The 57,671-nt window shown below is 68.9% G+C and carries 49 protein-coding genes (1 of these 49 only partly in view); 12 read left to right on the top strand and 37 right to left on the bottom strand.

Features of this window, described 5'->3' with window-relative positions; translation table 11 throughout:
- Positions 1 to 6: 6 nt before the first annotated feature.
- From atpD to thrC, 20 genes are all read right to left on the bottom strand, one after another.
- Positions 7 to 1,434 (bottom strand): F0F1 ATP synthase subunit beta, encoded by a 1,428-nt coding sequence (gene atpD / locus Pmi06nite_RS21855; protein WP_203954929.1) that lies wholly within the window; start codon positions 1,432 to 1,434, stop codon positions 7 to 9.
- Position 1,435: 1 nt separating this feature from the next.
- Positions 1,436 to 2,335, bottom strand: a complete 900-nt coding sequence (locus Pmi06nite_RS21860) for a F0F1 ATP synthase subunit gamma (protein ID WP_203954930.1) — start codon at positions 2,333 to 2,335, stop codon at positions 1,436 to 1,438.
- 3 nt (positions 2,336 to 2,338) lie between these two features.
- Positions 2,339 to 3,988, bottom strand: coding sequence for a F0F1 ATP synthase subunit alpha (gene atpA, locus Pmi06nite_RS21865; RefSeq protein WP_203954931.1), 1,650 nt, complete (start codon positions 3,986 to 3,988; stop codon positions 2,339 to 2,341).
- Between the two features lie 24 nt (positions 3,989 to 4,012).
- Complete coding sequence (locus Pmi06nite_RS21870; RefSeq protein ID WP_203954932.1) at positions 4,013 to 4,822, bottom strand: F0F1 ATP synthase subunit delta; 810 nt, start codon at positions 4,820 to 4,822, stop codon at positions 4,013 to 4,015.
- 82 nt (positions 4,823 to 4,904) lie between these two features.
- Positions 4,905 to 5,453: a F0F1 ATP synthase subunit B gene (locus tag Pmi06nite_RS21875; protein ID WP_203954933.1), complete on the bottom strand. Its 549-nt coding sequence runs from the start codon at positions 5,451 to 5,453 to the stop codon at positions 4,905 to 4,907.
- Positions 5,454 to 5,481: 28 nt separating this feature from the next.
- Positions 5,482 to 5,706, bottom strand: a complete 225-nt coding sequence (gene atpE / locus Pmi06nite_RS21880) for an ATP synthase F0 subunit C (RefSeq protein WP_203954934.1) — start codon at positions 5,704 to 5,706, stop codon at positions 5,482 to 5,484.
- A 66-nt stretch (positions 5,707 to 5,772) separates the two neighbouring features.
- Positions 5,773 to 6,561, bottom strand: a complete 789-nt coding sequence (atpB, locus tag Pmi06nite_RS21885) for a F0F1 ATP synthase subunit A (RefSeq protein WP_203954935.1) — start codon at positions 6,559 to 6,561, stop codon at positions 5,773 to 5,775.
- 135 nt (positions 6,562 to 6,696) lie between these two features.
- On the bottom strand, positions 6,697 to 6,912 hold the full coding sequence (locus Pmi06nite_RS21890) for a hypothetical protein (protein ID WP_203954936.1): 216 nt from the start codon (positions 6,910 to 6,912) through the stop codon (positions 6,697 to 6,699).
- Between the two features lie 63 nt (positions 6,913 to 6,975).
- Positions 6,976 to 7,398 (bottom strand): Cg1360 family ATP-synthase-associated protein, encoded by a 423-nt coding sequence (locus Pmi06nite_RS21895; RefSeq protein ID WP_203954937.1) that lies wholly within the window; start codon positions 7,396 to 7,398, stop codon positions 6,976 to 6,978.
- 116 nt (positions 7,399 to 7,514) lie between these two features.
- Positions 7,515 to 8,906: a glycosyltransferase family 4 protein gene (locus Pmi06nite_RS21900; protein ID WP_203954938.1), complete on the bottom strand. Its 1,392-nt coding sequence runs from the start codon at positions 8,904 to 8,906 to the stop codon at positions 7,515 to 7,517.
- A 57-nt stretch (positions 8,907 to 8,963) separates the two neighbouring features.
- Positions 8,964 to 10,232, bottom strand: a complete 1,269-nt coding sequence (gene glyA, locus Pmi06nite_RS21905; protein ID WP_203954939.1) for a serine hydroxymethyltransferase — start codon at positions 10,230 to 10,232, stop codon at positions 8,964 to 8,966.
- 106 nt (positions 10,233 to 10,338) lie between these two features.
- Positions 10,339 to 10,740 (bottom strand): hypothetical protein, encoded by a 402-nt coding sequence (locus tag Pmi06nite_RS21910; RefSeq protein ID WP_203954940.1) that lies wholly within the window; start codon positions 10,738 to 10,740, stop codon positions 10,339 to 10,341.
- Positions 10,741 to 10,762: 22 nt separating this feature from the next.
- Positions 10,763 to 12,169: a hypothetical protein gene (locus Pmi06nite_RS21915; protein WP_203954941.1), complete on the bottom strand. Its 1,407-nt coding sequence runs from the start codon at positions 12,167 to 12,169 to the stop codon at positions 10,763 to 10,765.
- 145 nt (positions 12,170 to 12,314) lie between these two features.
- Complete coding sequence (locus Pmi06nite_RS21920) at positions 12,315 to 12,962, bottom strand: L-threonylcarbamoyladenylate synthase (protein WP_203954942.1); 648 nt, start codon at positions 12,960 to 12,962, stop codon at positions 12,315 to 12,317.
- 90 nt (positions 12,963 to 13,052) lie between these two features.
- The gene (prmC, locus tag Pmi06nite_RS21925) at positions 13,053 to 13,907 is read right to left on the bottom strand and encodes a peptide chain release factor N(5)-glutamine methyltransferase (protein ID WP_203954943.1); all 855 of its coding nucleotides are present in this window, start codon (positions 13,905 to 13,907) and stop codon (positions 13,053 to 13,055) included.
- 47 nt (positions 13,908 to 13,954) lie between these two features.
- Positions 13,955 to 15,004 carry a peptide chain release factor 1 gene (prfA, locus tag Pmi06nite_RS21930; RefSeq protein ID WP_203954944.1) on the bottom strand — a complete coding sequence of 350 codons (1,050 nt, stop codon included), beginning with the start codon at positions 15,002 to 15,004 and terminating at the stop codon, positions 13,955 to 13,957.
- Between the two features lie 103 nt (positions 15,005 to 15,107).
- A complete protein-coding gene (gene rpmE, locus Pmi06nite_RS21935; protein ID WP_203954945.1) occupies positions 15,108 to 15,326 on the bottom strand; it encodes a 50S ribosomal protein L31 in 219 nt (72 codons plus the stop codon).
- Positions 15,327 to 15,547: 221 nt separating this feature from the next.
- Positions 15,548 to 17,617, bottom strand: coding sequence for a transcription termination factor Rho (gene rho / locus Pmi06nite_RS21940; protein ID WP_203954946.1), 2,070 nt, complete (start codon positions 17,615 to 17,617; stop codon positions 15,548 to 15,550).
- A 413-nt stretch (positions 17,618 to 18,030) separates the two neighbouring features.
- The gene (gene thrB / locus Pmi06nite_RS21945; protein ID WP_203954947.1) at positions 18,031 to 18,990 is read right to left on the bottom strand and encodes a homoserine kinase; all 960 of its coding nucleotides are present in this window, start codon (positions 18,988 to 18,990) and stop codon (positions 18,031 to 18,033) included.
- A gap of 154 nt (positions 18,991 to 19,144) precedes the next feature.
- On the bottom strand, positions 19,145 to 20,203 hold the full coding sequence (thrC, locus tag Pmi06nite_RS21950; protein ID WP_203954948.1) for a threonine synthase: 1,059 nt from the start codon (positions 20,201 to 20,203) through the stop codon (positions 19,145 to 19,147).
- Positions 20,204 to 21,058: 855 nt separating this feature from the next.
- Here thrC and Pmi06nite_RS21955 point away from each other — a divergent pair.
- Positions 21,059 to 23,227: an acyltransferase family protein gene (locus Pmi06nite_RS21955; protein ID WP_203954949.1), complete on the top strand. Its 2,169-nt coding sequence runs from the start codon at positions 21,059 to 21,061 to the stop codon at positions 23,225 to 23,227.
- Positions 23,228 to 23,418: 191 nt separating this feature from the next.
- On the top strand, positions 23,419 to 24,591 hold the full coding sequence (locus Pmi06nite_RS21960; protein WP_203954950.1) for an O-methyltransferase: 1,173 nt from the start codon (positions 23,419 to 23,421) through the stop codon (positions 24,589 to 24,591).
- 147 nt (positions 24,592 to 24,738) lie between these two features.
- On the opposite strand, the gene Pmi06nite_RS21965 is transcribed toward Pmi06nite_RS21960, so the two are convergent.
- From Pmi06nite_RS21965 to Pmi06nite_RS21985, 5 genes are all read right to left on the bottom strand, one after another.
- On the bottom strand, positions 24,739 to 26,592 hold the full coding sequence (locus Pmi06nite_RS21965; RefSeq protein ID WP_203954951.1) for a glycosyltransferase family 2 protein: 1,854 nt from the start codon (positions 26,590 to 26,592) through the stop codon (positions 24,739 to 24,741).
- A 32-nt stretch (positions 26,593 to 26,624) separates the two neighbouring features.
- The gene (locus Pmi06nite_RS21970; protein WP_203954952.1) at positions 26,625 to 27,713 is read right to left on the bottom strand and encodes a glycosyltransferase family 2 protein; all 1,089 of its coding nucleotides are present in this window, start codon (positions 27,711 to 27,713) and stop codon (positions 26,625 to 26,627) included.
- Positions 27,714 to 27,820: 107 nt separating this feature from the next.
- On the bottom strand, positions 27,821 to 29,128 hold the full coding sequence (locus Pmi06nite_RS21975; RefSeq protein WP_239114099.1) for a homoserine dehydrogenase: 1,308 nt from the start codon (positions 29,126 to 29,128) through the stop codon (positions 27,821 to 27,823).
- A gap of 42 nt (positions 29,129 to 29,170) precedes the next feature.
- Entirely contained in the window at positions 29,171 to 30,553 is a 1,383-nt protein-coding gene (gene lysA, locus Pmi06nite_RS21980) for a diaminopimelate decarboxylase (RefSeq protein WP_203954953.1), read from the bottom strand.
- Positions 30,554 to 30,640: 87 nt separating this feature from the next.
- Positions 30,641 to 31,315: an anticodon-binding protein gene (locus Pmi06nite_RS21985; protein WP_203954954.1), complete on the bottom strand. Its 675-nt coding sequence runs from the start codon at positions 31,313 to 31,315 to the stop codon at positions 30,641 to 30,643.
- Positions 31,316 to 31,652: 337 nt separating this feature from the next.
- Here Pmi06nite_RS21985 and treS point away from each other — a divergent pair, with 337 nt between their 5' ends.
- The gene (treS, locus tag Pmi06nite_RS21990; protein WP_239114100.1) at positions 31,653 to 33,314 is read left to right on the top strand and encodes a maltose alpha-D-glucosyltransferase; all 1,662 of its coding nucleotides are present in this window, start codon (positions 31,653 to 31,655) and stop codon (positions 33,312 to 33,314) included.
- A gap of 76 nt (positions 33,315 to 33,390) precedes the next feature.
- Here the strand turns inward: treS and Pmi06nite_RS21995 are convergent, their stop codons facing one another.
- The 3 genes from Pmi06nite_RS21995 to Pmi06nite_RS22005 all read right to left on the bottom strand — a co-directional run bounded on the left by Pmi06nite_RS21995 (position 33,391) and on the right by Pmi06nite_RS22005 (position 37,334).
- Entirely contained in the window at positions 33,391 to 35,658 is a 2,268-nt protein-coding gene (locus tag Pmi06nite_RS21995; protein WP_239114101.1) for an FtsX-like permease family protein, read from the bottom strand.
- Between the two features lie 241 nt (positions 35,659 to 35,899).
- A complete protein-coding gene (locus Pmi06nite_RS22000; protein WP_239114102.1) occupies positions 35,900 to 36,646 on the bottom strand; it encodes an ABC transporter ATP-binding protein in 747 nt (248 codons plus the stop codon).
- 181 nt (positions 36,647 to 36,827) lie between these two features.
- Positions 36,828 to 37,334: a PadR family transcriptional regulator gene (locus tag Pmi06nite_RS22005; RefSeq protein WP_203954956.1), complete on the bottom strand. Its 507-nt coding sequence runs from the start codon at positions 37,332 to 37,334 to the stop codon at positions 36,828 to 36,830.
- A 180-nt stretch (positions 37,335 to 37,514) separates the two neighbouring features.
- On the opposite strand from Pmi06nite_RS22005, the gene Pmi06nite_RS22010 reads away from it, so the two are divergent.
- The 6 genes from Pmi06nite_RS22010 (at position 37,515) to Pmi06nite_RS22035 (ending at position 43,768) form a co-directional block, all read left to right on the top strand.
- Positions 37,515 to 38,777 (top strand): ABC transporter substrate-binding protein, encoded by a 1,263-nt coding sequence (locus Pmi06nite_RS22010; protein ID WP_239114103.1) that lies wholly within the window; start codon positions 37,515 to 37,517, stop codon positions 38,775 to 38,777.
- A 3-nt stretch (positions 38,778 to 38,780) separates the two neighbouring features.
- The gene (locus Pmi06nite_RS22015) at positions 38,781 to 40,097 is read left to right on the top strand and encodes an ABC transporter substrate-binding protein (RefSeq protein ID WP_203954957.1); all 1,317 of its coding nucleotides are present in this window, start codon (positions 38,781 to 38,783) and stop codon (positions 40,095 to 40,097) included.
- Positions 40,098 to 40,109: 12 nt separating this feature from the next.
- Positions 40,110 to 41,516 (top strand): ABC transporter permease, encoded by a 1,407-nt coding sequence (locus Pmi06nite_RS22020; protein WP_203954958.1) that lies wholly within the window; start codon positions 40,110 to 40,112, stop codon positions 41,514 to 41,516.
- Positions 41,513 to 42,400 (top strand): carbohydrate ABC transporter permease, encoded by an 888-nt coding sequence (locus tag Pmi06nite_RS22025; protein WP_203954959.1) that lies wholly within the window; start codon positions 41,513 to 41,515, stop codon positions 42,398 to 42,400. Before Pmi06nite_RS22020 ends, Pmi06nite_RS22025 begins: the two co-directional genes overlap by 4 nt.
- A gap of 309 nt (positions 42,401 to 42,709) precedes the next feature.
- The gene (locus tag Pmi06nite_RS22030) at positions 42,710 to 43,387 is read left to right on the top strand and encodes a uracil-DNA glycosylase (RefSeq protein WP_203954960.1); all 678 of its coding nucleotides are present in this window, start codon (positions 42,710 to 42,712) and stop codon (positions 43,385 to 43,387) included.
- A 24-nt stretch (positions 43,388 to 43,411) separates the two neighbouring features.
- The gene (locus Pmi06nite_RS22035) at positions 43,412 to 43,768 is read left to right on the top strand and encodes a hypothetical protein (RefSeq protein ID WP_203954961.1); all 357 of its coding nucleotides are present in this window, start codon (positions 43,412 to 43,414) and stop codon (positions 43,766 to 43,768) included.
- A gap of 15 nt (positions 43,769 to 43,783) precedes the next feature.
- Here Pmi06nite_RS22035 and Pmi06nite_RS22040 read toward each other — a convergent pair whose 3' ends face one another.
- From Pmi06nite_RS22040 to Pmi06nite_RS22080, 9 genes are all read right to left on the bottom strand, one after another.
- On the bottom strand, positions 43,784 to 44,332 hold the full coding sequence (locus Pmi06nite_RS22040) for an MOSC domain-containing protein (protein ID WP_203954962.1): 549 nt from the start codon (positions 44,330 to 44,332) through the stop codon (positions 43,784 to 43,786).
- Between the two features lie 120 nt (positions 44,333 to 44,452).
- Entirely contained in the window at positions 44,453 to 45,334 is an 882-nt protein-coding gene (locus Pmi06nite_RS22045; protein ID WP_203954963.1) for a hypothetical protein, read from the bottom strand.
- 314 nt (positions 45,335 to 45,648) lie between these two features.
- Positions 45,649 to 45,999 carry a hypothetical protein gene (locus Pmi06nite_RS22050; protein WP_203954964.1) on the bottom strand — a complete coding sequence of 117 codons (351 nt, stop codon included), beginning with the start codon at positions 45,997 to 45,999 and terminating at the stop codon, positions 45,649 to 45,651.
- Between the two features lie 595 nt (positions 46,000 to 46,594).
- Complete coding sequence (locus Pmi06nite_RS22055; protein WP_203954965.1) at positions 46,595 to 47,116, bottom strand: GNAT family N-acetyltransferase; 522 nt, start codon at positions 47,114 to 47,116, stop codon at positions 46,595 to 46,597.
- Between the two features lie 139 nt (positions 47,117 to 47,255).
- The gene (gene treZ, locus Pmi06nite_RS22060) at positions 47,256 to 48,959 is read right to left on the bottom strand and encodes a malto-oligosyltrehalose trehalohydrolase (RefSeq protein ID WP_203954966.1); all 1,704 of its coding nucleotides are present in this window, start codon (positions 48,957 to 48,959) and stop codon (positions 47,256 to 47,258) included.
- Between the two features lie 69 nt (positions 48,960 to 49,028).
- Positions 49,029 to 51,209: a malto-oligosyltrehalose synthase gene (gene treY / locus Pmi06nite_RS22065; RefSeq protein WP_239114104.1), complete on the bottom strand. Its 2,181-nt coding sequence runs from the start codon at positions 51,207 to 51,209 to the stop codon at positions 49,029 to 49,031.
- Between the two features lie 137 nt (positions 51,210 to 51,346).
- The gene (gene glgX / locus Pmi06nite_RS22070) at positions 51,347 to 53,491 is read right to left on the bottom strand and encodes a glycogen debranching protein GlgX (RefSeq protein WP_203954968.1); all 2,145 of its coding nucleotides are present in this window, start codon (positions 53,489 to 53,491) and stop codon (positions 51,347 to 51,349) included.
- A gap of 234 nt (positions 53,492 to 53,725) precedes the next feature.
- The gene (locus Pmi06nite_RS22075; protein WP_203954969.1) at positions 53,726 to 55,042 is read right to left on the bottom strand and encodes an ATP-binding protein; all 1,317 of its coding nucleotides are present in this window, start codon (positions 55,040 to 55,042) and stop codon (positions 53,726 to 53,728) included.
- A 10-nt stretch (positions 55,043 to 55,052) separates the two neighbouring features.
- Entirely contained in the window at positions 55,053 to 55,742 is a 690-nt protein-coding gene (locus tag Pmi06nite_RS22080) for a response regulator transcription factor (RefSeq protein ID WP_203954970.1), read from the bottom strand.
- Between the two features lie 148 nt (positions 55,743 to 55,890).
- On the opposite strand from Pmi06nite_RS22080, the gene Pmi06nite_RS22085 reads away from it, so the two are divergent.
- The 3 genes from Pmi06nite_RS22085 to Pmi06nite_RS22095 form a co-directional block, all read left to right on the top strand.
- A complete protein-coding gene (locus Pmi06nite_RS22085) occupies positions 55,891 to 56,418 on the top strand; it encodes a hypothetical protein (protein ID WP_203954971.1) in 528 nt (175 codons plus the stop codon).
- Positions 56,419 to 56,625: 207 nt separating this feature from the next.
- On the top strand, positions 56,626 to 57,630 hold the full coding sequence (locus Pmi06nite_RS22090) for a LacI family DNA-binding transcriptional regulator (RefSeq protein ID WP_203954972.1): 1,005 nt from the start codon (positions 56,626 to 56,628) through the stop codon (positions 57,628 to 57,630).
- Positions 57,617 to 57,671 carry the beginning of a serine/threonine-protein kinase gene (locus Pmi06nite_RS22095; RefSeq protein ID WP_203954973.1) on the top strand. The gene runs 1,253 nt beyond the window's last position, so the window shows 55 of its 1,308 coding nt (coding positions 1–55); the start codon lies at positions 57,617 to 57,619; its stop codon lies beyond the right edge, outside the window. The genes Pmi06nite_RS22090 and Pmi06nite_RS22095 overlap by 14 nt, the downstream gene beginning before the upstream one ends.

Consider the following 57,671-nt stretch of genomic DNA (forward strand, 5'->3'; position numbering starts at 1 on the left):
AGGCGACTAGCGCTCGAGGTCCTTCGCCTTCGCGATGGCCTGCTCGATGCCGCCGACCATGAAGAACGCCTGCTCGGGCAGGTGGTCATACTCACCCGCGCAGAGGCCCTTGAAGGAGGCGATGGTCTCGTCCAGCGGCACGAACTCGCCAGGCTGCCCGGTGAACGCCTCGGCGGCGTACATCGGGTGGGACAGGAATCGCTCGATCCGGCGGGCCCGCTGGACGGTGACCTTGTCCTCTTCGGAGAGCTCGTCGATGCCGAGGATCGCGATGATGTCCTGCAGTTCCTTGTACTTCTGCAGGATCCGCTTGGTCTCCTGGGCCACCGCGTAGTGCTCGTCCCCGATGACGACGGGGTCGAGAATGCGCGAGGAGGAGTCGAGCGGGTCCACCGCGGGGTAGATGCCCTTCTCCGAGATGGGCCGCGAGAGCACGGTCTGCGCGTCGAGGTGCGCGAACGCGTTGTGCGGCGCCGGGTCGGTGATGTCGTCGGCGGGCACGTAGATCGCCTGCATGGAGGTGATCGAGTGTCCACGCGTCGAGGTGATGCGCTCCTGGAGCACACCCATCTCGTCGGCCAGGGTGGGCTGGTAACCCACCGCGGACGGCATGCGGCCGAGGAGGGTGGAGACCTCCGAGCCCGCCTGGGTGAACCGGAAGATGTTGTCGATGAACAGCAGAACGTCCTGCTTCTGCACGTCGCGGAAGTACTCCGCCATCGTCAGAGCGGACAGGGCGACGCGCAGACGCGTGCCCGGCGGCTCGTCCATCTGGCCGAAGACGAGCGCGGTGTCCTTGAGGACGTTCGCCTCCTCCATCTCCAGCCAGAGGTCGTTGCCCTCACGGGTGCGCTCGCCGACGCCCGCGAACACCGAGGTGCCCGAGAACTTCAGCGCGACGCGGCGGATCATCTCCTGGATGAGGACGGTCTTGCCGACACCCGCGCCGCCGAACAGGCCGATCTTGCCACCCTTGACGTACGGCGTGAGCAGGTCGATGACCTTGATGCCCGTGGGCAGCATCTCCGTACGCGCCTCGAGCTGGTCGAACGGCGGCGACGGGCGGTGGATGCCCCACTTCTCGGTGACCTCGAGCGAGGCCTTGGGCACGTCGAGCGGCTCGCCCAGGGCGTTCCACACGTGGCCCTTGACGATGTCGCCCACCGGCACCGAGATCGGCGCGCCGGTGTCGGAGACGGCCGCGCCGCGGACGAGACCGTCGGTCGGCTGCATCGAGATGGCCCGGACCATGTTGTCGCCCAGGTGCTGGGCGACCTCGAGGGTCAGGACCTTGGTCTCCTCGCCGAGCGTGACGTCAACGGTGAGGGCGTTGTAGATGTCCGGCATGTTCTCGACGGAGAACTCCACGTCGACAACGGGACCGGTGACGCGGGCGACACGGCCCACGCTGGTCTCAACAGTCTGTGCGGTCATATCACTCTTTCCCCGCTGCGGCGTCAGCGAGCGCGTTCGCGCCACCGACGATCTCGCTGATTTCCTGGGTGATCTCGGCCTGGCGAGCCTGGTTCATCTGGCGGGTGAACACAGAGATGAGCTCGTTGGCGTTGTCGGTCGCGGACTTCATCGCCCGGCGCCGGGCGGCGTGCTCGGAGGCAGCCGACTGGAGCAGCGCGTTGAAGATCCGCGATTCGATGTAGCGCGGCAGAAGGGAGTCGAGCACGTCACCAGCCGTGGGCTCGAACTCGTAGTACGGCATCACGGTCTCCGGCGTCGCCTCGGTCTCCTCGACCTCGAGCGGCAGGATCCGCTTGACGACGACCTCCTGCGTCAACATCGAGACGAACTCGGTGTAGACGATGTGGATCTCGTCGATGCCGTCGTCCTGCTTGAACGAGGAGATGAGCGCGTCGGCGATCTCCTTGGCGTGGCCGTACGACGGGTTGTCGGAGAACCCGTCCCACTCGCCGGACATCTCGCGGCTGCGGAACCGGTGCCACGTGATGCCCTTGCGGCCCACCACGAAAGGCTTCACCTGGAGGCCGCGCCCGGCCAGGTGCGCCTTCAGCGCCTCCGCCTCACGCAGCACGTTGGCGTTGAAGCCGCCGCAGAAACCCCGGTCGCTGGTCACGATGAGCACGCCGGCCGTGGCCGGCTGCTCCTTCGCGACGGTCAGCGGGTGGTCCACGCTGGAGGTGTTCGACAGGACCGCGGACACCGCGTGCGTGATCTCACGCTCGTACGGCACGGCCGCGTGCATCCGCTGCTGCGCCTTGACGATGCGCGACGAGGCGATCAGCTCCTGCGCGCGGGTGATCTTCGCCGTGGACTTGACCGACTTGATCCGCCGCCGCAGCAGTCTCAGCTGGGCACCCATACGCTACTTCTTCTCGGTCTTGCGGACGTGCTTCACGATCGTCTCCTGACGGACCTCGTCCGCCGCGAGCGCCTCAACCGGGACGTCCTTGACCAGGAGCTCTCCGCTCGAGGTCGTGAAGCCCTTCTTGAACTCGCCGATCGCGTCCTTGAGCGTGGTGACCGTGTCGTCGGACAGGTCCTTGGTCTCGCGGAGGCTGTCGAGCACACCCTTGTACTGGCTGGACAGGTAGTCCAGGAACTCGCTCTCGAAGCGCCGGATGTCCTCGATCGGCACGTCGTCGAGCTCACCGGTCGTGCCGGACCACACCGAGACGACCTGCTTCTCGACGGGGAACGGACTGTACTGCGACTGCTTGAGCAGCTCCACCAGCCGGCTGCCCCGCTCCAGCTGGGCGCGGGATGCCGCGTCCAGGTCGGAGGCGAAGGCGGCGAAGGCCTCGAGGTCGCGGTACTGCGACAGCGACAGACGCAGCGTGCCGGCGACCTTCCGCATCGCCTTGATCTGCGCCGAGCCGCCGACTCGGGACACCGAGACACCGACGTTGATCGCGGGACGGACACCCGCGTTGAACAGGTCGGTCTCCAGGAAGCACTGACCGTCGGTGATGGAGATGACGTTGGTCGGGATGAACGCCGAGACGTCGTTGCCCTTCGTCTCGACGATCGGCAGACCCGTCATCGACCCGGCGCCCATGTCGTCGGAGAGCTTGGCGCAGCGCTCCAGCAGACGCGAGTGCAAGTAGAAGACGTCGCCGGGGAACGCCTCGCGGCCCGGCGGACGACGCAGCAGCAGGGAGACCGAGCGGTACGCGTCCGCCTGCTTCGTGAGGTCGTCGAAGATGATGAGGACGTGCTTGCCCTGGTACATCCAGTGCTGCCCGATGGCGGAACCGGTGTAGGGGGCGACGTACTTGAAGCCCGCCGGGTCGGACGCCGGGGCGGCGACGATGGTGGTGTACTCCATCGCCCCCTGCTCTTCGAGGCGCCCCTTGACCTGCGCGATCGTCGAACCCTTCTGGCCGACCGCGACGTAGATGCAGCGGACCTGCTTGTCCGGGTCGCCGGAGAGCCAGTTCTCCTTCTGGTTCAGGATCGTGTCCACGGCGATCGCGGTCTTGCCCGTGCCGCGGTCACCGATGATCAGCTGGCGCTGGCCGCGGCCGATCGGCGTCATGGCGTCGATCGCCTTGAGGCCGGTCTGCAGCGGCTGCTTCACCGGCTGGCGCTGAACCACGGAGGGGGCCTGGAGTTCGAGGGCACGACGGCCCTCGGCCTCGATGGCGCCCTTGCCGTCCAGCGGGTTTCCCAGGGGGTCGACGACGCGACCCAGGAAGTTGTCGCCGACGGGGACCGACAGGATCTCGCCGGTACGGCGAACCTGCTGTCCCTCCTCGACCTTGCTGAAGTCGCCCAGGATGACCACACCGATCTCCCGGACGTCCAGGTTCAACGCCAGGCCACGCGTGCCGTCCTCGAACTCGACCAGCTCATTGGCCATCGCCGAGGGCAGGCCGGAGACATGGGCGATGCCGTCGCCTGCGTCGGCGACGGTCCCGATCTCCTCGCGCGCGGCACCTTCCGGCTCGTACGCCTGGACGAAGCGCTCAAGCGCGTCCCGGATCTCGTCCGGCCGGATCGTAAGCTCCGCCATCTCTCTTTCGTCTCCCTATTCGCCTTAGCCGGCCAACCGGCGGCGGACTTCTTCGATACGTCCAGCGATGGTGGTGTCGATGAGGTCGTCTCCGATCCTGATGGAGAACCCTCCGAGCACCTCCGGGTCCACCTCGACGTTCAGGTGGACGTCGCGCCCGTACGTGGCTCGCAACGAGGCGGCGAGCCGCTGCTTCTGCGCCTCCGAAAGCGGAACGGCACTGCGGACGACACCGACCAGCCGCTCGCGCGTCCTGGCGACGATCCAGCCGAACTCCTCCAGAGCCGTCTCCAGGCTACGTCCCCGCTGGTGGACGACCAGTTGCGTCACCAGACGGAGAGTGGAGGGTGCGACCTTGTCGCCGATCAGGCCGGCGAGGAGCTCCTGCTTGCGCTCCCCCGCGATCGCGGCGTCGACCAGCGCGCGCCGCAAGGAGGGGTTGGCCGACAGGATGCGCCCGAAGCGGAACAGCTCGTCCTCGACGTCGTCGAGCTTGCCCGCCGACTCGGCCTCGGCCGCGGCGGCCGTGACCCCGATGCGCTCGATCGCGTCGGGAAGGTCGCCGGACCTCGACCACTTGGCACGGACCGCGGAGACCGCGACCTCAAGCGCGGCCTCGCCGACCTTGCCCTGGAGCAGGCCGCGGACGGCCTGCTCCTTCTGCTCCGCGGGGCGCGAGGCGTCCGACAGGTTCCGGCGAAGCCCGTGCTCCCGGTCGAGCAGATCGGTGACGGCGAACAGCTCATCAGCGAGCGTGCCGAGGTCGGCGGACGCCGCGACGGCGTTGAACCGCTCCTCGACCTCCGCCAGCGCGGCCCTGCTCAGACCCCTCATCTGTCACTCACCGCTTCTCGTCCGGCCACGCCGGAAACGTGCTCCGACGAGGCGAAGCTCACCGAACCGGCTCGGGCCGACATCAGCGGACCGCTTCCGGACGGGCCTCGATCTCCTCGAGGAACCGGTCGATGGTGCGGCGCTGACGGGCTTCGTCCTCCAGCGACTCACCGACGATGCGGCCGGCGAGCTCGACCGACAACCGGCCGATCTCGGCGCGCAGCTGGGCGACCGCCTGCTGCCTGTCGGCCTCGATCTGCGCGTGAGCGGCCTCGACGAGGCGACGCGCCTCGGCCTGGGCCTCCTCGCGGAGCTCGGCCTTGATCTGGGCGCCCTGCTCGCGCGCCTCTTCCCGCAACCGGGACGCCTCCTGGCGGGCCTCCGCCAGCTGGGTCCGGTACTGCTCCAGGGTCTGCTGAGCTTCGGCCTGAAGGTCCTCCGCCTTCTTGATCCCGCCCTCGATCACCTCGGTCCGCTCAGCCAGGGTCTTCTGGATGCGCGGGGTGAGGATCTTGCCGACGACGAGGAAGACGACGAGGAAGGCGAAGCTGCCGACGACCAGCTCGTAGGCGTGCGGGATGAGGGGGTTCTCCCCCTCGGCCGCCAGGAGCGTAGTAGCTGCGATGCTCATGAGTGCAGCCTTCCGTCAGAGGGATACATCACGTGTAGATGAAGGGGGCGACGAGGCCGATGAGGGCCAGCGCCTCGGTCAGAACGAAGCCCAGCAGCATGTTCTGGCGGATCAGGCCGTACGCCTCGGGCTGGCGCGCGATGGCCTGCACGCCCTGACCGAAGATGATGCCCACGCCGATGCCGGGGCCGATGGCGGCAAGACCGTAACCGATGGCGCCGATGTTGCCGGAGACCTCAGCGAGAACGCTCATTGCTGTTTTCCTTTACTGGTCGGCCGGTGAGTCCTTCACCGGTCTGAACTACGTCAGAGTTGGTTCTCAGTGATCCGAGTGCAGCGAGCCGCCGATGTACATCGCGGCGAGCAAGGTGAAGAGGAAGGCCTGCAGGAACTGAATGAACATCTCGAAGCCGGTCATGGCGATGGTCATGACCACGCCGAGCACACCGAGCCCGGCACCCATGGGGGTGAGCTTCTCGAATAGGAACCAGAATCCGACGGCGCTGAAGAAGGCCAGGATGAGGTGGCCCGCGAACATGTTCGCGAAGAGTCGGACGGCGTGCGTGAACGGCGCGATGATCAGGTTCGACAGCAACTCGATCGGCGCCAGCAGGAAGTAGATCGGCTTCGGCAGTCCCGGCGGGAACATCATGTTCTTGAAGTAGCCGCCCGCACCTTGGTGCTTGATGCCGAGATAGATCTTGATGACGTAGATCGTGGCCGCGAACACCGCGGGGAAGGCGATGTGCGACGCGATCGGCATCTGGACCAGTGGGACGACACCGAAGAGGTTCCACAGCAGGATGAGGAAGAACAGGCTGAGGAGCAACGGCATCCAGCGCTCGGCGTCCTTACCGAGGAACGGCCGGGCGACCTGGTCACGGACGAACTCGTAACCCTTCTCGCCGATGTTCTGCATCCCCCGCGGCACGAGCTGCGGCTTGGCGAAGGCGCTCCAGGCGAAGGCGCACACCAGGATGGCGCCGACCGCGGCGAAGATCACCGGCTTGGTCAGCCAGGCGGGCGCTCCGTCGTAGAGCGGGGGGAAGTCGAAGATCGACGGCCCCGGTGCCTGGAAGTCTTCGGCAAGGACGATTGAGGAGGTCACGTGACCACCTCAGATACCTGCTCGGACTGTGATATCCGAGACATGCTGTGGTTGTTCGTCCGCTCGCTACGCTCGCGCACGGGCGTTCCCTTCAACGTGATTGATCAACAGAAGAGCGTGGGAAGCCGGCAGCCTTCAGCGGCCGTACTTCAGGTACACGAGGTAGACCGCGAGTACCGCGCCGAGAATGACACCTATGGGGATGAACGCGTGCACACCAGTCCACTTGGCCAGCAACCAGCCGAGACCGCCCCAAACCAGGATCCCCGACAGCAGATAGCTCGGGACCGACCAGGCGGCGTCGGCGAAGTCGCGGCCGTCGCTCTCGGGCCTGCGCTCCTGTTCGCTCATCGCGCGCACGACGATAGCAGGAGCCGGGGGGACTAGTCATATCGGGCTGACCCGCAAGCTTGATCATCTCGGGCCCTGTCCGGGGACCTGAGCGTCGGGCTCGACGTACAACATCTTCAGCTTCAGGAATCCGCGCATCTCACCGACGGTCCACGCCAGGGTGCACGCGATGACGCTCAGAGCGAACGCTCGGGAGTTGAAGGCGGTGGTCCCCTGGAAGGCGGTCAGCATCGCCATGATGGCGAGCACCTTCACGACGTATCCCACCACCGCCGCGGTCATCATGGCCATGGGCGAGACCCGCCCGGCCCACGAGACGACGACCAGACCAAGGGTGAAGAAGACCGCGACCAGGACGAGGCCGATGCCGGCTCCCAGCGCACCCTTGACTCCGGTCAGAACCGCCGAGAGAACGACGGCGAGAAGACCCACTGCCAGGGTCGGCACGGCGGCGCCCTTGAGCACGCGCACGTCGTTGGCCTGCATCGGAACTCCATCGTCGGTTGTCAAACGAGCGATTGCTACCTCTAGGGACGCAATGCTCCGCGTCCCTGTTAGTGAAAGCTATCACAAGCTCCGCGGGGTCGCCTTTACCTGCCCTTTCAGGAGACTGTGCCAGTGGTCACGTTCGCCGGGCGGGCAGGCGGCTGGGGAGGTGACTGGTGTTGAGCCGGCGACCGGCCGGGCACCTGGGGCTGGTTCGGGACATGGGGCCGGCCCGCCACCAGGACGTCCGCGGGGGGCGAGATCCGGGACTGATTGGGGATCTGGGCCGTGCCGCCGGACTGCGGATAGGGGTGGGCCCGGACCGGCGCACTGTGCTCGGCGGTGTCAGGAAGCCCGGGGATCACGATCTGCGTCGCGGCCTTGCGCCGGCGCAGTTCCTCGCGCTGGCGCCGCCACCGGGGCAGCCCCATCAGCACGAGCACACCGACCGCCAGCAGGATCGTGAGCGGGAACACGATGAGCGGCACTCCGCCGATCGACAGGCCGACGATGGTGAAGGCGAACAGGAACGTCCACGCGTACATGATCAGGACGCTGCGGCGATGCGAGTGCCCGACGTCGAGCAGCCGGTGGTGCAGGTGGCCGCGATCGGGTGCGAAGGGCGACCGGCCGGCGGACGTGCGGCGGACGACCGCCATGATGAGGTCCGCCAGGGGCAGCACCATGACGGCGATCGGCAGGATCAGGGGCAGCAGGACGGGGAACCTGTTGAACCCCACCGCGCTCGGCTCGACCGACGACGTGATGGTGACCAGCGACGTCGCCAGGAGCAGGCCGATCAGCATGGAGCCCGTGTCGCCCATGAAGATCTTGGCCGGGTTGAAGTTGTGCGGCAGGAAGCCCAGGCACATCCCGATCAGGATGGCGGCGATCGCGGCCGTCACGTTGATCCGGGAGCCGCCGCTCGTCTGGGAGAGCGCGACGGAGTAGGCGAACGTCGCCATGGCGGCGATGCCCACGATGCCGGCGGCCAGGCCGTCCAGGCCGTCGACGAAGTTCACCGCATTGATCACGACGACCACGATCATGATCGTGATGACCGTGCGCAGCGTCGTGTCGAGGCTGTAGGAGCCACCGAGGAACTGGGGAAGCGGGAGCCACGGGAGATTCATCCCGAAGTAGACCAGCAGGCCGCCCGCCCCGATCTGACCGCCGAGCTTGACCAGCGAGTCCATGCCCAGCCAGTCGTCCAGGAAGCCGGTGACGACGATCAGGCCGCCGGCCGCCAGCAGGGCGACGGCCGTTCTCCCGGTCGTACCGCTGGCGAACGCGGCGCCGACATAGGGCAGGTGGGTCGCCACCAGCACACCGGCGACCATGCCGCCGAACATCGCCAGACCGCCCAACCGGGGGGTGGGCACCTTGTGCACGTCTCGTTCCCGCACTTCAGGAGCCGCGCCGATGCGGATGGCGAAGGCTCTGACCGGGGGCACGAGCAGGAAGGTGACCGCTGCCGCCACGAGCGCCAAGAGGAGATATTCGCGCACGGACCTAGTTTCCTGTATGGGAGAACCGTATGTGACGAGAAATCAGCACAGACCGCCTCATTCGTCACGGGGATATGCCGGATGCGTGGCGGTCAGCACCTTTACTCGTTGGAGCACCGACGTTACCGCACCCGGGTCGCGAACCGCGTGGGCGACGAGAGACGCGATCTCTTTCATTTCCCCCACACCCATCCCCTGAGTGGTCACGCTGGGGGTGCCGGCCCGGATGCCGGAGGTCACGGTGGGCGGCTCGGGATCGTAGGGGATCACGTTGCGGTTGAGCGTGATCCCGGCGGCGGCGCAGCGACGCTCGGCCTCGGCGCCGCTCACCCCCAGGTCACGCAGATCGATGAGGGTGAGGTGGGTGTCCGTGCCACCGGACACCGGCCGCATCCCCTCGGCCGCCAGCCCTTCGGCCAGTGCGGCCGCGTTCTCGACGGTCATGGCCGCATAGCGCTTGAAGTCCGGCCTGAGCGCCTCGCCGAACGCCACCGCCTTCGCCGCGATCACGTGCATGAGCGGCCCACCCTGCGTGAAGGGGAACACCGCACGGTCGATCCGCTGCGTCAGTTCCTCCGTGCACAACAGCCCACCCCCGCGCGGCCCGCGCAGCGTCTTGTGCGTGGTGAAGGACACGACGTCCGCGTACGGCACGGCCGACGGGATCGCCTCCCCCGCCATCAGGCCGATCGTGTGGGCCGCGTCGACGAACAGCCAGGCGCCGATCTCGTCGGCGATCCCGCGGAAGATCGAATAGTCGATCAAACGCGGATACGACGTGGCACCACAGATGATCATCTTGGGGCTGTGCCGGATCGCGAGTTCGCGCACCTCGTCGTAGTCGATGAGCTCCGTGTCGCGGCGGACGCCGTAGGAGACGACGTCGAACCACCGGCCGGAGAAGTTGACGTGGGAGCCGTGCGTGAGATGGCCGCCGTGCTGGAGGGCCATCGCCAGGACCGTGTCCCCCGGCTGGAGCAGCGCCGCGTACGCCGCGAGGTTCGCCGAGGCGCCGCTGTGCGGCTGGACGTTGGCGTGGTCGGCCTTGAACAGGGCCTTCGCCCGGTCGATGGCCAGGCTCTCGGCCCGGTCGACCACCTCGCACCCGCCGTAGTACCTGCGGCCCGGATAGCCCTCGGCGTACTTGTCGGTGAGGCTCGACCCGAGCGCCGCCATCACCGCGCCGGAGGCGAGATTCTCGCTGGCGATCAACTGGAGGCCGCCGCGCAGCCTGGCCACCTCGTCCAGCAGTACCTGGGCGACCTCTGGATCCTCCCGCGCCAGCTGAGAGAAATCCGGCCCGTAGAACGGCTCCGACCTGTCCATTGAAATCCGCCCGTATACCGGGGACGACACTCCTCCCAATGTAAACCCCGTGTCGCAGACGGGTTCTCGACGAGCGGTCCTTTGCCCAAGCTGTAGGTAACGGAGATCAGGAGAATGCGTGCGGAGCCCCCACGCCGCCGGGGACCCAGCGGGGGGTGTCGGCGGCCTCGTCACTGATCGAGGTGAGCACCGCCTGGCGGTACATCCCCAGCCGGCCGCGCCATTCGGCCAGGTCATGGACATAACGCTCCGCGACGGGCGCGTCCCAGACGTCCCTGCTCCTGGCCCGCTCGTACGGCTTGTCCAAGGCACCGGTCAGCCGGTCCATCAGCGGGACCACCTGCAGCCACAGGTCCACGAGCCGCTGGTACTCCGGGTTGAACACCCACGCGGTCGGCTGGCCGCCGGGGCTGAGCAGGTCGGTCCCCGACGGGGTCGGCGGCATCTCGCCGGGCTGCATCGGAACCGGTGCGGGCGGGTCGACGTACGTCACGGTCGTGCCTCCCATGCGTTCTCGCCCTCGCGTGCCTTCACGACAGATCACTCCAGGGCCGCTCCCGCACGTCCGCCGGCCCCGGGGAGCGGTGACGGCCGCCTGCGGACGGGCCGGCCTGCCCGTGTTCGCCGTACTCCTCCGTCCGGGTGTGCCTCCCCTGCGGCTCTGCCTGCGCCGGCATCCACCGGGCGTTCGGATCGGGCTCCACGGGCGCCCACCCCTCCCCCGCAGGGGTGGCCAGGCCGGGAATCGAGACGGGCCCGGTCTCGCGGCGGCGATCGACGAGCACCCACAACATGTCGTCACCCGCCCTGCCGGTGGGGTAGGAGACCACGTCGACCGGCTGGACCGCGGACGGCAACGGCATGCCCTGCCAGGTCCCGGCGGCGGACGCCGTCCGGGGATCGACTCCCGCATCCACGGGGGGCCGCTGATCGAGGCCTCCCTGACCGGTCGGCGGGCCATCGGGCACCGGCGCTCCCAGCACCAGGTACGGCTCACGCGCGGTGGCGTCCGCCGGATCGAGCGGCCCGGCAGGGCCGAGCATCGCGGGGTCGAACGTGGCGGCCGGGTCCCGTTCCAGCCCGGCTGTCAGGTCCGCGGGAGGCGTCGCGGACCGGGGGCCGGAGCCGGTGGGGCCGACCGTGTCGGGGCTTTCCTGCGTTCCCGTCAGATCCGGCAAGCCCGGCCTGTGGGGGCGGGAGTCATGGCCCCTGTCATCCTGAGGGGACCTGGCCGGGCCTGTATAGGGCCTACGGCGGTGTTTCCCGGAATCTGAGACACGACCACTCGGTGTGCCCGTCCATCCGCTCTGAGGGCCGTCGTGCTCGCCGGGCCCGGATTGGCCGGGCACGCAGACCCCGGGCTTGGATTCCCCAGGCTTCGAGTCACCGGGCTTCGAGTCACCGGGCTTGGGATCATCCGGCTTCGAGTCCCCAGGCTTGGAGTCACCTGGTTTGGAGTCGCCCGGCTTCGGATCGCCAGGCTGAGATCCGCCGTGCACGCCGTCGCCCGGCATGGGCGCCGGCTTCATGGGGTCGCGCTTGGGCTTCGGCCGGGCAGGCTCGCGCTTGTCCGGAGGGCGAGTGGCCGGCTCACGCTTGGGGCCCGCGCCCTTCCCCTTCTCGCGAGGGCCGTCATCGGTGACGACCCTCTTCGGAACGGGCGACGAGATGATCGCCACCAGGGATTCGTGCCCGCCCTGTCGCCGCTGCTTCTCCTGCTTCTCGAGAAGGGCCAGGCGGTCGGTGACGTCTTTCACCATCCCCCGGCACGCGTCGGCGACCTCCGCCGGGTGATGCGTCGCCTGGACCGCGACGCCGGCTCCCCGGGTCAGCTGCGCGATCCGCGCGTCGAGGGTGTCCAGTCGCTTCGCGGCCCGCTGGAGATCTGCCAGCATCTCGCGGACGAGCTTCGGATCCATCCCATCGAGCTTGGCCATGGGCATGCCTCCGCAGAGATACCGGCAGAGATATCGGCGCACCTCACGGTAGCCCGGAAGGCCGCATCACAACCCCGCCGATAGCCAGACGGCATGATTCGCCCCCCACGTCGCAGGGACCACATGGCCGTACGAACTGGAGGGCTCAGTCCTCCGTGGCGAGGTAACCGACGACCCCGCGGAGCTTGTCGACGGGGATCGCGCCCTTGCGGAGGATCCGCGGCACGGCGGTGGTCAGGTCGAGGATCGTGGACGGCACGTTGTCGGAGCACGGTCCGCCATCGAGGTACACGGAGACCGAGTCCCCCAGTTGCTCCTCGGCGTCGGCGGCGGTGGTCGCGGGTTCGGCGCCCGACCGGTTCGCGCTGGAGACCGCCATCGGACCCGTCTCCTTGAGGAGATCGAGGGCCACGGGGTGCAGCGGCATGCGGACGGCGACCGTCCCCCTCGTGTCGCCGAGATCCCACGACAACGACCGGTTGGCGCGCAGGATGAGCGTCAAGGGGCCGGGCCAGAAGGCGTCGGCGAGGTCCTGCCCGTACGTGCCGAGGCTCTCGACCAGGGCGTTGGCGGCCCGGACCGTGCCGACGAGCACGGGAACGGGCATGTCCCTGCCGCGCCCCTTCGCCTCGAGGAGCGCGGTCACGGCGGAGTGGGTGAAGGCGTCGGCGCCGATGCCGTAGACGGTGTCGGTGGGGATGACCACAAGCTCGCCCCGCCGTACGACCGAGGCGGCGTCGATAAGCCCCGAGACCCGTTCACCCTGATTGGCACAGTCATACCGTCGACTCACATGCCTATCCTGCCACGTGCCCCACCCCACTCCCTCCCCGCGACCATGCGTTAGCGAGCCGGTAGGCCCGTTCCCCGTGGTCAGGGAAGGTCAGTCCTGGTTCAGGCGGGCGGTGACGAAGCGGTCGCGGCCGGTCAGGTCCTGGCGGAGCCGCACGTCGCGCCAGCCCTTCTCCTCGGGAAACAGCCAGTACACCGAGTTCCCCTGCTCGTCCGCGTGCTCGACAGCGACGATTCCACCGGGTCGCAGGAGCCGCCTGGCCGTCCGCTCCACGGCCCTGACCTCGTCGAGGCCGTCGTCTCCCGAGCCGTAGAGGGCTCGGGACGGGTCGTAGTCGCGCACTTCGGGATCACGCGGGATCGCGCCCGGCGGAATGTACGGCGGGTTGGAGATCACCAGGTCGACGCGCCCGTTGAGTTCCGGCAGGCAGTCGGCGAGGTCCTCTGGATGGAGCGAGGTCCGGCCCTGGCCGTGCTCGAGGATGTTCCGCTTGGCCCAGCCGTACGCCACGGGGTCGATCTCGACGGCGTGCACCTGCGCGAGCGCGACCTCCTGGGCTATGGACAACGCGATCGCCCCCGAGCCGGTGCCGAGGTCCACGACGACCGGCGAGGTCACGTCCATCTCCCGCAGGCGGTCGATGGCCCAGCCCGCCACGACCTCGGTCTCCGGCCGGGGCACGAAGACCCCGGGACCGACCTCGAGCGACAGGTACCGGAAGTAGGCACGGCCGGTGATGTGCTGGAGCGGCTCGCGGGCCTCCCTGCGGGCGATGCCCTCCCAGAAGAGTGCGTCGAAGTCGGCGTCCTTGACCATGTGCAGCGTTCCTCGCGACACACCATGGACAAAAGCCGCAATTTCCTCGGCGTCCGTGCGCGGTGACGGAACGCCCGCCTCAGCGAGCCGGGCGGTGGCGTGGGCGATCTCGTCGAACAGGAAGGTCATGGTCTCTTACGGCATGGGCTCAGGGGCGGTCTGGGAACCAGACGCCTCTACGACGAATGAGCAGCGAGCTTCTCCGACAGTTCGGCGTCCAGCAATGCCTGTATCACCGCATCGAGATCGCCGTCCAGGACTTGGTCGAGGTTGTACGCCTTGAAGCCCACTCGATGATCGGAGATGCGGTTCTCCGGATAGTTGTAGGTCCTGATCCGCTCGGAACGGTCGACCGTGCGCACCTGCGACTTGCGCTCCGCCATGGCGGCGGCCTCGGCCTCCTCCTGGGCGATCGCGAGCAGCCGCGCGCGCAGGATGCGCAGCGCCGACTCCTTGTTCTGGAGCTGGCTCTTCTCGTTCTGGCAGGAGACGACCACGCCGGTCGGGAGATGGGTGATCCGGACAGCAGAGTCGGTCGTGTTGACGCTCTGACCGCCGGGACCGCTGGACCTGAAGACGTCGATGCGCAGGTCGTTGGCATCGATCTGGACGTCGACGTCCTCGGCCTCGGGGTAGACGAGCACCCCGGCCGCCGACGTGTGGATGCGGCCCTGCGACTCGGTCACCGGCACCCGCTGGACACGATGGACGCCGCCCTCGAACTTGAGCCGGGACCAGACGCCCTCCTTGCCCTTGATCGCGACCGTGACGTCTTTGTAGCCGCCCAGATCGGAGTGCTGCGCGTCGATGACCTCGGTCTTGTATCCGACCCGTTCCGCGAACCTCAGGTACATCCGCAGGAGGTCCCCGGCGAACAGCGCGGACTCCTGCCCGCCCTCACCCGCCTTGATCTCCATGATGATGTCCTTGTCATCGTTGGGGTCACGCGGGACGAGCAGGTGCGTCAGCCTCTCCTCCAGAGCCGGGATGCGGCTCTCGAGCTCGGCCGCCTCCTCCGCGAAGGCCTGATCCTCCGCCGCCAACTCCCGGGCCGCGGACAGGTCCTCCCGGACGCTTTCCAGCTCGCGGTAGGTCCCGACGATGGGCGTCAGCACCGCGTAGCGCTTCCCGTAGGTCCTGGCCTTCGCCTGGTCGGCGTGCACGGCGGGATCGGCGAGCCGCTGCTCCAGATCCGCGTACTCACTGATGATCTCATCGAGGTTCACCGCACACTCCTTCAACTCAGGAATTCGCCCGTAATCGCCAAGGACGCCGGCTCCGGCGCGCTCTTGATCGACCGAGCGCGCCCGAACCGGCGTCCTGAAAGAGCTACTTGCTCTGGGCCTTCTTCCCGAAGCGCGCCTCGAAGCGCGCCACCCGGCCACCGGTGTCGAGGATCTTCTGCTTGCCCGTGTAGAACGGGTGGCAGGCCGAGCAGACGTCAGCGTGGATCACGCCGCTCGTCGCGGTGCTGCGCGTGGTGAAGGAGCTCCCGCAGGCGCAGGTCACGGTGGTGACCACGTACTCCGGGTGGATGTCGGGCTTCATGTCTGTTTCCTAACGCTCAGTGCGGTCGCCGGGTCGCTTTGCCTGGACGGCTTGCGCGCATCGGCACACTCAATATGCGCGCGGCGGGAACCGGTACCGCTGCGGTTCGGGTTCCAGTGTGCCAGATCCTGCAACCTTCCCAGGCCATCGGCTATTCCTCGCACGCCGTACGTGACGACGCCCCGGGCGGCGGACCGCCCAGGGCGTCGATCATGTGTGAACTAGTCGCGGTCGTTGCTGACCGTGGTCTTCTGGACCTGGAGCAGGAACTCGGCGTTCGACTTGGTCTCCTTCATCTTCTCGAGAAGGAGTTCCAGAGCCTGCTGCATGTCCAGGGCGTGCAGCACGCGCCGCAGCTTCCAGACGATCGCCAGCTCGTCCCTGCCCATGAGGATCTCTTCCTTACGGGTGCTGGACGCGTCGACGTCCACCGCGGGGAAGATCCGCTTGTCGGCGAGGGACCGGTTGAGCTTGAGCTCCATGTTGCCGGTGCCCTTGAACTCCTCGAAGATGACCTCGTCCATCTTGGACCCGGTCTCGACCAGGGCCGTGGCGAGGATCGTCAGCGAGCCGCCGTTCTCGATGTTGCGGGCGGCGCCGAAGAAGCGCTTCGGCGGGTAGAGCGCCGTGGAGTCGACACCACCGGACAGGATTCGGCCGCTCGCGGGCGCCGCGAGGTTGTAGGCGCGGCCCAGGCGGGTGATCGAGTCGAGCAGGACGACCACGTCGTGACCGAGCTCCACCAGACGCTTGGCGCGCTCGATGGCGAGCTCGGCGACGGTGGTGTGGTCCTCGGCCGGACGGTCGAAGGTCGAGTGGATGACCTCGCCCTTGACCGACCGCTGCATGTCGGTGACCTCTTCCGGACGCTCGTCGACCAGGACGACCATCAGGTGGCACTCGGGGTTGTTGTGCATGATCGCGTTGGCGATCGTCTGCAGCACCATCGTCTTGCCCGCCTTCGGCGGGGAGACGATCAGACCACGCTGGCCCTTGCCGATCGGCGAGACCAGGTCGATGATCCGCGTGGTCAGGATGTTCGGCTCGGTCTCCAGACGCAGACGGTCCTGCGGGTAGAGCGGCGTCAGCTTGTTGAAGTCGGGCCGCTGACGCGCCTGCTCCGGCTCCATGCCGTTGACCGTGTCGAGCCGGACCAGCGCGTTGAACTTCTCGCGGCGCTCGCCGTCGCGCGGCTGGCGGACCGCGCCGGTGACGACGTCGCCCTTGCGCAGGCCGTTACGGCGGATCTGGGCGAGCGAGACGTAGACGTCGTTGGAGCCCGGCAGGTAGCCGCTCGTCCGGACGAACGCGTAGTTGTCGAGGATGTCGAGGATTCCGGCGATCGGGATGAGGACGTCGTCCTCGCTGATCACGGGCTCGTTGCTGTCGAAACGGTCGCGCCCGCGACGGTTGCGCTCGCGGAAGCGGCCGCGGCGGCCGCGGGGGTCGTCACCCTGCTGGTCGCCCCTGTCTCCGCCGCGATCCTGCTGGTCGCCACGGTTCCCGCGGTCACCACGGTCACTACGGCTCTGCTGGTCACCGCGGTCACCGCGGCTCTGCTGGTCACCGCGCTCGCCGCGACCCTGCTGGTCACGGCCGGGCTGGTCGGTGCGGCCCTGCTGGTCACGGTCACGGCCACGGCTCTGGCCCTCGCCCGCGTCGACGGCGACGCGCTGGTCGGCGCGGCCGTCGCGGTCGCCTCTGCGGTCGCCCCGCTCCCCGCGGTCGCGGTTGCGACGCTCACGGCGGTCGCCCCGCTCGCCACGAGCCTCGCGGACCTCGCCCTGGGCGGCGTCGGCCTGCGGGTCGGCAGCGGAACCGGATGCGGTGCTCAGGGTCTCGGCCGGAGCGACGACGGCCGTGGACACGGTCGGAGCGCTGTCCACGCGCTCCACCGAAACACGGTCCTCACGGGTCACGACGGCGGGCGCTGCGGCCACGAGGTCGCCGGCCGGGGCCGCGACGGGCTCAGCGGCGGGCGCGGCGGAGCGGGAACGTTCCCGACGACCGCGAGTGGGGCGCTCCGCGACGACGGCGGTCTCCACCGGCGCCTTCGGCTCAGCGGAGGTCTCCCCCGATCCGCCCTGCTTCTCCTGGATGGCCGCGATGAGCTGGCTCTTGCGCATCCGGCCGGTCCCGCTGATGCCGAGGCCGCTGGCCATGGCCTGCAGTTCGGGAAGCACCATGCCGGCCAGGCCGGTGCCGGAGCGACGACGCTGTCGGGCCGGAGCGGAATTGGGGGTGTCGCCGGCGGCCTTGCCGTCGGAGAGGAGTTCGGTGGTGTCGCTCAACTAAAGGTCCTTCCCAGGGGTCGGGCGCCAGACTTTTGCGTCCATGCGTCCCGGTGGTGCGACCCGGCGGGACAGACCGGGTCGGAATTCGCGAATCTCATGTGTCCATGACCCTCGGGACTCGCGAGCGGTAGGTGCCCGGGGATCAGCCCCCGGATTGTCGCCACCGACCAGGTGTCTTGGTGGTACGAACTCGCAAGTCTCCGAGAACCCCGCCTCTGGTCATGCCACCCGGAGGTGTGCCGACTGGAGGAAACGGTTTCAGGGAAATCGCCCTGCCCGCGTCGAAGGACGCGAGGCGAAGTGCAGCGATGTGCGAATGACAAGCACGCACCCAACACGGGGGCACCTGGTGCGGCTATCAGCCTAACATCACCAGCGCGCACAGCTATTCCCTGAAGGTCGAAGAGGCATCAGCGTGTCTCGGGAAACAGAACGCCCGCACCAACCGTGTCGACGTTCATTGGCTGGATTAGCCACTCCGTACCCACTTCTGGCGCGATCAAATCCTGCGTATCCCGTGTCGAAAACACGAGGATGGTGGGGCCCGCCCCCGAGACCACGGCGGGCACGCCCGCCGCTCGAAGCCGCCGCACCAGAGCCGCGGTCCGCGGCATCGCGGGAGCACGGTAGTCCTGGTGGAGCCGGTCTTCGGTGGCCGCCATGAGCAGGCCGGATTCCGGTCTCCGGGTGAGCGCCGCGACGAGCAGCGCCGCCCGTCCCGCGTTCGCCGCCGCATCGGAGTGCGGGACGTCCTTCGGAAGCAGGCCCCGCGCCTCCTCCGTCGACAGACGGAAACCGGGGACGAGCACGACCGGCCGCACATCCTCGTGCGGTTCCAGTTTGACCATACGCGCCGGTCCGGACAGCTCCGACCACGCGATCGTCAGTCCGCCCGCCAGGCAGGGGGCGACGTTGTCCGGATGCCCCTCGAGCTCCGTGGCCAGCGCGAAGACGTCGGCGTCCGTCAGATCGCCGGCGCCCGCCGCCCACTCGTCTCGCGGGCCTGCCGTACCGGCGAGGGCCCGGGCCGCGAGGATGCCCGCGCAGATCGCGGCCGAGGAGGATCCGAGGCCGCGGGCGTGCGGGATGCGGTTGAGGCAACGGAGTCCGATGCCCGCGGGCTGAGCGGCGCCCATGCGGTCGAACGCGGCACGCATGGTCTTGACGATCAGGTGGCCTTCGCCCCGGTCGAGCTCACCGGCGCCCTCACCCTCGACGTGGACGCGCACGCCGTCGTCGGCGAGCAGCGTGACCTCCACCTCGTCGTGCAGGTCGAGCGCGAGACCGAGGCTGTCGAAGCCGGGACCGAGGTTGGCGCTGGTCGCCGGTACCCGCACGACGACGCCGGGACGATCGTTGGCTGTTGTCATTCATCACCTGAGCCGATGTGCATGATCACGAACAGTATCTTGGCTGGCCGGACTGACATTTCACGAATCCCCGCATGATCACGACGAGGGTCCCCCGCGGCGCCGGTGGCGCGATGCGAGGACCTGTGCGTGATCACGCGGGATGACGGGCGCGTCAGGCCAGTTCGAGGGCGGAGGCGGCCGCGAAGGCGTCGACGGGGATCGTCACCGGCGTCGGAGCACCGGAGATCGCCCAGTCGGGGTCCTTCAGGCCGTTGCCGGTCACCGTGCACACCACGCGCTGCCCGGGCACGAGCATTCCCTGTCCATGCGCCTGCAGCAGGCCCGCCACGCTCGCGGCCGAGGCGAGCTCCACGAACACGCCCTCCTCCTGGGCCAGCAACTTGTACGCCGCGGCGATCTGACGGTCGGTGACGGCCTGGATGGCCCCGCCCGACTCGTCGCGCGCGGCCTCGGCAAGGCGCCACGACGCCGGGTTGCCGATCCTGATGGCGGTGGCGATCGTATGCGGGTGGGTGACGGGGGCGCCGCTGACCAGGGGCGCCGCCCCGCTGGCCTGGAATCCCAGCATTCTGGGCCGCTTCGTGGCGATGCCCTCCTCGGCGTACTCCTTGTAGCCCATCCAGTAGGCCGAGATGTTGCCCGCGTTGCCGACGGGGATGCAGTGCACGTCGGGCGCGTCGCCGAGTTGGTCCACGATCTCGAAGGCGGCGGTCTTCTGCCCCTGGAGCCGGTGCGGGTTGACCGAGTTCACCAGAGCGATCGGGTAGTTCTCCGCCAGTTTCCTGGTCATCTCCAGGCAGTCGTCGAACGAGCCCTCCACCTGGAGCAGCCGGGCGCCGTGGACCAGCGCCTGGGCCAGCTTGCCCATCGCGATCTTGCCGCGCGGCACGAGGACCGCGCAGGTCAGCCCGGCCCGTACGGCATAGGCGGCCGCGGAGGCGCTGGTGTTGCCCGTGGATGCGCAGATGACCGCCTTGGCGCCTTCCTCGAGCGCCTTGCTGATCGCCACGGTCATGCCGCGATCCTTGAAGCTCCCCGTCGGGTTGAGGCCCTCGACCTTGAGATGGACCTCGCATCCGGTCAGCTGGGAGACGCGCCGGGCCGGCACGAGAGGCGTTCCGCCCTCGAAGAGGGTGACCACCGGCGTCGTCGTGGACACGGGAAGCCGGTCACGGTACTCCTCGATGAGGCCACGCCAAGCCCTGGACATGATTACTCCCTCCACGCGCTGCATACGCGTGCCACCTGGGGTATTGGCCACCGAGTCTACGGCCTCCCGCTCGCCATGTGGGAAACTTTGTCCAACTGCTGGACATATCGAGCATCGCGGCGCAACCCCCTGCGTTCCCCTCCACCGAGCCGCGCCGAAGCGATCCCGCGGAAGCCGCCCCATGAACCGGCGGCCGCACCCGTTTCCCGTTTCCGGGATCGACATCCCCGGTTATTAACGATCTTGTTGTGGGCACTCAGAGTCGATACATGACAGAGGTCCGTGGTGTACTGTCTCGCCCGAAGAAGTGGGTTTCGCCTTTATTTGACCGCACATTTCTGGTTCCAGTTTGCCAGGCGAGGTCGATGTCAGGCCCCGGACCCTCGTAGATCATTAGGGTGACAGTGCGATGAGGGGTCAAGCGGTGAGACGTCGAGTCCTCCGTGCGCAAACGCCCTCCACCATCCGGGCCCGCCCGCTCCCCCTGCGAGGACGGCCTCGCCGGGGAGGCTCAGCGGAATCCGCGCAGGCCTCGGGCGAAGGGGACCCCACCCCGCGCAGCGACCTGCCCGCCGGCACCTCGCGTAACAACCTCCCCGCCGGCACCCCGCGCAGCAACCTCCCCCACGGCCCGCAGGCCGGCGGAGGCGAGCCGACACCCGCAAGAGACGGCCCGCTCTCCTCCCCCAGCGGGCCACTCGCACCCCGGGGAGTCGTCGTGCTCGTCCTTCAGACAGCTGGTCATCCCCTCGCCCATCGCTGAAGAGGGGTACGCGGCGGGCCAGGACTACGTACGGCAAATGGAGATATCACTAACGATGTGGCCTAATGAGCGTCTCTGAGTTCCCACCGCCTGTGACTAGTCAGGCATCTCTCGCCACCGCGACCGACGCGCCCTCCAGCCAGCATCGAGGCTCGGCCCAGAACGGGGCGTCGTCGGGTGAAACGCGGCGTCAGCGCGGCGACATCGAGGGCCTCCGGGCGATCGCCGTCACCCTTGTCGTCCTGTACCACGCCGGAGTTTCCTTCCTTCCCGGCGGATATGTCGGCGTCGACGTCTTTCTGGTGATCTCCGGATTTCTGATCACGTCACAGCTCGTCTCCGAATTGGAACGCACAGGGTCGGTCTCGCTGACGCGGTTCTACGCCCGCAGGGCCAAGCGTCTTCTGCCGGCCGTGGCCGTCGTCCTCATCGTGACGGCCGCACTGACCCGCATCTTCATTCCGAAGACGCAGTGGGAGGCCGTCGGCGGCGACATCGTCGGTTCGGCGCTGTACGTGGTGAACTGGCGCTTCGCGGCCCGGTCCGTCGACTACCTGGCCGAGGGCACCGCCCCGTCGCCCGTTCAGCATTTCTGGTCGCTCGCGGTCGAAGAGCAATACTACGTCGTGTGGCCCCTGCTGATCATTTTGGCGGCTCTCCTGGCGAGGATGCTGAGCAGGCGCGCGAAGCCAATCGTCTGGACGCTTCTCCTCCTGGTCGCGGTGCCGTCCATCGTCTACTCGGTCATCGAGACGGCGCACTCCCCCGAGAGCGCCTTCTTCGTGACGCCCACCCGCGTATGGGAACTGGCGATCGGCGCGGGGCTCGCCCTGAGCGTGTCCCAGTGCGCGAAGCTCCCCCGGATGTGGGCGATCGTGATCGGATGGGCCGGGGTCGCGTGCATCGCGGCGTCCGCGCTCGTCTTCAGCGGCGCGACAGCCTGGCCGGGTTATCACGCCGCTCTGCCCACCCTCGGCACGGCGGCCGTGATCGCGGCGGGGTGCTCAGTGGTCCGCGGCGGGCCGGAGTTGCTGCTGGGGACCGCCCCGTTCCGATGGATCGGTGGACTTTCCTATTCGCTCTACCTGTGGCACTGGCCGTTGCTCGTGGCGGCGACCGCCTACTGGAGCGGCACTCTCACGGTCGGCCACGGGCTGCTCGTGGCACTGGTCGCCGTCGTCCCGGCCTGGCTCACTCATCGCCTGATCGAAAACCCCCTTCGGTATTCCGCGGCGATATCCAACTCTCCCCGGCTGGCACTCAGCCTGGGCGCCAACTTCACCTTCGTCGGCGTCGTGGCGGGCATGGCGATCCTGCTGGGGGTCTCGAGTTCCACCGCGGTCGCGGGCGGCCCGGCCCGACAGGCGCCGGGGGCCGCCGTGCTGGCGGCCGACCCCCGCGACGACCCCGCCGGCGCTCCCGCCGACCACGTCGAGTACATGGTGCCGGATCCGCTGCAGGCGACGAAGGACCTGCCCGACGTCTACGCCAACGGCTGCCACCAGAACGCGGATGACGCGAAGGTGCTGTCCTGCACGTACGGCAACCCGAAATCGAAGATCAGGGTCGCCGCAGCCGGGGACTCCAAGATCGCGCAGTGGCTCCCCGCCCTCCAGTTGCTCGCGACCCAGAACAACTGGCGCCTCACGGTCTTCACGAAGTCGGGCTGCACTCTGACGTCCGCGCAGATGATGAAGGCGGACGGCACGAAGCAGCCGTATACGTCGTGCACGGAGTGGAACTCCCGGCTTCTGCCCTATCTCATCAACACCGAGAAGCCGGACTACGTTTTCACGTCCCAGCTCGCGTCGAGTGCGATCGACGCCGCCGGCCAGGTCACCCCCGAGGCGATGGTGGCCGGGCTGCGGAAGTCGTGGTCGGCGCTCACCCGCGCCGGCATGCGGGTCATCGTCCTCGCGGACAATCCGGATCCCGGCATGGAGGTCTACGAGTGCGTCGCGAAGAACCCTGACCACCTGTCCGCGTGCGCGTTCGACCGGGACAAGGCGCACAGCGGAGCGCCGGTCCAGAAGAAGGCCGCGGCGGGGATGGCTCGCGTGTCGTTCATCGACCTCCACGACGCCATCTGCCCGACGGCACGATGCTCGGCCGTCATCGGCAACGTCCTCGTCTATCGGCAGGGATCTCACCTCACGGCGACATACGTCAAGACGCTCACGCCGCGCCTGGCGAAGGCGCTCCCCAAGGCAGGTCTGCGGGCGAAGTTCGACGCGGCCGCCGCGACCGGGCCCACCGGTTAGGACTCCGCGCACGGAGCAGCCACCGGGTGGGTGGCGGGACGCCCCGCCACCCACCCGCGCCATGCCTACTAACCTGGGGCAACGCGTCCGAAAGCGACTTCAGTCACATTGGTGATCCGGGAAGGTTGAACCGAGTGTCGAATAACAGCCCTCAAGAAGGGAGGGCGAGTCTGGTGCGGCGGGTGAGAGATGTGCCGAAACGTCATGCCCTCAAGCTCTTGGCCGTCGTGGTGCTGGGAGCCGGCACAGCGATCGCCGCTCTTCTAGGGCATCCGGAGCTCGCGACCGCACTGATCGGAGTACTGCTCGCCACCATCGCCGTCGTCATCGTGCGTCTCGGACCCCGCGTCGCTCAGCAGATCCGAACGCAGACGCTCGAAAACAGGAAATTGGCCAATCGCATCGAGACGGCACAGCGGCAGACCCTCACCGCCGTGGAGAACGAGCGGGCGGTTCTGGCCAAGCTGGACAACCGGCTGAACACGAGCCTGTCCACCCAGCGCCAGCTCCTCGCCTCTCTGGAGCGTCAGCTCGTCTCCGCCGTGGAGGACGAGCGACGCTCGGGAGCGGAGCGCCAACATGAGTTGCTGGCCGGGTTCAAGCAGACGCAGAACAAGATCGAGGAATCCGCACGGCCGCTGAGCAGCCTCGGCAGCAAGATCACTGCCGTCAGCGACAAGATCACCTCCGTACAACGGCATTTCGACGCGAAACTGGTCACTCTTCGCTGGGAGGTCGTGCGGGAGAACGAGGCGCTCCTGCAACTGTTCGAAAGGTTCGATCCCCGCGCCCCCATGCCGACGTCCGGTGGCTGGGCACTGAGCCCGACCGGGCTGCTCGAACTGCTCACTCTCATCGACCGGCGGCAGCCTCGGGTCCTTCTCGAGCTGGGCAGCGGAACGTCGACGATCTGGATCGCCTACGCCCTCGAGAAGACCGGCGGCCGCCTCATATCGATCGACCACGACGAGGAGTACGCCGCGCGAACGAGGCTCATGCTCCAGATGCACGGCCTCGACCACGTGGCGGAGGTTCGAGTCGCACCTTTGTCCCCGCTCGACGTCGCCGGCGAAAGCTACAACTGGTACGGCGTGGGAGCGTTCGAAGACGTGGAGGAAGTCGACCTGCTGCTCGTCGACGGACCGCCCGCTGCTGTGGGCCCCAACTCGAGGTACCCGGCCCTCCACGCCATCGCGCCGAAGCTGGCGGCGAGGTCTCTCGTCCTTCTCGACGACGTGGAAAGGGCTGACGAGCAGGAGATCGCCCGGCGCTGGGCCGAGGAGTTCCCCGGGCTCACGCGGGAGACCTCGCTCTTCAACCGCCAGGCCATCTTCACCTACACGCCGCCGCAGTCGTCGGAGTGACCGCGGCCGCTCGTAAGATTCGGAGGCCCTGAGGGGCCGATCAGCTCGACGGACCGGCGGGACCGGGCGGGGACATGACCCGCCGGCTCCCGCCGGCGTACGGGCGGCGTCTCGGAGTGTCCGTCACCCGATCACTCCGTCACCCGATCACTTGGGGGGCGACTGGTCGCTCAGCAAGCCTCGAATACGGCGAATACCGCTCCGCGTGATCCGTGTGAGGCCGCGGCCACGCTTGAGCACGCTGATTTGCCTGCGCAGAGTGCCGATCTCGCGGCGGAATTGCACGGCGCTGGTCCGCCAGCGCTGCGCCTCCGCACGCGCCTCGGTGACTTCGCCGTTGAGACGCTCGACTTCGCCGTCGCGGCGTTCGACCTGACCGTTGAGACGCTCGACTTCGCCGTCGCGGCGTTCGACCTCACCGTTGAGACGCTTGACCTCACCGTTGAGGCGCTTGACCTCGCCGTTGAGGCGCTTGACCTCGCCGTTGAGCCGCTCGCCTTCCTTTTTCAGTTTTTCCAGCTCACCTTGCCACGCCGACCTTCTCTTCTCTTCCTCTGCCTTCTCCTTGAGCCGGCGACGATAGGCGCTCCTGCGAGCCTCCAGAGGGCTCGCGTCGGCCGCCGGAACAAGCCCGTACGTCTCCGGGTCCACCCACATCGACCCGTAGACCTCGGTCACGACCCCGTCGAGGTCCTCGCCCTCCTCCGCCAGCATCTCGGCTCGGGCGAACGCGGCGGTCCGTTCGACGCGGGCCGCGACGATCCCCTCGGGCCGCTCGGCCAGCAGCACGGACACCAGGCCGAGGCTGCGCTCCGTCATCAGGTCGATCAGCTGAGCCACCGAGTCCTCGCCGGGGACCCAGCCCGGCGGCAGGCGCAACACGTACGGCGCCGGCCCGGCGCGGCCGCCGGCCCGCACCCGAGCTTCGCCGTCGTAGTGGCCACGGATCAGGACCAGGTCGAGGCGAGGATTGGTGAGCGGCGCGCGGTACTCGGGTTCGACCTCGTCCCAGGGGCCGACGAGGACTACGGACAGGTCCGGGATCGTCCCCGCCAGGAGGTTGTCGACCGTCGCGCGGACGTCCTCATAAGAGGCGTCGGTCACGTCGATCTCCACCTCGACGTAAGGCGTCAGGTACTGCCGGGTCGGATGTTGCCGCAGCCAGCGATAGTGCGGGATGCGGTCGGGGGTGAACGCGTGGCTGACGCGGCTGATCGGGGTCCTCTCGCGCATCCGCATCGTGGGCCCCAGGTGGTAGCCGATGGACAGGGGCTCGGGAATGAACACCGCTCCTGCCTCGGACAGCCGGTAGCCCATCTCGGTGTCCTGGCCGAGGATCAGCTCTTCGTCCATGGGGCCGGCCGCCTTGATCAGCCCGGCGTTGACCGACGTCGACCCTCCGACGTGAAGCGGGAATGCGCCCTGCGCGGCGGAACGGAGCTTGTCGGTGCTCTCGACGAGATTCACGATCCACTCGTGCGGATCTGCGGGCTCGAACAACTTCGCCCGATCGTCGGCTGCGATCACGTCCGCCGGGGTCGGCGACTCCACCGTCGTGAACCGCAGGTAGCTGGTGACCGACAGGTACGGCGCGAGGTGGTGCCAGCGCATGTGCGCCTCGATCGCCACCCGGTCCAGCACCACGTCGGAGTCGAGCCAGTGGATGACGTCGCCCGTGGCCACCTGCAGGCCTGCGTTACGCGCGTTGGCCCTCCCCGGGATCTCACAAAGGATCAACCGTGTGTTGACAGGGCGGATCTCGGGCAGGCGCAGCGGCTGCTCACTGCCGTTGTCGACGACGATGACCTCGATCAGGTCGGCCGGATAGCTCTGCTCGGCCAGGCCCGCGAGCGCGAGGTCGAGCTTCTCCTGTCCGTTGTACGCGGGCACGATCACGCTCACCCGCATGGCGGGTGTCCACGCACCGATCTCGGGCGGCGTGAGGCTCGAGTAGTCGTTGCCACGGATCCTGGGGATCGAAGGAGTGACTCGCGGCGTCATGGCCGGCGCACCGGGGAGTGTCGAGGGGCGATTCACGAACCCTCCAGGATCCGAGTCGGGTGGAAGCCCCGCCACTGATTGGCCGAGCCTCGAATGAACTCGGAGAGCGGTGGCTGCCAGGTGTGCTGTGCCGTCGCGGCCCGCCGGACCAGCAGGCCCATCCCGTGGGTCCGGTAGATGGTGCCGCCTGCCGCCTCGATCGCCTTGAGCAGTCGGGTGTCCCCCCCTTGGGGCACCGGCTGGAACCCGCCGATCTCCTGAAATGTGGTCCGCTCCAGCAGCAGTGTCGCGCCTGATACGAGGTCGGCCGTGATCTCCGTGCGCCAGCGGCCCCTGCGGACCGTGATGTCCAGCGGTTCGAGGTAGTAGAACTCGGTGGGCATGCCGACCACGTCAGCCCCCGAATACTCCTTGGCGAGCAACAGGTCCGACAGATGGTCCGGGCTATACCAATCGTCGTCATCCCATTTCGCGATATAGCCGCCGTTGGCCCGCGCGACGCCGGCGTTGATCACCTCGCCGAACACGGTCTCGCTTCCGAGCTCCACGATCTCGATCGGGAAGGGGAAGTCTCTCGCCTCCTGCCGTACGACCTCTGCTGGAAAGCCGTGAGCTGCGTAGACGACCTCCAAGTCGACGTGCCGCTGGCGGGCGATCTGCGCCAGCGTGAAGGCCGTCAGCGCCGGCCTTCTGCTTGCCACGATGACGCTGACCAGGCCGCGTTCACTCGTGTTCATCGAGCGCCGGAGCCCAAGGCGGCGCAGCCGCAGGCTGTGTTCTTCTCGCCGGAGATCGGCCAGCGACGCGCCGGTGCCGTCGATCTCAGGCTCGAGCCACCGGGCGTCGGTGACGAGGTCCCGCAGATCCGGATCGAGCCAGTCGGGCGCCGCGGCCGAGTGCAGCGGCACTCCGGCCGACGCGAGCTGATGAATGACGTCCAAGGGGGCGCTGGACTGAGGCCATTCGATGCGAACGTCTCGAAGATCACGTAAGCCGGCCACGTCCCCCTCGGTGAGCCCATCGGGGAAGGCTGTTCCGGAGATGATCCACTGGCTCCCGTCCCAGCGGGCCTCCGCCGTTTCCGCGCTCGGAGCGCGGAGGAAGCCCTGAGGGCTGATCATGAAACCTCCCCTGTACATCACGAATGCGCTCAACAAGAACCCGCATTCTGGCACAGTGGGGTCAAATCAATCCCCGTCAACCACAATATGTATGAGCTCATGCGAACTTACGGGGTGTCGTCTCCTTCGACGCGCATGACGCTCGCCACCGCGCGCACGATGTCGAGGTCCTGCAGGTCTTCGATCGTCGCGGAAAGCGCGGCGTCGTTCGCCCGATGGGTCACCAGGACGAGTTGGGCGTCGTCCCCGCGGCCCTCCTGCCTGACCGTCTGGATCGAGACGTCGTGCGTGGAGAAGATGTCGGCGACCCGTGCGAGCACGCCGGGCTTGTCCGCCACATCCAGCGAGACGTGGTACCGCGTGATCGTGTCGCCCATCGGGTGGACCTTCAGGTCGGCGTACGTCGACTCCTCGGGCCCGCGGGTGTCGGCGATGCGGTTGCGGGCGACCGCCACGATGTCCCCGAGGACCGCCGAGGCCGTCGGGGCGCCGCCGGCGCCCGCGCCGTAGAACATCAGCCGTCCGGCCGACTGCGCCTCCACGAACACCGCGTTGTACGCCTCCCGGACGCCCGCGAGGGGATGAGTCCTCGGGATCATCGCGGGGTGGACCCTGACGCCGATCGAGCCGCCGTCGTCGGAACGCGCGCAGATGGCCAGCAGCTTGATGACGTACCCCATGCCCTTGGCCGAGGCCACGTCAGCGGCGGTGATCTCCGTGATGCCCTCGCGGTGCACGTCCGCCGCCGTCACCCGGCTGTGGAAGGCGATGCCCGCGAGGATGGCGGCCTTGGCCGCGGCGTCGAAGCCCTCGACGTCGGCCGTCGGGTCGGCCTCCGCGTACCCGAGCGCCTGGGCCTCCTCCAGGGCGTCGGTGAACGACGCGCCCGAGGAGTCCATCTTGTCGAGGATGTAGTTGGTCGTGCCGTTCACGATGCCGAGCACGCGGTGGACGTGATCACCGGCCATCGACTCGCGCAACGGGCGCAGCAGCGGGATCGCGCCCGCCACGCTCGCCTCGAAGTACAGGTCGGCCCGGTTCTTCCTGGCCGCGGCATGGATGGTCGCGCCGTCCTCCGCCAGCAGGGCCTTGTTGGCGGTCACCACGGACTTGCCGTGGGACATCGCGGCGAGGATCAGCGACCTGGCCGGCTCGATCCCGCCGATCACCTCGACGACGATGTCCACGTCGTCGCGGGTCACCAGTGCCTCGGCGTCGGTCGTGAGCAGCGCGGGGTCGATCTCCGTGTCCCGCCTGCGACCCAGCCGCCGTACGGCCACGCCCGCCAGCTCCAGGGGAGCGCCGACCCGTGCGGCCAGGTCGTCGGCCTGCTCGCCCAGCAGCCGCACGACCTGCGACCCGACGACGCCACAGCCCAGCAGCGCCACCCTGAGCGCCGGTTTGGCGTTAGTCACGAGCCCTCCTCGTCTCGCCGCGTGGCCCCGCGCCGATTCCGGTCACAGCTGCCCCCGCAACAGATCTTCCACCGTCTCCCCGCGCACGATCACACGGGACCGGCCCCCGGACACCGCGACCACCGCGGGCTTCGGGAGGTAGTTGTAGTTGTTCGCGAGGGAGCGGCAGTACGCGCCGGTGGCCGCCACCGCGATCAGATCGCCCGGCACGAGGTCCTCGGGCAGCCACAGGTCACGAACGATCATGTCACCGCTCTCGCAGTGCTTGCCGACCAGGCGGGACAACATCGGCCCCGCCTCGGTGCCGCGCGAGGCCATGACGGCCGTGTAGTCCGCTCCGTAGAGCGCGGTCCTGATGTTGTCGCTCATGCCGCCGTCGACGCTGACGTATGTCCGCAGGCCCTCGACGTCCTTGACCGTGCCGACCTCGTAGAGCGTCACACCGGCGAGGCCGGCGATCGCCCGGCCCGGCTCCACCGTGAGACGCGGCACGGGCAGCCCCGCCGCCTGGCAGGTCTTGGTGACGATCTCGTGCAGGCTGTCGGCGACGACCTTGATGTCCGGAGCCTCGTCCCCCTCGACGTAGGGGATGCCGTAGCCGCCGCCGAGGTCGAGCTCCGGCAGGACCACTCCGTGCTCGTTCTTGACGTCGACGAGGAGCGTCGCCAGGCGGCGGGCGGCGACCTCGAAGCCCGCGGTGTCGGTGATCTGCGATCCGATGTGCGAGTGCAGGCCCACGAGCTCGAGCTGCGGCAGGGCGAGGATGCGCCGCACGGCCTCCGCCGCCGCGCCGCTGCTCAGCGACAGGCCGAACTTCTGGTCGTCGTGGGCGGTCGCGATGAACTCGTGGGTGTGCGCCTCGACGCCCACGGTCACCCGGATCATGACCCTGGGCCGCCGGCCATGCCGTTCCGCGAGGAAGCCGAGCCGGGCGATCTCCTCATAGGAGTCGACCACGATGTGCCCGACTCCCACCTCGACCGCGTGCTCCAGCTCGGCGAGCGACTTGTTGTTGCCGTGCATCGTGATCCGCTCGGGCGGGAACCCGACGCTGAGCGCGACCGCGAGCTCGCCGGCGCTGCACACGTCCAGGCCCAGGCCCTCCTGGTCGATCCAGCGGGCGACCTCGCGGCACAGGAACGCCTTGCCCGCGTAGTGGACCTCACCGCCGTGGAAGGCGGCCTTGTGGTCGCGGCAACGGGAGCGGAAGTCCTCCTCGTCGATCACGTAGAGAGGCGTGCCGTGTTCTTTCGCCAGGTCCCGGACGTCTACACCGCCGATCGTGATCACACCACCGGTCCGGCCGGACGTTCGCGGCCAGATCGCGGGGTCGAGGGCGTTGAGATCGGCCGGCGCATGGGGAGGTCGCTCCTCTGGCAGCACTTCGGCATGCCTGTCACCGGCGGGATGGGCGAATCGACTCACCCGAACGAGGCTATCCGACCACGCAGCCCCTGTGAGACGGCCGCCCACGTGGCGAGACGGGCTCACAGGACACTCCAGGAGCATCCATCACAATCTGCTCGGCAACTCACCGTAAAGATCCACCAGAACGACCTGGACGGCTCTCGCCAGCCAGATCCGGGCGGTGTGCACCTCGCCCGGAGGACGACCTCCCATCGGGACGGCGGGAGCGTGTTCGTGCGCGTCGTGATAGACCAGCGCGAGCCGTTCGGCGTAGGCCTCCCACGCCGGGTCGCGGCCGGCCGTACGGCTGGGCAGTTCCGCGAGCGCGCGCAGGACCGCCCGGTCACAGGGGTCGTCCAACGCCTCGGGCCGGAAACCCTCCCACGGGACGCCGAGATCGCGGGCCCACCTGAGGACGGCCGACGCGCGCGCGTGCGCGAACCGCACGACGAAGCCGGGGTTCTCCCATGTTCTGGGGAAATCCGGAAGACCGGAGAGGGGAACACGAGGCGTTCCCGGGGAACCCGCCGTCACGATCTCCCGGGCGATCTCGCCGGGGACGCCCAGCACGATCTCCAGGAAGGCGTTGGGCCGGACCCGCACCTCGGCGACGCCCTCACTGCCGCGCAACTCCCGCGCGATCTCCTCCGCCACGTCCCCCGCAGGGCGCCCACGGGCGGCACCGAGTGCGGCCGCGGAAACCACGAGGGCCTCGCGTTCCCACGATCCCTGGGGCGCGGGCGGTGCGCCCAGGAGCAGGCCGAGCCGGGCAGGTGTCACGCCGCTCACCCTAGGCCGCCGGGGGCCCCGCGGCGCGTTTCCGGGTCGGCACTCCGTGATCACTCGGAAACAGGTAAAAAGTTCCCCTTACCAGGAAGTAAGCAATTACGGTCAGGCGTTATGCAGTGGTAGGTTTGGTCAAATAAGGCCAAACAAGACGGCGTGAGCTTCAAGGCTCGGGCGTGATCTGGCCGCACGCCCCATTCTTTTCCTCAAGTGAGACCAGATGAACGCTGCTTCGCCATACCCAGAGCCGCTTCCGCCGGTGTCTGCAGCCGATACGGCCGGCGATCTGATGCCGGATGCCGAGATCGATATGTCCAGGGATCTCAAGCCTATGGATGAAATCACGGAGTACACGAAGCAGGACCCCTACTGGTACAAGCAGGCGGTCTTCTACGAGGTGCTGGTCCGCGGTTTCCGGGACTCCAACAACGACGGCACCGGTGACCTGCGCGGGCTGATCGAGAAGCTCGACTACCTCCAGTGGCTGGGGATCGACTGCGTCTGGCTCCTGCCGCTCTACGACTCGCCCCTGCGTGACGGCGGGTACGACATCTCCGACTACCTCAAGGTCCTGCCCGAGTTCGGCGACCTGGGCGACTTCGTCGAGGTGATCGAGCAGGCGCACGCACGCGGCCTTCGGGTCATCACCGACCTGGTCATGAACCACACGAGTGACAGGCACCCGTGGTTCCAGGCTTCCAGGGAGGACCCGGAAGGTCCGTACGGCGACTTCTACGTCTGGTCCGACGACCCCACGAAGTACGGCGACGCGCCGGTCATCTTCATCGGGGCGGAGGAGTCGAACTGGACCTACGACCCGGTGCGCGGCCAGTACTACTGGCACCGGTTCTTCCACCACCAGCCGGACCTCAACTACGACAACCCGGCCGTCCAGGACGCGATGATGGAGGTCATCCGGTTCTGGCTGGACCTCGGCGTCGACGGTTTCCGGCTCGACGCCGTGCCGTACCTCTTCGAGCGTGAGGGCACTTCCTGCTCCGGCCTGCCCGAGACCCACGAGTACCTGCGGCGCATCCGGGCCGAGGTCGACCGGCTCTACCCCGACCGCGTGCTGCTGGCGGAGGCGAACGGCTGGCCCGAGGACGTGGCGGAGTACTTCGGCGACCCCACGACCGGTGGCGACGAGTGCCACATGGCGTTCCACTTCCCGCTGATGCCGCGCATCTTCATGGCCGTGCGCCGGCAGAGCAGGGAGCCGATCTCGGAGATCATGTCCCGTACGCCCAAGCTGCCCGACAGCGGGCAGTGGGGAATCTTCCTGCGCAACCACGACGAGCTGACGCTCGAGAGCGTGACCGAGGAAGAGCGCGACTACATGCACGCCGAGTACGCCAAGGATCCGCGGATGCGGGCCTACCTCGGCATCCGGCGCCGGCTCGCCCCCCTGCTCGACAACGACCGGGACCAGATCGAGCTGTTCATCGCCCTGCTGCTCAGCATGCCGGGCTCGCCGGTCTTGTACTACGGCGACGAGATCGGCATGGGCGACAACATCTGGCTGGACGACCGCGACGCGGTCCGCACCCCGATGCAGTGGAACCCCGACCGGAACGCCGGCTTCTCCACGGCCGACCCCGGACGGCTCTACCTGCCGGCCGTGATGGACCCCGTCTACGGCTACCAGACCGTCAACGTCGAGGCGCAGCTGAAGAGCGAGTCGTCGCTGCTCCACTTCACCCGGCGGATGTTGCAGATCCGGCGCGAGCATCCCATCTTCGGCACCGGCGGCTACAGCGAGCTGTGGTCGTCCAACCCCAGCGTGCTGGCCTACATCAGGGAGGAGGGCGACGACCGGGTCCTGTGCGTCAACAACCTCTCCAAGTTCGCGCAGCCGGTCGAGCTCGACCTTCGCCGGTTCAGCGGCCTGACGCCGATCGAATGCCGCGGCGGCGTGCCCTTCCCCGCGATCGGCGAGCTCCCCTACCTGCTCACCCTTCCCCCGCACGGTTTCTACTGGCTGTCGATCCAGTAGGGGTCGTGAGCCCCCGCTGAGCCGGTCCCCAGGCTCAGCGGGCCGGCGCTGCGCTCAGCGGGGCCGGTCCTCGGGCTCAGCGGGCGGCGACGGGCACCTGCGCCCGGGCGGCCCTCCTCGCGGGGATCAGGGCGACCAGCAGCGTCGCCCCGATCGCCACGAGCAGGGCGCCGGCGAACATCCCCGGTGTGGGGGCGCGGCCGATGCCCGCCCCCACTCCGCTGCCGCGGCCCTCCAGGTCGATCAGTCCCTTCGACAGGAACGCCCCCGCGGAGCCGCCCAGCACCACCCCGGCCATCGCGAGCAGCCCGGTCCCCGTCACCAGCGTGGCCATGACCTGACGCGGGGTCAGCCCCATCGCCTTCAGCACGGCCAGGTCGAGCAGGTGGTCACGCAGGCCGAGCGCGCTCGCCGTCAGCAGATTCGCCAGGCCGATCAGGGCCAGGACGACGACCAGCGCGACGATGATCACACGGATGATCGACAGCCGGTCGGCCGGGTTGACCGCCTGGTCCACCTCGAGGGACTGCGTCTGCAGCCGCGTGCGCACCTCTCCGGGGTCGGCGCCGGGCCGAAGGACGAGGCTGTAGAACTGCGGCGGCGTCGCGTCCTTGGCCGCCAGGCTGTCGATGCCGAATGAGAGGACCTCGCCGTCCTGCTCCGGCTCGATGACCCTGCCGACGATCTTGACGATCAGCGGCGTGCCGCCGATGGTCATGCGCACCCGGTCGCCGATGCGCAGCCCGAGCAGGTCGAGCAGGCCCTGCCCGGCCACGGCCTCGCCGCGGTCCCGGAACATCCTGCCCTCCGCCACCGGGAACGGGTACGGATCAGAGGACATGCCGAGCGCCCGGGTGCGCACCGTCCTGGTCTGCCAGGGCACGAGGGCGTCCAGTTCCACCCCCGGATAGGCGGTGACGACGTCGGGGTCGGCCATCGCCCGGCTGAGCGCCTCGCTCGCCGTCAGGTCCCCCGGCCGCACGGACAGGGCCGCGGCCTGCCCGACCTGCTCGGGGTGGCGGATGAACCCGTCGAGCGTGGCCCAGCAGCCGAGCCCGATGGTGATCATCATCATGGGGATGGCCACACCGGTCAGCGTGAGGACGGCGGAGGCCGGGCGGGTGAACGCGTCCCTGGCCCCGAGGACGAGCGCGGGCGGGAGCCGTACGAGGAGGGCGACCCTGGCCAGCCGCGACAGGCGGCCGTGCGGAGGCGCCGCGGGGGCCGCCGGGATCGGCGGTGTCCCACCGCCCCGCCAGGCGGGCAGCCAGACCGCGACCAGGACCACCAGCGCCGTGCCCGCCGCGATCGCCGCGAGCGGCCCTGAAGAGAGGGGCACGACGACGGTTTCGGAGAGCGCGTACGTCGTGATCAACCGTCCCGCGACCAGGCCGAGCGCGATGCCGGCCAGCCCCAGGGTCCCATGCTCGGCGAGGAGCATGCGGGTCACCTGGCCCCGGGTGAACCCCAGCGACTTCAGCGTGGCGATGTCGCGAAGCTGGGTGAGCACCCGCCCGCCGGTGGCGTTGGCGAGGGCGAGGGCGGCGGCGACCAGCCCGGCGAGGCCGAACAGGGCGAGCAGCAGGCCGAGCAGCCGGTTGTCGAGCGCCATGGAGGCCCGGACCTCGCGCCAGGTGGACACCCGCTGGACCTGGTTGCGCAGCGTGATGACGGCCTGCTGGACCACGATGTCGGTGAATCCGGCGTCGGCCAGTCGCAGCCCCGTAACGGTCTCCGTGCGGCCGGGCGCCGGTTCGACCAGGGTGAGGGTCTGGGAGAGGGTCCAGGCGAGCCCTGGGGTCCACTCGGGATAGAAGCCCTGGTCTCCGCTCTCGGCCAGCCCCGCCACGGTCAGCGTGTGCGTGGCGCCGTTCAGTCCCGTGACGGGGAACGGGCTACCGGGATGGAGCCCGAGCGCCTTGGCGAACGACTGCTCGACCACGACTCCGTCGGGATAGCGCGTGTCGAGCCAGCGTCCCTCTCTCAGGAGGGGACGGGCGACGGAGGGGAAGGCGGCCGGCGTCTCCTGGAGGGCGATCGGGACCTTCCTGCCGTGCTCCACGAGCGTGGCGGGGGCGCTGCGATACGGCCCGGCCACGTCGGTGACCCCGCCCAGGGCCCGCAGCGCCGGGACGTTCGGCGTGCCCTTGGTGTGGATCCAGACGTGGGCGCCGCGCCCTCGCTCGAACAGGCCTCGCCAGGGGTTGGTGCCGTCCTCGAGGAGCGTGGCCGCGGTGATCAGGGCCGTGACGATCCCCGCGACCGCGATGACGGTCAGCAGAGCCTGCCCCCGCCGCGCCCGGAGATCGGCCCGCACCCACCTGACCTCAGCCCGCACACCCACCCCCGTGATCATGCACAGATTCGCGGATGGACGCCTGACCTGGGCCCTCTCCAGCCGTGATCATGCACACATTCGCGATCATGGCCGCTGACCAGCTCCTCCACTCGCCGTGATCATGCACAGGTTCGGCGCCGTACGGTCCGACCTGCGATTACACGGTTCGTGATCATGCATACTTTCGGGATCATGCTGTCCGACCTGGGGCGATGCCATTCGTGATCATGCACGTGCTCGTCTGTGTTCATCCGTGCAGCTCCACGATGTCGCCTGCCGTACCGGCCGGACGGCGCTGGAGCCGGGCGATGGGCGCGTCGTCGACGATCTGGCCGTCGAGGAGGCTGACGACGCGATCCGCCATGCTCGCGACCCTGGCGTCATGGGTGACCAGCACGATCGTCTGGCCCTGCCGATGGACCTTGCCCAGCAACTTGAGGACGTCGCGGGTGTTGCGGCTGTCGAGGTTGCCGGTCGGTTCGTCGGCGAGGAGCAGCCGCGGGTGGTTGGCGAGGGCCCGGGCGAGCGCGACGCGCTGCTGCTCGCCGCCGGAGAGCTGACCGGGCGCGGCGCCCGCGCGCTCCTCGAGGCCGAGCTCCGCCAGCAGGTATTCGCGCCGCTCCCGAGCATGCCTCGGCGTGGCCCCGCCGAGCAGCGCGGGCAACTCCACGTTGTCGGCCACGGTCATGTTGGCGACCAGATTGAAGAACTGGAAGACGAACCCGACCTTCTGTCGCCGGAGCACCGCCCATCCGCTTTCCGAGAGCGTGTCGGCACGCTTGCCGTCCAGCCAGATCTCGCCACTGGTCCGCGTCTCCAGTCCGCCGAGCATGTGGACGAAGGTGGATTTTCCCGACCCCGACGGACCCATGATCGCGACGAACTCCCCCGGTTCGACGACGAGGTCCACGCCGCGTACGGCCGGCACCGGCAGGCCTCCGGTCTGATAGATCTTCACGAGGCCGACCGCCCTGATCACCGGGGTCACGGTCACCGTGGCACCCCTTTGCGCATGATCACGAAGGGAATCGCCGCAGGTAGAGCGGCATGATCACGAATGTGTGCATGATCACGACCGGAGAAGGCCCAGGTCAGGCGCCCATCCACGAATCCGCGCATGATCACGGCAGAAGTGGGGGTGGGAGTGAAGGTGGAGGTGGGGGGTGGGGGGTGCATCAGGTCAGGTCCTCCTGGCAGCGTTCGAGCCAGTCCAGGTCGGCTTGGAGGTGAAGCATGGCACCCTCGATGAGAAGGCGCGCGACGCGGTTCCCCGGGTCCGTGCGCTCGGCCAACTCGTCGAGGTCTCTCATCAACGACAAATAGTGCCTGCGTTGCCGGTTGACCAGTGCCATCCTGTCGGCGATGCCCGTCAGGGGGGCCAGCACGAGCTTCATGAAGAACTCGTCCCGCACACGCGGACCCTCGGTCGGCTCGTCGACCCAGGCCTCCAGCGCCTCGCGGCCGGCGGCGGTCAGGTAGTAGACCTTCTTGTTGGGCCGGTTCGACTGCTCGACGTCGACGGCCCGGACGAACCCGTCCTTCTCCAGACGCCCCAGCGTCACGTAGATCTGGCCGATGTTGGGTGAGGGGTAGGCGCTGCCGAACGTCACCTCGAGCGCTTGTTTGAGCTCGTACCCGTGGGCAGGTTCCTTTGCCAGGAGTGCCAGCAACGGCAGCCGCACGCGCCCACCTCCATGCCAGTCGAGATGCCGTCGAGATGTTGCCGCGAAGCCCCCCGGGTGACCACCGAAGCAGTTACCGGAGCGTTACGGACCAAGCCGTTGACTCCCACATTAACGCTATGCATAACATGCATGCACCTACCTAACACGTATGTAACTACGACTTAATACGGAGGTCACGTGATCCGCCGAGCCGCCGCACTCCTGACCACCCTGCTGGTGGCCGGGTGCGCGGGACTGGCGGACTCCGCCGGCCGCACGTCACAGGGCACGAGCGGCACCGGTCCGATCACCTTCGCCACCGGCCGCGACACCACCGCCTATCTCCGGCCGCTGCTCGACCGGTGGAACCAGACCCATCCGGCCGAGCCGGTGACCCTGCTGGAACTCCCCGAGGCGGCCGACGAGCAGCGCGCCCAGATGGTGGCCAATCTCCAGGCCCACAGCGACGTCTACGACGTCCTCGGGCTCGACGTCGTCTGGACGGCGGAGTTCGCCGACGCCGGATGGATCGTGCCGCTCGACCGGAGCGTGTTCCCGCTGGACAAGATGCTCAAGGGCGTGGCCGACACCGCGATCTACCGCGACAGGCTGTGGGCCGCGCCGTACACGAGCAACGCCGGGCTGCTCTACTACCGCTCCGACATCCTCAAGAAGGAGCACCTCAAGCCACCCAGAACGTGGGCCGAGCTCCGCGACCAGGCCTCCCGCCTAAGCGCCAAATACCACATAGGCGGATATGCCGGTCAGTTCCTTCCGTACGAGGGTCTGACCGTCAACTTCGCGGAAGCCGTACAGTCCGCCGGCGGCCAGATCCTCGACCCCGACGCGCGCCGCGTGACGATGGACCTCGGGGCCACACGCACCGCGCTCGACTTCCTGGTCGGCGGCGTCGAGGAGGGCTGGATCCCGCAGGAGGCGCTCTCCTACAAGGAGGAGGAGTCCCGGCTCGCCTTCCAGGAGGGCCGGCTGGTCTTCGCCCGCAACTGGCCCCACGCGTACGGCCCTGCGACCCATTCCGATCTCGCGGGCAAGTTCGAGGTGACCCGGCTGCCCGGGCTGACCGGACCGGGATCGAGCACGTTGGGCGGGCTCAATCTCGCGATCAGCGCCTACTCCAAGCGGCAGAAGACGGCTCTCGACTTCATCCGCTACTTCACGGGTCCCGAGATCCAGCGCCTCGTCCTGACCGAGGGCTCCTTCCCCCCGGTCTGGGCCGAGCTCTACGACGACCCCGCCCTGATCAAGCGCTTCCCCTACCTGCCCGTCCTGAAAGAGGCGATCCTGTCCGCCCGCCCGCGGCCGGTGACCCCCAACTACAACCAGGTCAGCCTGGTGATCTCCAGCGCCGTGTCCGGCGCGCTCAACCTCAGCAAACCCGTCGATGAAACCGTCGCCGATCTGAAACAGCAGCTCGGCGAGGTCGTCCAGCCCGGAGGCTAGATCATGCGCAAACTCCCCCTGACGGTGGCGGTGCTCGCCCTCGCGGCGGCCGCCTGCGGTGGCAACACCACTCCCGAACCCGCGCAGAGCGGCGGCGGCACCGCCGCCGCCGCCAAGCCGCTCGACGGCGTCAAGATCGAAGTGGCCGCGAAGTGGACCGGCGAGGAGCAGGCCAACTTCGAGAAGGTTCTGAAGGCGTTCCAGGCCAAGACGGGCGCGACCGTCACCTACGCCTCGACCGGTGAGGACACGGGCGCGTACCTGGGCCCGCGCATCGAGGGCGGCAACCCGCCTGACGTCGCGATCCTGCCCCAGCCGGGCCTGGTCCAGCAGTACGCCGACCAGAAGGCGCTCAAGCCCCTGTCCCCCGAGGTGCAGGCGCAGATCGACCAGAACTACACGCCGTACTGGAAGGAACTCGGCTCGGTCGACGGCCAGGTGTACGGCGTGCTCGTCAAGGCGGCGCACAAGTCGCTCATCTGGTACCGGCAGACCGCCTTCGACGACGCGGGCGCCCAGCCGGCGACGTCGTGGGACGACCTGATCGGCAAGACCGCTCAGACGCTGGCCGACTCGGGCACCGCGCCGTTCGCGTTGTGCGGCGCGTCCGGCTGGACGCTCACCGACCTGTTCGAGAACGTCTACCTCTCCTCCGCGGGGCCGGAGAACTACGACAAGCTGGCCAAGCACGAGATCCCGTGGACCGACCCCTCGGTGACCACCGCGCTGCAGAAGATGGGGCAGATCTTCGGCAAGAACGAGTTCGTCCTCGGCGGCGCGTCCGGCGCGCTGCAGACCGACTTCCCGACCTGCGCCACCCAGGTCTACGGGCAGAAGAAGGCCGCGATGGTCATCGAGGCCGACTTCGTCGCGGTGACCGCCGCCGAGTCCGGCGCGAAGGTCGGCGAGGAAGCCAAGATCATGCCGTTCCCCAAGGCGGGCGACACCGATCCCGTCATCCTCGGCGGCGACACCGCGGTGGTCCTGAAGGACTCCAAGGGCGCGCAGGCGCTGCTGGAGTTCCTGGCCTCCAAGGAGGGCGGCGAGGTCTGGGCCAAGCAGCCCGGCTACCTGTCCCCCAACCGCAACGTGTCCCCCGACAACTACCCCGACGACCTGACCAAGCAGCTCGCCCAGACGATCATCTCCGCGGGTGAGTCCGTCCGGTACGACATGTCGGACCTCGCGCCCAGCGCCTTCGGCGGCACGGACGGCAAGGGCGAGTGGAAGGACCTGCAGGACTTCCTGCGCAACCCCTCCGACGTGAAGGGCGCCCAGGAGAAGCTCGAGGCGGACGCCGCCAAGGCCTTCACGAAGTAGGGAGACGCGGCCGTGACCGAACGGTTGGACGGCCCGCAGGCCCCCGGCGACGACATCCCCGCCGCCGGGGCCCCCTCCGGTCCGATTGAGACCCGATCCGCGCCGGCTCCGGCCGCGCGCGTGGACAGCAGCACCCCCCATCGGCTCGGACCCTCACCGAGGATGGCGGTGTTCTTCCTCCTGCCCGCCGTCCTCCTCCTGGGCGCGTGGGTGGTCTACCCGATCATCTACTCGATCTTCAGGAGCCTGTTCGACTCCACCGGGGACCGCTTCGTCGGTCTCGGGAACTACGGCTCGATCTTCACGGACTCCGCCACGCTGACCACGATCAGGAACAACGTGATCTGGGTCGTGGTGGCTCCACTGATCGTCACCGTCCTCGGCCTGATCTTCGCGGTGCTGACCGAGCGCATCCGCTGGGCGACGGCCTTCAAGCTCATCCTGTTCATGCCGATGGCCGTCTCCCTCCTCGCGGCCGGAGTCATCTTCCGCCTCGTCTACGAGCAGGACCCGGACAAGGGCGTGGCCAACGCGGTGATCACCGCCGTCCACGACACGTTCTCCTCCAGTGCGGGATATCCCGGAGCACGGCCCCGGGAGAACGACCAGGCGCCCGCGGCCGTCCAGAGCGGCGCCGTCGTGACCAAGCAGCAGGTGCAGGCCGGTCAGCCGGTGCTCATCCCGCTGGTCGGTCTCAGCCCCGACGTCGTCAAGGACGCCGCACCCGCGAAGGCCGCCCCGGCCGGCGGCGTGAGCGGCACGGTGTGGCTCGACGTCGTGCGCGGCGGCGGCGGCACCCTCAACCAGATCGACCCGCAGGAGAAGGGCCTGGCCGGGATCACCGTCGAGGCGGTCTCCGGCGGTGCGGTCAAGGGCACCGCCGAGACGGCGGCCGACGGCAGCTTCCACTTCGCCGGACTGCCCGCCGGCTCCTATGTCGTACGGCTCCCGCAGTCGAACTTCCAGGCGCCCTTCAACGGCATCACCTGGCTCGGCCCCGGCCTGATCACGCCCGCGATCATCGGCGCGTACATCTGGGTGTGGGCCGGCTTCGCCATGGTCTTGATCGCGGCCGGGTTGTCGGCGATCCCCCGCGACGCGCTGGAGGCGGCGCGGATCGACGGCGCGACCGAGTGGCAGGTGTTCCGGCGGATCACCGTGCCCCTGCTCACCCCGGTGCTGCTCGTCGTCTTCGTCACGATGATCATCAATGTGCTGAAGGTGTTCGACCTGGTGTTCATCATCGCGCCGGGCTCGGTGCAGCCACAGGCCAACGTGATCGCGCTCGAGATGTGGCGGGTGTCGTTCGGCGGCGGCGGCAACCAGGGCATGGGCAGCGCCCTCGCCATCTTCCTGCTGGTGCTGGTCCTGCCGTTCATGATCTTCAACATCCGCCGGTTCAGGAGGGACGAGCGATGACAACCCTGACCGAACCGGGGTCGGCGCAGCGGATCGAGCGCGGCCTCCTCGGGCGAGTGGTCGACCGGCTCGGCGGCGGCGTGGTCCAGGTCCTGCTCGTCCTGGTCGCCGTGTTCTGGCTCGTCCCGACGCTGGGCCTGCTGGTGGTGTCGCTGCGCGGCGAGGTGGAGAACAACGCGTCCGGCTGGTGGACCCTGTTCACCAAGCCCGCCCAGGTCACCTTCGAGAACTACGGGAACCTGCTGGCGGCCGGCTTCAGCTCGTCGTTCTGGAACACCGTGTTCATCACGGTGCCCGCGACGTTGCTGGTCATCGGCATCGCGGCGATGGCGGCGTACGCCTTCGCCTGGATCGAGTTCCCCGGCAGGGACGCCGTGTTCCTCGTCGTCGTCGCCCTGCTGGTGGTGCCGGTCCAGATCGCTCTCATCCCGATCGCCAAGATGTACGGATTTCTCGGGATATTTGGCTCGATCGCGGCAGTCGTGCTGTTCCACGTGGCGTTCGGCCTGCCGTTCGCCATCTTCCTGCTGCGCAACTTCTTCGCGGGCATCCCCCGGGAACTGCTCGAGGCGGCGCGGATGGACGGCGCCCAGGAGTGGCGGATCTTCGCGACCGTGGTGTTCCCGCTGGCCAAGCCCGCGATCGCGTCGCTCGGCATCTTCCAGTTCCTGTGGGTCTGGAACGACCTGCTCGTCTCGCTGGTGTTCGCCGACACCGAGAACCAGCCGATGACCAAGGCGCTGCAATCCCAGATGCGACAGTTCGGCACCAACGTGGACATCCTCGCGCCAGGCGCCTTCCTGTCGCTCATCATCCCGCTGGTTCTGTTCTTCGCCTTCCAGCGGTACTTCGTCCAGGGAATGCTCGCGGGATCGGTGAAATAGCTCCCACCGGTCGGCGTGGGCGCACAGAAAGGGCCCGGATGCGCGCTTCACGGGGGGAAAAGCGCGCATCCGGGCTAGGCCCCATTCTGTACGGCCAGAGCAGCTGATGTCACCGCATTGGCAAGTTTGTCCTCGATCTCATGCCAACTCCTGATATTTCGCCGACTTCCACCCACGCTGTGCCGGCGATGACATACGGCGACGGCATGACCCCGGACATCGGATGCCCGCTTCACGGGGGTAAGCGGGCATCCGATCTTTGCCGCCGAAGGCCTTGCCCACCCGGGAAAGCCGATAGAGTTCGCGACCATGGCAGGGCGTCCGTTGCACGAAGTAGTGGAAGCCGGATGGGCTGCGGCCCTCGAACCCGTCGCCGAGCGGATCACCGCAATGGGCGACTTCCTCCGGCAGGAGATAACGGAAGGGCGACAGTACCTTCCCGCGGGGGCCAACGTCCTCCGCGCGTTCCAGCAGCCTCTCAGTGAGGTCCGTGTGCTGATCGTGGGGCAGGATCCCTATCCCACGCCCGGCCACCCGGTGGGCCTGAGCTTCTCGGTCGCGTCCGATGTCCGGCCGCTCCCCGGGAGCCTGGTCAACATCTACAAGGAGTACATGGCCGACCTCGACTATCCCCCGCCGACCAACGGCGACCTCACCCCGTGGACCGAGCAGGGCGTGCTCCTGCTCAACAGAGTCCTGACGGTGATGCCGGGCAAGCCGGCGTCCCATCGGGGCAAGGGCTGGGAGGAAGTCACCGAGCAGGCCATCAAGACGCTCGTCACCCGGGGCGGCCCCCTCGTGGCCATCCTGTGGGGACGCGACGCCCGCAACCTGAGGCCGATGCTCGGCCAGGTGCCGTGCATCGAGTCGGCCCATCCCAGTCCTTTGTCCGCGCGCAACGGCTTCTTCGGCTCCCGGCCGTTCAGCAGAGCGAACCAGTTGCTCGCCGAGCAGGGCGCCGCACCCGTCGAGTGGAAGTTGCCCTGACCGGTGGCCGATAGGATCTCCACCATGAGCGATACAACGGACACGGGACGCTATCTGCGTCTCACCGTCGACCTCGTCGTCGAGGTCATGGACGTGGGCGCCCTCCAGGCGGCGGCACTCGCGGAGATCCGCGACCCCGAGACGGAGCTGGACCAGGACGAGCGCCAAGAGCAGATCGAGCTGGTCAACACCGACGACACGGGCGCGGCGGCCTTGCAGTGGCTGATCGAGCCGGACCACGTTCTGGGTCTGGTCGAGCACCTCAACGACATCGAGCCGCGAGAGGCCATGCTCGGCGTCGAGCCGTCCGACGGCGTCCTCGAGGACGAGGGTGACGAGGACGACCACGACCATCACGACCACGACGGTCACCAGCACTGACCCGCCCGCCAGGGCTCACACAGGTTCGAGGCGGTTAAGGGGTCCGGCCGGGAGCTCGACGACGATCGGGTCTCCAGGCCGCACCTCACCGCCCTCTATGACGATCCCCATGATCCCGGCCTTCCTGACCAGGCCTCCGTCCTCATCCCGGCCCAGAACCGCTTTCAGCAATCCGTCCTGGAAGCCGTCGAGCTGCAGGCAGGGATTGCGCAGGCCGGTGATCTCCACCACAGCAGTTTCACCGAGATGAAGTCGAGCGCCCACGGGCAGTCCGAGCAGGTCCAGGCCGCGCGTGGTGACGTTCTCCCCCATGTCCCCCGCCCGTACGGCGAAGCCCGCGGAACGCAGCTCGTCGTGCAGCTCCTCATGGACCAGGTGCACCTGCCGGAGATTGGGCCGGCTGGGGTCGCGGGCGACCCGGGACCGGTGCTTGACCGTCACTCCCATGTGCGCGTCGCCCTCCACGCCCAGCCCGGCCAGCAGCCGGATGACGTCCTGATTGGATTTGCTGAACGTGTGAGTCCCGCTGAGGCTCACCGCCGCCACCGCCGCGTCTCCCGGCATCCGCTCCTCCTCACGACGAGACAAGCATCATCGCCCTCGGGACCGCCTCATCGCGAACAGATATCCCCCGGTCAGCCGGTCAACGGCTCGCGAGAGTGTCCGTGAGGCTTCATCCGGGCGTCATGCGGCGCGGAGTCCGGGCGTACGGCACAACCATTCGCTGACGGTCCCCTCGAAATCCGCCGGCGGGCCGACCCGCAGGCACGACCGGTCGGCCGCGTCGCGCGTCAGCCGTACGTGGAAGGGCTCACGCCCGAGTTCGGGAGCGCCGGAGACGACGGCGAAATCGGCGCCGTCGACCCGCAGGTGGTCGCCGATCGTCCGGCACCGGGCACCCGGATCGCCGCCGACCCAGGCGAGATGGCCGGTGAGCAGCCGCTCCGCGACGGTGCGGAGCACGTTGACCGTGCAGAGGCGGTGGGCGCACGCCGCGCCGTCCAGCATGACCTCCGGCAGCCCGAACCGAGCGAGGCCTCGTGTCGTCACCCGCAGACAGGCGCAGACTTCGGTGCCTGCCGGGTCCCACGGCGGGCACGAGCGGTCGTCGTCGATCTCGATGGTCCAGCCCAGCCAGTCGTCGCCCAGCCGGAAGTCCTGGCGCTCGCCCGGGCATGCGGCGCAGTGGTAGACGGCGGAGCCGGTCAGCCTGTCCACGATCACTCCGTGATAGGCCTCCGCCACACCGCGCGCCGCCGCCCGGGCGACCTGGGCGGCCTCCGGCTGCGCCTCGACCGGCGCGGTGCTGGAGACCACGACATGATGGCGCGCCCGCGCGACCCGTCTCAGGTCGTCGTCCTTGAGGCCCGTCCGCCGCCAGAGCGAGCGGTCGGCCCTGATCGCCTCCAGTTCCAGGCGCGGTGTGCCGAGCACCTCCATCGCTCTTTTCCGGTGCGGTTTGCCCATGCGCCACGGGACGATCGACGACAACTCCACCGGCGCACGGTCCACGGCCACGACGAACACCGACGTCGTCTCCGCCGGAACGGAATAGGTGATCTGCATGGGTCCTCCTGGGGGAATCTCGGAAGCCCCACCATGGATGAACGGCCCACGCCGCCTCCCACTAGAACCGGGTTCTGTGGAAAACGCTCATCGTCCACAGGAGACCGCAGGACTCGATCCCGGACATCACGGCGGCCCTGGCCCTGAGCCGCACGGAGTGCGAACAGCAGGACCAGGGCCGCTGGAAGAACCGAACAGCCGGGGAAGTCCCGAGCACGGCTCACCGTCGCCAGGCGATGCCGGCGAGGTCGTCACCGCTCTCAGTTGTCACCACCCCCGCCGGCCGGTGGAGCCGTGAAACGGTGACGACCGGATCAGGACTCGGCCTCCGCCTCCGACTTGGAGTCGGTGTCCTGCTTCTGCCACGGGGTGGCCTGGTTCTCGCTCTTCTGGAACGGCGTCACCAGCAGGGTGAAGTCGCGCAGCAGGTACTGGCGCTGGTGCTGGTGCTGACGCTCGTGCTGCCACGCGTGGTTGCGGCTCCAGTTGCGGTTGTGGTTGCGGTCGCCGCGGCCCCAGCCGCCGCCGCCGCAGCCGCCGCCGCAGCCCATGACGGTGGTGGCGTTCGCGGTGCCGGCGGTGACAGCGGTGCCGAGGGCGACGGCCCCGCCGGTCAGCGCGGCGCTGATGGCGAGAACCCCCACGAGGCTCTTGACGTTAGGCATTTGCATTTCCCCCCGAAAATGAGCAATTACCCTATGATTCGACTCTTTCCAAATAGCTTGGAAAGTATTCTTCCAGCAGGACCCGACTGCTTATCTCTGCAATGTCTTATTTTCCGCGACAGATAGGGGGCAAACGGTGATCAGCGGCTTTTGCCTCCCGCCCATCCATTTATTGACGACATTAAGCAAATACTGATCGCTTCATCCTTAATGTCTTCTATATCCCAATGCAGGATATCCCGATATAGGCGCCATTTGCGCCTTTCATCAAGGGATCGAACTTCCAGAGGAACCGCCGCACGACCCATCGATCGCGGCAACAGGCGGTCAGCAAGGCGGTCGACGGCGTCGGCACAGGTCAGACACCGGCCTGCGTGCCGGGCGGGAGGTGCGCACCGGGCAACGCTTCCGCGATGACATTCAAATTGACGCCACGGAGCTTGACGCCCGACCAGGAAGGCGAATCGAGAGACAGCCGTCGAGAAGACCGCCGTCGACGAAAGGCCGGTCGCATCACCGATGTCCACGACCTCCGGCATGATTCGACCGCGGTCCCGGCAGATCAGGCGCCCCAATGAGGCGCCTGATACCCGTCCTACAGTTCGTTGAAGGGCTCGGCGTAGACGAACGCACCGCGAATCGACGAGTGATATGCAGTGAGCGGCCGGACCTGGAAGTGCGGTCCCCACTCGGCCACCGGCGGGACGATTCCGTAGCCCTCCGCCGGTCCGAAGCCGAACCGCGGGTAGTAGTCGGCATGGCCGAGCAGCACCACCAGGGGCTCTCCGAGCGCGTCGGCCGCACCGAGCACGGCGTGCATGAGGGCGTGGCCCACACCCTGACGCTGGACGCTCGGATGCACGCCCAGCGGCCCGAGACCCAGGACGGGCGTGCCGTCGACATGGGCTCGCGAGCACACCACGTGCCCCACGACTTCGCCGTCCCGGCCGGCCGCGACGAACGACAGCGCGGGTAGCCACGCGTCGCAGGCGCGCAACGCGTCCACCAGGTCCGCCTCGACGACCGGACCGCCGGGGGCGGCCATCGGCGCGAACGCCGCAGCCTGGACGGCGCGGATGGGCGCGACGTCGGCCGTCGTCTCACATCTGATCAGCATCGGTCCAGACTGCTGCGCACGATCCGGGCCCGTCAATCGGATAACCGGCTCACGCCCACACCGCGACTCACGCCTGCAAAACCGCCCACGCCCTCAAAACCGCCCACGCCCATAAAACTCTTCGCGTCCGGACGCCGGATCACGTCTGGACGATGGCCAGGGCCTGGGCGGGAAGGTAGACGTCGCCGTCCATCAGCCGGATGGCCTCGTCGGAGGCGAGCAGGATCCTCTTGGCGCCCGGCGAGAGCCGTACGGGCACGGGGAGGCCGCCGAAGTTGGCCAGGACGCGCAACGATCCGCGTTCCATGATCAGGAAGTGCCGGTCCTCGTCGTGGCGGACCTTCACGCGGTCGAGCCGGGGATCGGCGAGTTCGGGATGCGTCTTGCGCAGCGCGATCAGGTCGCGGTACCAGCCGAGCAGCGAGACCGCGCCGTCCTCGGAGAGTTCGCTCCAGTCCAGTTTCGAGCGGAGGAAGGTGGCCTCCTCCTGCGGGTCGGGCGCCTTCCAGTCGTAGCCGAACTTCTCGAACTCGATCCGGCGACGCTCTCCCTCGTTGTCGGCCAGCGAGGGCTCGAAGTGGTCGGTGAAGAAGTAGAAGGGCGTTCCCGCGCCCCACTCCTCGCCCATGAAGAGCATCGGCGTGAACGGCGAGGCCAGCAGCAACCCGGCGGCGAGCCACAGGTGCTCGGGCTCCATCCGGTCGCCCGACGGCCGGTTGCCGATCTGGTCGTGGTTCTGCATGCAGCAGACGAACCGGTAGCCGGGCACGCCCGCCGCCGACCGGCCGTGACTGCGGCCCCGGAAGCTCGAATAGGTGCCGTCGTGGAAATATCCGCGGGTGAGCACCTTGGCCAGCGCCGACAACGAGCCGAAGTCGCGGTAGTAGGCCTGGGTCTCCCCCGTGACGGCGGAGTGCAGCGCGTGGTGGACGTCGTCGTTCCACGTCGCGTTCAGGCCGAAGCCGCCGGACTCCCGCGGCGCCATCAGGCGGGGATCGTTCAGGTCCGACTCGGCGATCAGCGTCAGCGGCCTGCCCAGGCTGGTCGACAGGGCCTCCACCTCGGCCGACAACTCCTCCAGGAAGTGCGTCGCGCGCGAGTCGTGCAGCGCGTGCACGGCGTCGAGGCGCAGCCCGTCGATGTGATAGTCGCCCAGCCACTGCAGCGCGTTCTCGACGAAGTAACGCCGCACCTCGTCCGAGCCCGGCCCGTCGAGGTTGACGGCGTCCCCCCAGTAGGAGCCCTTGAAGTCGTGGAAGTACGGCCCGAACTTGGCCAGGTAGTTCCCCGAAGGGCCCAGGTGGTTGTAGACCACGTCGAGGATCACGCCGAGCCCGGCTCGATGGCACGCGTCGACCAGCATCTTCAGCCCGTCGGGCCCGCCGTACTCCTCGTTCACGGCGTAGAGGTCGACGCCGTCGTACCCCCAGTTGCGCCGTCCGGGAACGGGGGCGACCGGCATGATCTCGACGAAGTCGACGCCCAGGTCCACGAGGTGGCGCAGCCTGTCGATCACGCCGCGGAAGGTGCCCTCCGGGGAGAAGGTGCCGACGTGCAACTCGTAGATGACCGACCCGCGCAGGTCACGGCCGCGCCAGTCCTGGTCGCCCCAGGTGAACCTCGCGTGGTCGCAGACCCGGCTCGGTCCCTCGACGCCGTACGGCTGCCGCCGCGTCCTGGGATCGGGGTAGGGCCCGCCGTCGTCGACGTAGAAGGCGTAGTCGGTGCCGTGCTCGTCCCCGGCCGCGGTCCACCACCCGCCGTCGCCCGGAGACATCTCGTGCCTGGTCCCCCCGAACTCGACCTCGACGCGTGCCGCTTGGGGCGCCCAGACCTCGTACATGCCCCTCCAGGTGTCGGGGCGGCCGCGAGGCCGCCGTCCAGCAAGAGTCTCCCCGTCCCCCGCCGGGATTCACCGTTCCAAGATCGCGGCCGGGTACCGGGACAGCAGGTGTCCCAGTGGGATCCGGCCGGTGTGCTGCCGCCCTGTGAGCAGATCACGCCATTGCCCTGGCGGCAACATGAGCGTGTCGGCCCCCCAGCCGCCCCGCCGTTCGAGCCCGGCGGGCAGCCGGGTCGCCACGGCCACCGCCCGCTCTCCGCGGGCGAAGGCCACCGCGTGCTCTCCCGCCTCGATCGGTTCGTACGGCGAAGCCGGGTCGAGCCGTCTCCTCAGGTTGAGCGCGGTGGTGGTGACCAGCATCTTCTGGCCGTCCCAGCTGTCGTCGGGGTGAGCGAGGAGCTCCCGCCGCCGCTCGAAGTCGACCGGCCGCCGGTTGTCCGGGTCGACCAGCGAGAAGTCGGTGATCTCCGTGCCCTGGTAGACGTCCGGGATGCCCGGCATCATCAATTGCACGACCTTCTGGCCGAGCGAGTTGATCTGGGCGTACCGGTCGACCACGGCGGTGAACGACGCCACGGAGTCACCGCAGACCTCGACGGCCCGCTCCGCGAACTCCCTGATGCCGGCCTCGTACGCGGGGTCGCGGTTCTGCCACGAGATGGCGGTCTTGGCCTCGCGTGCGGCCTTGAGCAGGTAGCCGGTGAACCGCTCGGTCGTGATGGGCCACGACGCCATGAGCGTCTGCCAGGCGAGGTAGTCCAGCCGCGGGTCGAACGCCACGGACGAGGCCCACGAGGCGACGGCGCGGGACCATTCCCCCGGCATCTCCGACAACACGGCGAGCCTGGCCCGGACGTCCTCCGACCGCTTGGTGTCATGGGTCGACAACGAGGTCATCGTCATGGGCGGCAGGCTCGCGCAGAACGCGTGGAACTCGCCGGTCGAGACTCCGAACCTGTCGGGCTCGCCGCCCACCTCGTTGAGGGCGGCCAGCGGATACCACCGGTAGAGCGCGGTGTCCTCCACGCCCTTGGCCATGACCGGGCCGCAGGTCTGCTGGAACCTGGTCACCGCCTCGGCCGGGCCGTACAGGACGAGGTTGGCCGTCTTCCCGACGGCGTCGGGATCGGCGCGCGTGGCCGCCTGCGACGCGGCCGACTGGACGATCGCGACCGACTCGGCGGACGGCTGCTCGCCGGGGTTCACATAGGCCCGGTAGACGGGCATCGCGGCGAGCAACTCGACGGCGGCGTCGCGCAGGCCCGGGTCGCCGAGAGCTCCCACCAGCCGGTCGACCTCGCCCCGGAAGAACAACTCGATGACGTGCCTCTTCGCCTCGTAGCGGACCGAATCGTAGGAGGCGGACACGCCCGTGTGCCGGGTGAACGTCTCGACCAGGGTGTCCCGGCCCGCCGGGTCGACGAACAGCCGCGTGATCATGTTGAGCGCGTCGTAGCCCGTGGTGCCGTCGCACGGCCAGTCGGCGGGCAGCCGTTCGTCGTCGATGAGGATCTTCTCGACCCACAGGGGACCGGGCACGCGTGGGCGGAGCCGTTCGAGGTAGCCGCGCGGATCGGCCAGGCCGTCGGGATGGTCGACCCGCAGTCCCTCGATGATCCCCTCGTCGACCAGCGACAGCATCAGGGCGTGGGTGGCCTCGAAGACCTCAGGATCCTCCACCCTCAGGCCGATCAGCGAGGAGACGTCGAAGAACCGCCGGTAGCCGGGGCTCTCGCGCCAGTTCACCAGCCGGTAGTGCTGGGCCTCGAGCAACTCCGGCAGCGGGAGGTCCTCCGTGCCCGGGCGGATCGGGAACGCGTGGTCGTAGTAGCGCAGGACGGACCCGTCGGCCACCGGTCCGCCCGGCTCGTCGCCGAGGACCGGGAGGGCGACGGGCCACTGGACGTCGAACCACCGCGCGTACGGAGAGTCCGGTCCCTCCCGCAACGCCGACCAGAGCGGGGCGTTGCCGGACTCGGGCCGCGGCACGGTCATGTGGTTGGGCACGATGTCGGCGATCAGGGGGATGCCCCGCGCCGCGAGGTCGCGCAGGGCGGCGGCTCCCCCGAACTCGGCCCGGATCCTGCCGTGGTCCACGACGTCGTAGCCGTGCTGGGAATCACGGACCGCCTGCAGGATGGGCGACAGGTAGAGCCGGCCCACTCCCAGATCCCGGAGATATCCCGTCAGCCGGGCCACCTCCGGGAAGCCGAGATCAGGTGTGAGCTGCACACGGTAGGTCGAGGTCACGGCACCGCCCTTCAACGGGTCCCCGGGGCATGTCCCATAGTGCCCGCCGCCGGGACGTCCCCGCCATACACGACGCCGACCGGGCGGCCCCGGCACGGCACTGCGGACGTCCGGTCAGGCGCGGCTCCTGGCACTCCTCAGGCCCTTCGCAGGACCCGCACCGACCTGCCCGCCACGGGGACGCCCTCGCCCGCCCGGCACATGCGCGACTCCATCGCACTCGGCATGGCCGTGTCGAGCTCCGTCGCCCAGATCTCCCCGTAGTCCTTGGGGATCGTGAACCTGATGACCTCGGAGTGGGCGTTGAACAGCAGCAGGAACGACTCGTCGGTGATGGGCCTGCCGCGCCGGTCGGGTTCGGTGATCGCGTCGCCGTTGAGGAAGACCGCCAGCGCCTTGGCGTAACCGTTGTGCCAGTCCGCGTCGGCCATCTCGGTCCCCGACGGGGTGAGCCAGGCGATGTCGCTGAGCTCGTCGTGGGATCCTCGCTCCGGCCTGCCGTAGAAGAAGCGGCGGCGGCGGAAGACCGGGTGGTCGTGGCGGAGCCTGGCGAGCCTCCGGGTGAACTCCAGAAGTTGCCTGCTCTCCCCCTTCCTGACCCCGGCCCCCGGTCTGGTGCCCGGGTCGGTCGCCGCCGACCAGTCGACCCAGCTGATCTCGTTGTCCTGGCAGTAGGCGTTGTTGTTGCCGCTCTGGGTGCGTCCCAGCTCGTCTCCATGTGACAACATCGGCACGCCCTGGGACAGGAACAGCGTGGCCAGGAAGTTGCGCTTTTGCCGCTCGCGCAGCTGCGCCACCGGGCCGGTCGCCGGGCCCTCGACGCCGCAGTTCCAGGAGCGGTTGTCGTCGGCGCCGTCGCGGTTGTCCTCGCCGTTGGCCTCGTTGTGCTTGCCGTTGTACGACACGAGGTCCTGAAGCGTGAAGCCGTCGTGGCAGGTGACGAAGTTGATCGATGCCGCGGGGCGGCGGCTGTCGTCCTGGTAGAGGTCGCTCGACCCGGTCAGCCGCGAGGCGAACTCGGGCAGCGCGGCCGGTTCGCCCCGCCACAGGTCGCGGATCGTGTCGCGGTAGCGGCCGTTCCACTCCGTCCATCGGGCGGGGAAGTTGCCCACCTGGTAGCCGCCCGGCCCGACGTCCCACGGCTCGGCGATGAGCTTGACCTGGGACAACACCGGGTCCTGCTGGACGAGGTCGAAGAACACGCTCAGCCGGTCGACGTCGTGCAGCTCTCTGGCGAGTGAGGACGCGAGGTCGAAGCGGAAGCCGTCCACATGCATGTCGCTGACCCAGTAGCGCAGCGAGTCCATGATCAGCTGCAGGGCGTGGGGGCTGCGCATCAGCAGGCTGTTCCCCGTGCCCGTCGTGTCCATGTAGTACCTGCGGTCGTCCTCGACCAGCCGGTAGTAGTTGGCGTTGTCGATGCCCCGCATGGACAGGGTCGGGCCGAGGTGGTTGCCCTCGGCCGTGTGGTTGTAGACCACGTCGAGGATCACCTCGATGCCCGCCTCGTGCAGGGCCTTCACCATGGCCTTGAACTCCAGCACCTGCCCGCCGCGCTCGCCCGCGCTCGAGTAGGCGCTGTGCGGCGCGAAGAAGCCGACCGTGTTGTAGCCCCAGTAGTTGGACAGGCCGCGCTTTTGCAGCACGTCGTCGGTCACGAACTGATGGACCGGCATGAGCTCGATGGCGGTGACGCCGAGCCCGGTGAGATGGTCGATGATCTCGGGGTGGCCCAGGGCGGCGTACGTCCCCCGGATCGACTCGGGGATCTTCGGATGGTTGATCGTCAGCCCCCGGACGTGGGCCTCGTAGATCACCGTGTCGTGGTACGGCGTGGCCGGCGGCCGGTCGTGGCCCCAGCCGAAGAAGGGATTGATCACGATCGAGCGCGGCATGTAGGGCGCGGAGTCGCTGTCGTCACGGCTGTCGGGCTCGCCGAAGCGGTAGCCGTACACGGCCTGGTCCCACCGCACCGAGCCCTCGACCGCCTTGGCGTACGGGTCGAGCAGAAGCTTGGCGGGATTGCAGCGCAACCCCTCCGACGGCGTGTACGGCCCGTCCACGCGGTAGCCGTACCGCTGCCCGGGGCCGACTCCCGGCAGGTAGCAGTGGTAGACGAAGCCCTCGACCTCGGTGAGCGGAACCCGCTCCTCTCCGCCCTCGTCGTCGAACAGGCACAACTCGACGCTCTCCGCCACCTCGGTGAAGAGCGCGAAGTTCGTTCCCGCGCCGTCGTATGTGGCACCGAGGGGATAGGGATCCCCCGGCCAGATCTCCCTCACGCGACCTCCTCGCCCGCCGGTCCGGCCGGGCGCGGAGAGATTTCCCCACGCCGCTCACCGGCTCCGCCGCGGCGGCCGTTCACACGACCGTTGGCATGACACTCGTTCACAACACATCGTGCCTGCCCACAGGGGGCTCTGACAGTCCCTCCGCGTTAACGTCGCGTATGGGGTGGGGTGAAACACGCCACCATGCCGCAAAGTCCCACGCTTCACCCCAGGCCCATCCGGTCGTCAGTGGGCCCGGCCGCGGCGCAGCAGGCGCCGGGGACGCGACTCGGCGGGCCTGCTCTCGGTCCGGAGCCACAGGGTCACGCACACGCCGCCGAGCGCCGAGGGCTCGATCCTGACATTGCCCCCCGTCGACTCGGCGAGGCGGCGGACGATGTCGAGCCCCAGCCCGGTCGACCCGGCACCGCTGTGCCCTCGCCGCAACGCGCCCTCCGGATCGGCGATCCCCGGCCCGGCATCGGCGACCATGACGCCGACCATGCCGCCGCCCTGGTGGAGGGTGACGCGGAATCCCGTTCGTTGCGGCGTGTGCCGCAAGACGTTGCCCAGCAGCGCGTCGACGGCCGCGCCGAGATCGGCCACGGCGACCGGCACCCTGCTCGGCACGTCCGCCCCGACCAGTTCCCAGCGGCGCTCCTGGTCCTCGGCCAGAGCCGACCAGAAGGCGAGCCGCTCCCGCAGGACCTCGGCCGCGTCGCAACCGCTCTGGATCGGGCGGGTCGGCCTGCGGGCGGCCTCGATGATCTCGTCGACCGCGCGTTCCAGCCGGTCGATGGCGAGCCTGCTCTGCTCCGCCTCCGGGCCGCTGCCCCCGGCGTTGAGCCGCAGCGCCGTCAGCGGCGTGCGCAGCCGGTGGGACAGGTCGGCCGCCATCTCCCTCTCGGCCGACAGGAGCCCGGCCACCTGGTCGGCCATCGTGTTGAACGCCCTGCCGAGCGCGACCAGTTCGGGTGGCCCGTCCGGCTTGACGCGTACGGAGAGATCACCGGAACCGAGACAGGCCGCCGCGTCGCCGAGCCGTCGCGCCGCCCGCACCACCCGGGCCGCGAGCCGGTCGCCGACCGCGACCGAGCCCGCGACCAGGGCGACGGCGACGCCGGTCAGCGCGGCCCACGACGTCGCCACCCCCCGCGTCACGTCCTTCTCGGGTGCGTAGACCTCGATGACCACCCGCCGTCCACCCGCGAGGGCCACCGGTTTGAGCAGCGCGTATCCGCCGGACACCGGTATCGTCCTCGCCCGCTCACCTGCCCTGGCGATCTCCGCGCCCGTGACCCGCGAGGAGCCGACGGTCCTGCCGCCGGACAGGTGCACCGCGAGCCGTGCGGCACCGGCCGGGGTGCTCGCCAGCGCCCTTCGCAACGCCTCCGCGTCGTCGGTGACCACCAGTGCGGGGACGATCGTGGTGGCCTGTCGCTCGGCCTCGGCGATGGCCCGGGTCTCGGCGATCTCCTTGACCGCCATGGCGAGCGGGATGAGGAACGCCAGCGCGACCATCGCCGTCACGGCCACCGCCACGAGGGCGATGCTCCGCCTCACCTCGGGCTCCTCACTCCGGGCCGGCGGGCGGCGGGCTGAGCCGGACGCCGACCCCGCGGACGGTGTGCAGGTAGCGCGGCCGTGACGCGCTCTCGCCGAGCTTGCGCCGCAACCAGGACAGGTGGACGTCGATCGTCTGGTCGTCGCCGTAGGACTGCCGCCACACCTCGGCGAGCAGTTCCTTCCTCGCCACCACCCGGCCGGGCCGGGCGCACAGATAGGCCAGCAGGTCGAACTCCCGGCGGGTGAGATCGAGAGAGACACCGTCCAGGCCGGCCTCCCTGCGGTCGGAGTCGACGGTGAGACCCCCGACGCGGATCACGGCCGACGTGGAGCCCGGGCGGGCCCGCCGCAACACCGCCTCGAGACGGGCGTTGAGGTGGTCGCCGGAGAAGGGCTTGACCAGGTAGTCGTCGGCCCCGTCCCGCAGTAGCCGCACGATCTCCGTCTCGTCGTCGCGGGCCGTCGCCACGATGACCGGGACGTCCGAGATCGCCCGGAGCATCTTGAGCGCTTCCGCCCCGTCGAGGTCGGGCAGCCCCAGGTCGAGGATCACCACGTCGGGCGCGAAGTGGGCGATCTCCCGCAGGGCGTCGAGCGCGCGGCCCGCGCTGCGGACCGCATGGCTGCGCCCGGTCAGGTCACGGATGATCGCGGAACGGACGAACTCGTCGTCCTCCACCAGCAGAACGGTCGCCATGGGCCAGAAACGTACACGCCCCGAAGGTAATCGCGTCCATTTTTGTCTGTCTGATATCTGTTTTGTCCTGTTATTTCGCTTGTCAGACACGGATGATGGCGAATATCCCACTCTCAGAATGAGCAAGTGCCGCTAGAGTGAGCGGCCGATGAAACGGACCCTCGGTTACATACTCGCCTGGTGCGGAGCCACCGCGCTCGCCGTGGGGATCTCCTGGCTCGGCGTGCGCGACGTCCTGCGCAGCACGGTCATTGACGAGGCGCCGCCGGCTCCGGTGGTGGCCGGAGAGGTGGGCGGCACCTCGCGTGCCATGCCCTCCGCCGCACGCTCGCCCCTGGAGGCGAAGTCCTCTTCGCCTCGCCCCGTCCCTTCCGCCGTACGGCACTCGCCGCCGCCGTCCCCCCGCGCCTCCCACCGCCCCAGCCCCAGGTCAAGCACCAGGAACGATCCCGGTGAGACCCTGCACACGTTCACGCTCAAGGGCGGCCAGGCGACGATCGCGGTCACCGCCGACGACTGCCGGATGGTGACCGCCACGCCCAACGACGGCTACCGCCTCGGGGTGTGGGAGACCGCGACCTGGATCCGCGTCGCCTTCCTCCGTGAGCCGCACGAGTCGTCGGCGTTCTGCACCTGGAACGGCACGCCGCCACGACTCGACACCTACGAGAACTGACCCCGCGACGGGCATTCTCGCGCGCACTCACAGATGCGCGCTTTCCCTTACCCGAGGCGTTGCCTCAGCCTCCGATCGTGCATATCGGACGGGGAATTCTCCGAAAGGCTTCACGACGAGGAAACCTCTGTTGACACGCGCGAAACAATGATACGTTCCGTTGGGAGCGCTCCCAAGCCGTGTTGACTTTCGGGCCGAGGAGACCGGATGACCGATCCTCCCACCCTCGCCGAGGTAGCCGCCGCTGCCGGGGTCTCCCCGGCGACCGCGTCCCGAGTCCTCACCGGCTCGGTCCGCGTCACCACGTCGACGCGCCGGCAGGTGCACGACGCGATGTCACGCCTGGGCTACGTACGGCGCCGGGCCCCGCGAGGATCCGCCGGCAGGCGAGCAGACCACGTCATCGCGGCCGTCGTGTGCGAGCACAGTCCGCGGCTCTTCAACGAGCCCTACTACGCGAGGCTGCTGTCGGCCTGCGAGGAGGTGCTCGCGACTCACGGCATACCGCTGGTCCTCATGACCGCCACGCCGGCCACGGCCTCGATCACCGGGCCGCCTCTGATGGCGGGCGCCGTCGACGGAGTGCTTCTCATCGGGCCGCGGGCGCGCCACCCCCTCCCGGTCACGCTCGCGGCGTCCGGCATCCCCGTGCGCTGCGTCGGGCGGCCACCGGACGGCGTCGAGTTGCCGTACGTGGACATGGACAACCGCGACGGCGGGCGTCAGGCGGCCGAGCATCTCCTGCTCGGCAACCGGAAGGCCATCACGACGATCGCCGGTCCCCCCACCCTGCCCGCCGCGCGCGACCGTCTCGAGGGTTTCCGGCAGGCGCTCCGCGACGCCGGCGTCATGGAGACGCCCGTGGCGTACGGCGACTTCACGCATGCCTCCGGCGCGCACGCGATGCAGTGGCTGATGCAGCGTGCGCCGCGGCTCGACGCGGTGTTCGCGGCGTCCGACGTCATGGCGGCCGGTGCGATGCAGACCCTGCGCCGAGCGGGGCGCACGGTGCCCGGCGACGTCGCGGTGATCGGTTACGACGACGCTCCGGTGGCCCGGCATGTCACCCCCGCCCTGACCACGGTCCGCCAGCCGGTCGAGGAACTGGCCACTCTCGCGGCGCGACTGCTCCTCACGGCGCTGCGCGACGGCGGGGCACCCGCGACCGACCCCGTCCTGCCCACGGAACTGGTGGTTCGTGAATCGGGCTGAACTCGGCGCGGGCGACGTCCTGACCCGTCGCTATCTGCTCC

This window comes from Planotetraspora mira (genome assembly GCF_016863275.1).
Taxonomy (GTDB): domain Bacteria; phylum Actinomycetota; class Actinomycetes; order Streptosporangiales; family Streptosporangiaceae; genus Planotetraspora; species Planotetraspora mira.

Coding starts and splice junctions, on each gene's coding strand:
- Pmi06nite_RS22015 (WP_203954957.1), top strand. CDS start 38,781: ATGCGCAAACTCCCCCTGACGGTGGCGGTGCTCGCCCTCGCGGCGGCC.
- Pmi06nite_RS22035 (WP_203954961.1), top strand. CDS start 43,412: ATGAGCGATACAACGGACACGGGACGCTATCTGCGTCTCACCGTCGAC.
- Pmi06nite_RS21860 (WP_203954930.1), bottom strand. CDS start 2,335: ATGGGTGCCCAGCTGAGACTGCTGCGGCGGCGGATCAAGTCGGTCAAG.
- treS (WP_239114100.1), top strand. CDS start 31,653: ATGGATGAAATCACGGAGTACACGAAGCAGGACCCCTACTGGTACAAG.
- Pmi06nite_RS22025 (WP_203954959.1), top strand. CDS start 41,513: ATGACAACCCTGACCGAACCGGGGTCGGCGCAGCGGATCGAGCGCGGC.
- Pmi06nite_RS22045 (WP_203954963.1), bottom strand. CDS start 45,334: ATGCAGATCACCTATTCCGTTCCGGCGGAGACGACGTCGGTGTTCGTC.
- Pmi06nite_RS21895 (WP_203954937.1), bottom strand. CDS start 7,398: ATGCAGGCCAACGACGTGCGCGTGCTCAAGGGCGCCGCCGTGCCGACC.
- prmC (WP_203954943.1), bottom strand. CDS start 13,907: ATGACCTTCCTGTTCGACGAGATCGCCCACGCCACCGCCCGGCTCGCT.
- thrC (WP_203954948.1), bottom strand. CDS start 20,203: ATGTCCAGGGCTTGGCGTGGCCTCATCGAGGAGTACCGTGACCGGCTT.
- atpE (WP_203954934.1), bottom strand. CDS start 5,706: ATGAGCGTTCTCGCTGAGGTCTCCGGCAACATCGGCGCCATCGGTTAC.
- Pmi06nite_RS21970 (WP_203954952.1), bottom strand. CDS start 27,713: ATGATCAGCCCTCAGGGCTTCCTCCGCGCTCCGAGCGCGGAAACGGCG.
- Pmi06nite_RS21910 (WP_203954940.1), bottom strand. CDS start 10,740: ATGGGAGGCACGACCGTGACGTACGTCGACCCGCCCGCACCGGTTCCG.
- rpmE (WP_203954945.1), bottom strand. CDS start 15,326: ATGAAGCCCGACATCCACCCGGAGTACGTGGTCACCACCGTGACCTGC.
- Pmi06nite_RS21870 (WP_203954932.1), bottom strand. CDS start 4,822: ATGAGGGGTCTGAGCAGGGCCGCGCTGGCGGAGGTCGAGGAGCGGTTC.
- Pmi06nite_RS22030 (WP_203954960.1), top strand. CDS start 42,710: ATGGCAGGGCGTCCGTTGCACGAAGTAGTGGAAGCCGGATGGGCTGCG.
- thrB (WP_203954947.1), bottom strand. CDS start 18,990: ATGACAACAGCCAACGATCGTCCCGGCGTCGTCGTGCGGGTACCGGCG.
- atpD (WP_203954929.1), bottom strand. CDS start 1,434: ATGACCGCACAGACTGTTGAGACCAGCGTGGGCCGTGTCGCCCGCGTC.
- Pmi06nite_RS21915 (WP_203954941.1), bottom strand. CDS start 12,169: ATGGCCAAGCTCGATGGGATGGATCCGAAGCTCGTCCGCGAGATGCTG.
- Pmi06nite_RS22050 (WP_203954964.1), bottom strand. CDS start 45,999: ATGCCTAACGTCAAGAGCCTCGTGGGGGTTCTCGCCATCAGCGCCGCG.
- Pmi06nite_RS22085 (WP_203954971.1), top strand. CDS start 55,891: ATGAAACGGACCCTCGGTTACATACTCGCCTGGTGCGGAGCCACCGCG.
- glyA (WP_203954939.1), bottom strand. CDS start 10,232: ATGGACAGGTCGGAGCCGTTCTACGGGCCGGATTTCTCTCAGCTGGCG.
- Pmi06nite_RS21890 (WP_203954936.1), bottom strand. CDS start 6,912: ATGAGCGAACAGGAGCGCAGGCCCGAGAGCGACGGCCGCGACTTCGCC.
- atpA (WP_203954931.1), bottom strand. CDS start 3,988: ATGGCGGAGCTTACGATCCGGCCGGACGAGATCCGGGACGCGCTTGAG.
- treZ (WP_203954966.1), bottom strand. CDS start 48,959: ATGTACGAGGTCTGGGCGCCCCAAGCGGCACGCGTCGAGGTCGAGTTC.
- Pmi06nite_RS22080 (WP_203954970.1), bottom strand. CDS start 55,742: ATGGCGACCGTTCTGCTGGTGGAGGACGACGAGTTCGTCCGTTCCGCG.
- Pmi06nite_RS21875 (WP_203954933.1), bottom strand. CDS start 5,453: ATGAGCATCGCAGCTACTACGCTCCTGGCGGCCGAGGGGGAGAACCCC.
- Pmi06nite_RS22090 (WP_203954972.1), top strand. CDS start 56,626: ATGACCGATCCTCCCACCCTCGCCGAGGTAGCCGCCGCTGCCGGGGTC.
- Pmi06nite_RS22055 (WP_203954965.1), bottom strand. CDS start 47,116: ATGCTGATCAGATGTGAGACGACGGCCGACGTCGCGCCCATCCGCGCC.
- Pmi06nite_RS22040 (WP_203954962.1), bottom strand. CDS start 44,332: ATGCCGGGAGACGCGGCGGTGGCGGCGGTGAGCCTCAGCGGGACTCAC.
- Pmi06nite_RS21965 (WP_203954951.1), bottom strand. CDS start 26,592: ATGACGCCGCGAGTCACTCCTTCGATCCCCAGGATCCGTGGCAACGAC.